Origin of the sequence: Candidatus Sarcina troglodytae (genome assembly GCF_015708635.1) — a bacterium.
Taxonomy (GTDB): domain Bacteria; phylum Bacillota; class Clostridia; order Clostridiales; family Clostridiaceae; genus Sarcina; species Sarcina ventriculi.
This window is the reverse complement of the sequence record NZ_CP051754.1, coordinates 1730145-1787815: the sequence shown is the minus strand read 5'-3', so window position 1 is coordinate 1787815 and position 57671 is coordinate 1730145. Positions and strand designations below refer to the sequence as shown.

The 57671-nt window shown below is 27.6% G+C and carries 56 protein-coding genes and 1 other RNA gene (1 of these 57 only partly in view); 45 read left to right on the top strand and 12 right to left on the bottom strand.

The features are described 5' to 3' along the window. From dnaG to HH195_RS08125, 6 genes are all read left to right on the top strand, one after another. Positions 1 to 476 carry the final stretch of a DNA primase gene (gene dnaG, locus HH195_RS08150; protein WP_196370731.1) on the top strand. It extends 1312 nt beyond the left edge of the window, so the window shows 476 of its 1788 coding nt (coding positions 1313-1788); the start codon falls outside the window, past its left edge; the stop codon is at positions 474 to 476. Positions 477 to 502: 26 nt separating this feature from the next. Continuing rightward, a complete protein-coding gene (gene rpoD / locus HH195_RS08145; RefSeq protein ID WP_055259618.1) occupies positions 503 to 1615 on the top strand; it encodes an RNA polymerase sigma factor RpoD in 1113 nt (370 codons plus the stop codon). 68 nt (positions 1616 to 1683) lie between these two features. Beyond that, positions 1684 to 2376, top strand: coding sequence for a tRNA (adenine(22)-N(1))-methyltransferase (locus HH195_RS08140; RefSeq protein ID WP_196370729.1), 693 nt, complete (start codon positions 1684 to 1686; stop codon positions 2374 to 2376). Continuing rightward, positions 2373 to 3170: a Nif3-like dinuclear metal center hexameric protein gene (locus HH195_RS08135; protein ID WP_196370727.1), complete on the top strand. Its 798-nt coding sequence runs from the start codon at positions 2373 to 2375 to the stop codon at positions 3168 to 3170. Before HH195_RS08140 ends, HH195_RS08135 begins: the two co-directional genes overlap by 4 nt. A 144-nt stretch (positions 3171 to 3314) precedes the next feature. Beyond that, positions 3315 to 3658, top strand: an RNA gene (gene rnpB / locus HH195_RS08130) — RNase P RNA component class A. Positions 3659 to 3829: 171 nt separating this feature from the next. Then, a complete protein-coding gene (locus HH195_RS08125) occupies positions 3830 to 4864 on the top strand; it encodes a hypothetical protein (protein ID WP_196370719.1) in 1035 nt (344 codons plus the stop codon). A gap of 88 nt (positions 4865 to 4952) precedes the next feature. Here HH195_RS08125 and HH195_RS08120 read toward each other — a convergent pair whose 3' ends face one another. Continuing rightward, a complete protein-coding gene (locus HH195_RS08120) occupies positions 4953 to 6185 on the bottom strand; it encodes an aminopeptidase (protein WP_196370717.1) in 1233 nt (410 codons plus the stop codon). A gap of 156 nt (positions 6186 to 6341) precedes the next feature. After that, positions 6342 to 6842, bottom strand: coding sequence for a hypothetical protein (locus tag HH195_RS08115; RefSeq protein ID WP_196370715.1), 501 nt, complete (start codon positions 6840 to 6842; stop codon positions 6342 to 6344). Between the two features lie 203 nt (positions 6843 to 7045). On the opposite strand from HH195_RS08115, the gene polA reads away from it, so the two are divergent. The 7 genes from polA (at position 7046) to HH195_RS08080 (ending at position 15429) form a co-directional block, all read left to right on the top strand. Continuing rightward, entirely contained in the window at positions 7046 to 9658 is a 2613-nt protein-coding gene (polA, locus tag HH195_RS08110; protein ID WP_196370713.1) for a DNA polymerase I, read from the top strand. Positions 9659 to 9675: 17 nt separating this feature from the next. After that, positions 9676 to 10278 carry a dephospho-CoA kinase gene (gene coaE, locus HH195_RS08105; RefSeq protein WP_196370711.1) on the top strand — a complete coding sequence of 201 codons (603 nt, stop codon included), beginning with the start codon at positions 9676 to 9678 and terminating at the stop codon, positions 10276 to 10278. Positions 10279 to 10287: 9 nt separating this feature from the next. After that, entirely contained in the window at positions 10288 to 10842 is a 555-nt protein-coding gene (locus HH195_RS08100; protein ID WP_196370709.1) for a lytic transglycosylase domain-containing protein, read from the top strand. Positions 10843 to 10985: 143 nt separating this feature from the next. Further along, positions 10986 to 11573, top strand: a complete 588-nt coding sequence (locus tag HH195_RS08095; RefSeq protein ID WP_055259293.1) for a hypothetical protein — start codon at positions 10986 to 10988, stop codon at positions 11571 to 11573. A gap of 8 nt (positions 11574 to 11581) precedes the next feature. Next, a complete protein-coding gene (locus HH195_RS08090; RefSeq protein ID WP_196370707.1) occupies positions 11582 to 12511 on the top strand; it encodes a tetratricopeptide repeat protein in 930 nt (309 codons plus the stop codon). A gap of 98 nt (positions 12512 to 12609) precedes the next feature. Then, the gene (locus tag HH195_RS08085) at positions 12610 to 13107 is read left to right on the top strand and encodes a TspO/MBR family protein (RefSeq protein WP_196370705.1); all 498 of its coding nucleotides are present in this window, start codon (positions 12610 to 12612) and stop codon (positions 13105 to 13107) included. Positions 13108 to 13221: 114 nt separating this feature from the next. Beyond that, the gene (locus HH195_RS08080; RefSeq protein ID WP_196370703.1) at positions 13222 to 15429 is read left to right on the top strand and encodes a type IA DNA topoisomerase; all 2208 of its coding nucleotides are present in this window, start codon (positions 13222 to 13224) and stop codon (positions 15427 to 15429) included. A 97-nt stretch (positions 15430 to 15526) separates the two neighbouring features. Here HH195_RS08080 and HH195_RS08075 read toward each other — a convergent pair whose 3' ends face one another. The 3 genes from HH195_RS08075 to HH195_RS08065 form a co-directional block, all read right to left on the bottom strand. Beyond that, entirely contained in the window at positions 15527 to 16894 is a 1368-nt protein-coding gene (locus tag HH195_RS08075; protein WP_196370702.1) for a D-alanyl-D-alanine carboxypeptidase family protein, read from the bottom strand. A 247-nt stretch (positions 16895 to 17141) separates the two neighbouring features. Next, complete coding sequence (locus HH195_RS08070) at positions 17142 to 17414, bottom strand: acylphosphatase (protein WP_196370700.1); 273 nt, start codon at positions 17412 to 17414, stop codon at positions 17142 to 17144. Positions 17415 to 17561: 147 nt separating this feature from the next. Then, positions 17562 to 18101, bottom strand: coding sequence for a helix-turn-helix domain-containing protein (locus HH195_RS08065; RefSeq protein ID WP_196370698.1), 540 nt, complete (start codon positions 18099 to 18101; stop codon positions 17562 to 17564). Between the two features lie 211 nt (positions 18102 to 18312). On the opposite strand from HH195_RS08065, the gene HH195_RS08060 reads away from it, so the two are divergent. Further along, a complete protein-coding gene (locus HH195_RS08060) occupies positions 18313 to 19401 on the top strand; it encodes a GNAT family N-acetyltransferase (RefSeq protein WP_196370696.1) in 1089 nt (362 codons plus the stop codon). 38 nt (positions 19402 to 19439) lie between these two features. Beyond that, entirely contained in the window at positions 19440 to 19832 is a 393-nt protein-coding gene (locus HH195_RS08055; protein ID WP_058992200.1) for a hypothetical protein, read from the top strand. Positions 19833 to 19887: 55 nt separating this feature from the next. On the opposite strand, the gene HH195_RS08050 is transcribed toward HH195_RS08055, so the two are convergent. Continuing rightward, a complete protein-coding gene (locus HH195_RS08050; protein ID WP_196370694.1) occupies positions 19888 to 22035 on the bottom strand; it encodes a transglycosylase domain-containing protein in 2148 nt (715 codons plus the stop codon). Between the two features lie 158 nt (positions 22036 to 22193). On the opposite strand from HH195_RS08050, the gene yunB reads away from it, so the two are divergent. After that, positions 22194 to 22856, top strand: coding sequence for a sporulation protein YunB (gene yunB / locus HH195_RS08045; RefSeq protein ID WP_196370692.1), 663 nt, complete (start codon positions 22194 to 22196; stop codon positions 22854 to 22856). Positions 22857 to 22932: 76 nt separating this feature from the next. On the opposite strand, the gene hpt is transcribed toward yunB, so the two are convergent. Next, positions 22933 to 23457, bottom strand: a complete 525-nt coding sequence (hpt, locus tag HH195_RS08040; protein WP_058992194.1) for a hypoxanthine phosphoribosyltransferase — start codon at positions 23455 to 23457, stop codon at positions 22933 to 22935. A gap of 109 nt (positions 23458 to 23566) precedes the next feature. Between hpt and hflX the strand changes: the two genes are divergently transcribed. The 23 genes from hflX to aspS all read left to right on the top strand — a co-directional run bounded on the left by hflX (position 23567) and on the right by aspS (position 47682). Continuing rightward, positions 23567 to 25354, top strand: a complete 1788-nt coding sequence (gene hflX, locus HH195_RS08035) for a GTPase HflX (RefSeq protein ID WP_196370690.1) — start codon at positions 23567 to 23569, stop codon at positions 25352 to 25354. 216 nt (positions 25355 to 25570) lie between these two features. Beyond that, entirely contained in the window at positions 25571 to 26983 is a 1413-nt protein-coding gene (locus HH195_RS08030; protein WP_196370688.1) for an aminotransferase-like domain-containing protein, read from the top strand. Beyond that, positions 26983 to 27633, top strand: a complete 651-nt coding sequence (locus tag HH195_RS08025; protein ID WP_112365779.1) for a YigZ family protein — start codon at positions 26983 to 26985, stop codon at positions 27631 to 27633. The genes HH195_RS08030 and HH195_RS08025 overlap by 1 nt, the downstream gene beginning before the upstream one ends. 104 nt (positions 27634 to 27737) lie before the next feature. After that, positions 27738 to 28478 (top strand): YebC/PmpR family DNA-binding transcriptional regulator, encoded by a 741-nt coding sequence (locus HH195_RS08020; protein WP_055259267.1) that lies wholly within the window; start codon positions 27738 to 27740, stop codon positions 28476 to 28478. A gap of 301 nt (positions 28479 to 28779) precedes the next feature. Continuing rightward, on the top strand, positions 28780 to 29064 hold the full coding sequence (locus tag HH195_RS08015; protein WP_196370686.1) for a GIY-YIG nuclease family protein: 285 nt from the start codon (positions 28780 to 28782) through the stop codon (positions 29062 to 29064). Between the two features lie 220 nt (positions 29065 to 29284). Beyond that, the gene (locus HH195_RS08010) at positions 29285 to 29545 is read left to right on the top strand and encodes a hypothetical protein (RefSeq protein ID WP_055259263.1); all 261 of its coding nucleotides are present in this window, start codon (positions 29285 to 29287) and stop codon (positions 29543 to 29545) included. Between the two features lie 110 nt (positions 29546 to 29655). Then, positions 29656 to 30246, top strand: a complete 591-nt coding sequence (locus HH195_RS08005) for a hypothetical protein (protein ID WP_196370685.1) — start codon at positions 29656 to 29658, stop codon at positions 30244 to 30246. A 153-nt stretch (positions 30247 to 30399) separates the two neighbouring features. Beyond that, positions 30400 to 30999: a Holliday junction branch migration protein RuvA gene (ruvA, locus tag HH195_RS08000; RefSeq protein WP_195925446.1), complete on the top strand. Its 600-nt coding sequence runs from the start codon at positions 30400 to 30402 to the stop codon at positions 30997 to 30999. Positions 31000 to 31010: 11 nt separating this feature from the next. Continuing rightward, positions 31011 to 32039 carry a Holliday junction branch migration DNA helicase RuvB gene (gene ruvB, locus HH195_RS07995; RefSeq protein ID WP_055259257.1) on the top strand — a complete coding sequence of 343 codons (1029 nt, stop codon included), beginning with the start codon at positions 31011 to 31013 and terminating at the stop codon, positions 32037 to 32039. Positions 32040 to 32059: 20 nt separating this feature from the next. Further along, positions 32060 to 33085, top strand: a complete 1026-nt coding sequence (gene queA / locus HH195_RS07990; RefSeq protein ID WP_196370683.1) for a tRNA preQ1(34) S-adenosylmethionine ribosyltransferase-isomerase QueA — start codon at positions 32060 to 32062, stop codon at positions 33083 to 33085. A 39-nt stretch (positions 33086 to 33124) separates the two neighbouring features. Continuing rightward, positions 33125 to 34267 (top strand): tRNA guanosine(34) transglycosylase Tgt, encoded by a 1143-nt coding sequence (gene tgt / locus HH195_RS07985; RefSeq protein WP_055259253.1) that lies wholly within the window; start codon positions 33125 to 33127, stop codon positions 34265 to 34267. A gap of 32 nt (positions 34268 to 34299) precedes the next feature. Then, on the top strand, positions 34300 to 34563 hold the full coding sequence (gene yajC, locus HH195_RS07980; RefSeq protein ID WP_055259251.1) for a preprotein translocase subunit YajC: 264 nt from the start codon (positions 34300 to 34302) through the stop codon (positions 34561 to 34563). A 202-nt stretch (positions 34564 to 34765) separates the two neighbouring features. Next, positions 34766 to 34906 carry a six-cysteine ranthipeptide SCIFF gene (scfA, locus tag HH195_RS07975; protein ID WP_055259249.1) on the top strand — a complete coding sequence of 47 codons (141 nt, stop codon included), beginning with the start codon at positions 34766 to 34768 and terminating at the stop codon, positions 34904 to 34906. Positions 34907 to 34984: 78 nt separating this feature from the next. Continuing rightward, positions 34985 to 36346 (top strand): thioether cross-link-forming SCIFF peptide maturase, encoded by a 1362-nt coding sequence (scfB, locus tag HH195_RS07970; RefSeq protein ID WP_058992180.1) that lies wholly within the window; start codon positions 34985 to 34987, stop codon positions 36344 to 36346. Between the two features lie 121 nt (positions 36347 to 36467). Further along, a complete protein-coding gene (secD, locus tag HH195_RS07965) occupies positions 36468 to 37727 on the top strand; it encodes a protein translocase subunit SecD (RefSeq protein WP_196370681.1) in 1260 nt (419 codons plus the stop codon). Then, positions 37720 to 38592, top strand: coding sequence for a protein translocase subunit SecF (secF, locus tag HH195_RS07960; RefSeq protein ID WP_196370679.1), 873 nt, complete (start codon positions 37720 to 37722; stop codon positions 38590 to 38592). Before secD ends, secF begins: the two co-directional genes overlap by 8 nt. 185 nt (positions 38593 to 38777) lie before the next feature. Beyond that, positions 38778 to 39629: a DHH family phosphoesterase gene (locus tag HH195_RS07955; protein WP_196370676.1), complete on the top strand. Its 852-nt coding sequence runs from the start codon at positions 38778 to 38780 to the stop codon at positions 39627 to 39629. A 39-nt stretch (positions 39630 to 39668) separates the two neighbouring features. Continuing rightward, positions 39669 to 40187, top strand: coding sequence for an adenine phosphoribosyltransferase (locus HH195_RS07950; protein WP_055259239.1), 519 nt, complete (start codon positions 39669 to 39671; stop codon positions 40185 to 40187). Between the two features lie 123 nt (positions 40188 to 40310). Beyond that, positions 40311 to 42524: a RelA/SpoT family protein gene (locus HH195_RS07945; RefSeq protein WP_196370674.1), complete on the top strand. Its 2214-nt coding sequence runs from the start codon at positions 40311 to 40313 to the stop codon at positions 42522 to 42524. A gap of 24 nt (positions 42525 to 42548) precedes the next feature. Next, entirely contained in the window at positions 42549 to 43163 is a 615-nt protein-coding gene (locus HH195_RS07940) for an MBL fold metallo-hydrolase (protein ID WP_058992174.1), read from the top strand. Further along, positions 43153 to 44598, top strand: a complete 1446-nt coding sequence (locus tag HH195_RS07935) for a coproporphyrinogen III oxidase (RefSeq protein ID WP_196370672.1) — start codon at positions 43153 to 43155, stop codon at positions 44596 to 44598. Before HH195_RS07940 ends, HH195_RS07935 begins: the two co-directional genes overlap by 11 nt. 19 nt (positions 44599 to 44617) lie before the next feature. Next, positions 44618 to 45865: a histidine--tRNA ligase gene (hisS, locus tag HH195_RS07930; RefSeq protein ID WP_055259231.1), complete on the top strand. Its 1248-nt coding sequence runs from the start codon at positions 44618 to 44620 to the stop codon at positions 45863 to 45865. A 17-nt stretch (positions 45866 to 45882) separates the two neighbouring features. After that, positions 45883 to 47682, top strand: coding sequence for an aspartate--tRNA ligase (aspS, locus tag HH195_RS07925; protein WP_196370670.1), 1800 nt, complete (start codon positions 45883 to 45885; stop codon positions 47680 to 47682). A 19-nt stretch (positions 47683 to 47701) separates the two neighbouring features. Here aspS and HH195_RS07920 read toward each other — a convergent pair whose 3' ends face one another. Both HH195_RS07920 and HH195_RS07915 read right to left on the bottom strand, forming a co-directional pair. Then, entirely contained in the window at positions 47702 to 48256 is a 555-nt protein-coding gene (locus HH195_RS07920; protein ID WP_371811641.1) for a threonine/serine exporter family protein, read from the bottom strand. Next, on the bottom strand, positions 48253 to 49020 hold the full coding sequence (locus HH195_RS07915; RefSeq protein ID WP_196370668.1) for a threonine/serine exporter family protein: 768 nt from the start codon (positions 49018 to 49020) through the stop codon (positions 48253 to 48255). Before HH195_RS07915 ends, HH195_RS07920 begins: the two co-directional genes overlap by 4 nt. Before the next feature lie 215 nt (positions 49021 to 49235). On the opposite strand from HH195_RS07915, the gene glyA reads away from it, so the two are divergent. The 3 genes from glyA to ymfI all read left to right on the top strand — a co-directional run bounded on the left by glyA (position 49236) and on the right by ymfI (position 52304). Beyond that, positions 49236 to 50468 (top strand): serine hydroxymethyltransferase, encoded by a 1233-nt coding sequence (gene glyA / locus HH195_RS07910; RefSeq protein ID WP_196370666.1) that lies wholly within the window; start codon positions 49236 to 49238, stop codon positions 50466 to 50468. Positions 50469 to 50609: 141 nt separating this feature from the next. Beyond that, a complete protein-coding gene (locus HH195_RS07905; RefSeq protein ID WP_196370664.1) occupies positions 50610 to 51545 on the top strand; it encodes a dipeptidase in 936 nt (311 codons plus the stop codon). Between the two features lie 15 nt (positions 51546 to 51560). Further along, entirely contained in the window at positions 51561 to 52304 is a 744-nt protein-coding gene (ymfI, locus tag HH195_RS07900) for an elongation factor P 5-aminopentanone reductase (protein WP_196370662.1), read from the top strand. Positions 52305 to 52426: 122 nt separating this feature from the next. Here the strand turns inward: ymfI and HH195_RS07895 are convergent, their stop codons facing one another. Both HH195_RS07895 and HH195_RS07890 read right to left on the bottom strand, forming a co-directional pair. Continuing rightward, entirely contained in the window at positions 52427 to 53941 is a 1515-nt protein-coding gene (locus HH195_RS07895) for a sensor histidine kinase (RefSeq protein ID WP_243278495.1), read from the bottom strand. Positions 53942 to 53943: 2 nt separating this feature from the next. Beyond that, entirely contained in the window at positions 53944 to 54615 is a 672-nt protein-coding gene (locus tag HH195_RS07890; protein ID WP_196370660.1) for a response regulator transcription factor, read from the bottom strand. Positions 54616 to 54709: 94 nt separating this feature from the next. On the opposite strand from HH195_RS07890, the gene HH195_RS07885 reads away from it, so the two are divergent. The 3 genes from HH195_RS07885 to HH195_RS07875 are packed head-to-tail and all read left to right on the top strand — an operon-like array spanning position 54710 to position 57094. After that, positions 54710 to 55954: a M16 family metallopeptidase gene (locus tag HH195_RS07885; RefSeq protein ID WP_055259217.1), complete on the top strand. Its 1245-nt coding sequence runs from the start codon at positions 54710 to 54712 to the stop codon at positions 55952 to 55954. 5 nt (positions 55955 to 55959) lie between these two features. After that, the gene (gene recX, locus HH195_RS07880) at positions 55960 to 56601 is read left to right on the top strand and encodes a recombination regulator RecX (protein WP_055259215.1); all 642 of its coding nucleotides are present in this window, start codon (positions 55960 to 55962) and stop codon (positions 56599 to 56601) included. A 4-nt stretch (positions 56602 to 56605) separates the two neighbouring features. Then, positions 56606 to 57094 (top strand): hypothetical protein, encoded by a 489-nt coding sequence (locus HH195_RS07875; RefSeq protein ID WP_196370658.1) that lies wholly within the window; start codon positions 56606 to 56608, stop codon positions 57092 to 57094. Between the two features lie 71 nt (positions 57095 to 57165). On the opposite strand, the gene HH195_RS07870 is transcribed toward HH195_RS07875, so the two are convergent. Continuing rightward, on the bottom strand, positions 57166 to 57519 hold the full coding sequence (locus HH195_RS07870; RefSeq protein ID WP_055259211.1) for a tetratricopeptide repeat protein: 354 nt from the start codon (positions 57517 to 57519) through the stop codon (positions 57166 to 57168). Positions 57520 to 57671: the final 152 nt, after the last annotated feature.

The window sequence follows — 57671 nt, the reverse complement described above, 5'->3', positions numbered from 1 at the left end:
AAGAATATGGAACAAAATTAAATATAGAACCTATTTACATAAAATGGGAAAGAAATATGCTTAAGCTTTTATGTAAAGAAAAATGGCATGTTGATATTAGAAATACTTTGACAAAAGATGATTTTATTGATGAAGAACATAAAGAAATTATGGATTTAATTTTAGATACCTTAAATGGTACAAATTTTGAAAATTTAAATAAAAAAATTGAAATAAAATGTGAAAATCCAAAACTTTTAAAAGAATGGTTAAATATTAGAGAACTAGAGTTTTCAGATAATTTTTCAGATATAGATATTTTTATAAAAGATTATAAGTATAGAATAAATAAATATAAATTAGAGCAAGAAAACAAAAATATTAAGAAAAGTTTAGGTGTTTTTGAAAGAGAAGGTAATATAGCAAAAGCTATGGAATTGGTTAAAAAATCAAAAGATATTAGTGATAAACTTAAGGAACTAGAAAGGAGCAAATAAGATATATGGTGGAAGGCGGTAATAATATGAAAACTAAAGTAACAGCCAAAGAAGGAAACAAAAATAATAAGGCTGATATGAAAGATAAATCTACAAAAATGGTTTTAGTTAAAAAACTGATAGAAAAAGGTAAAAAAAGTGGTGCATTAACTTATAAAGAAATAATGGATGAATTAGATGAAATAGATTTAAGTCCAGATCAAATAGAAAAAATATATGAAGTATTAGAATCTATGGGAATTGAAGTTATAAGTGATATAGAACAAGAAAGTGTTGAAGAAGATTTAGATTTAAGTGTTCCAGAAGGAATTGCTATAGATGACCCTGTAAGAATGTACTTAAAAGAAATAGGAAAAGTTCCACTATTATCATCAGAGGAAGAGATAGAACTTGCAAATAGAATCGAAAATGGTGATCAATATGCTAAGAAAAAATTAGCGGAAGCCAATCTTAGACTTGTTGTAAGTATAGCTAAAAGATATGTAGGAAGAGGTATGTTATTTTTAGATCTTATACAAGAAGGTAATTTAGGGCTTATAAAAGCTGTTGAAAAATTTGATTATAGAAAGGGATTTAAATTTTCAACTTATGCTACATGGTGGATTAGACAGGCAATAACAAGAGCAATAGCAGATCAGGCAAGAACTATAAGAATACCAGTTCATATGGTTGAAACTATAAATAAACTTATAAGAATTCAAAGACAATTGCTTCAAGAATTAGGAAGAGATCCTCTACCAGAAGAATTATCAAAGCATATGGATATGCCTGTTGATAAAGTACGTGAGATATTAAAAATTGCTCAAGAGCCAGTTTCTTTAGAAACACCAATAGGAGAAGAAGAAGATTCGCATCTTGGAGATTTTATACCAGATGATGATGCACCTGCTCCAGCAGAAGCAGCTGCATTTACAATGCTTAAAGAACAACTTATAAATGTTTTAGATACTTTAACTCCAAGAGAAGAAAAAGTATTAAGATTAAGATTTGGTTTAGATGATGGAAGAGCAAGAACATTAGAGGAAGTTGGTAAAGAATTTAACGTAACAAGGGAAAGAATTAGACAAATAGAAGCTAAAGCACTTAGAAAATTGAGACATCCAAGTAGAAGTAAAAAACTAAAAGATTATTTGGATTAAGCACCTTTATATAAGGTGCTTTTCCTTTAATAATAAAAAAATAAAACGCATTAAGAAAGAGAGAGATTATGGAACTTAGCAAAAGATTAATGAAAATAGCAAGTTATGTAAATGATTGTGAAGCCATAGCGGATATAGGAACAGACCATGGATATATACCTATATATCTTGTAAAAAATAATAAATGTAATAGTGCTATTGCTAGTGATATAAACAAGGGGCCGATAGAGAAAGCATCAACTAATATAAGATTTGAAGGACTTTCTGAAAAGATTAAATGCCTTTTAGGGGGAGGGCTTAAACCTCTAAAAGTAGGAGAAGTAAATGGAGTTATAATTGCTGGAATGGGAGGAAATTTAATAAGAGATATTATTTTAGAAGATATAGAAAAGGTTAAATTATATGACTTTTTAATACTACAACCTGCCCAAAATCCAGAAGTTTTAAGGGAATTTTTATATAATAATAATTTTGAGATATTAAATGAAGATTTGATATTAGATGATGGAAAGTTTTATGAACTTTTTAAAGTGAAATATAATGAAAATGCTAAAAAAATAAATATTAAGGATGAAATATCTTATGAGATAAGCTCTATTTTGCTAGAAAGCAATAATAGTTTAGTAAAAGATTATATAAAATCAAAAATAAAAAAGTACGAAAATATAATAAGTTATATAAAAGATGATACAAGTCTTGCTAAAAAGAAAAAAGATATTTTAAATGAAAAGATAGATAAGCTTAAGGAGATGATTTCTTGATATTAAAGGATATTATAGGATATGTTGAAGAGATAGCACCAATAAATTTAAAAGAAGATTTTGATAATGTTGGTTTAATTGTAGGAAGTGATAAAAGCAATATAAAAAATGTTTTAGTTGCTTTAGATTGTACAAAAAAAGTTATAGAGGAAGCAAAATCTATAAATGCTGATTTGATTTTAACTCACCATCCGCTTATATTTAGAAAGATAAATTCTGTAACAGATAATACTCTCTTAGGTGCTAAAATAATAGAACTTATAAAATCAGATATAAATGTTTATTCAGCTCATACTAATTTAGATAGTGCAAAGGGAGGAATAAATGATACAATAGCACAAATTTTAGAATATGAAACTTGCAGTATAATAGATGAATCTACCGAAGATAAAGAGTGTGGGATAGGTAGATTCTTGAAATTGAAAAATGAAAATACTTTAGAAGATATAATAAATTTATTTAAAAGTGAATTAGATATTAAAGATTTAAGATATACAGGGAACTTAAATGATAAAGTAACAAAAGTGGCTATAATAAATGGTAGTGGTCAAGATTTTTTTGAAATGTCTAGGAATTTAGGAGCAGAATTGATAATAACAGGGGATACTACTTATCATTTTACATCTGATTATACTGAAATGGGGATAGACATAATAGATTTAGGACACTTTAATTCAGAATGGCCAGTTTTTGTAAAGATAGTTAAAGAATTAGAAAAAAAAATAAGGCGCAAAAATCAAGATATTAAATTTTATTATTCAAAAGTTTCAAAAGATCCATATAATTTTATTTAAAAATTTTAATGAAATTAATATCAATTTTTTAGCTATAAAACTAATGTGTTTTGGATAATATTAAGAGGGTAAAGATTATAATGAACATAAATTTTAATAAAAATATGTTGTAAAATTTATGACTATGTGATAATATTAATTTTGCGAGTAAGCCAGATAATCGCTGCTAACTTAAGTTAGGAGAGGAAAGTCCGAGCTCCATAGGGCAGGGTGCTGGATAACGTCCAGTGAAGGCGACTTTAAGGATAGTGCAACAGAGATATACCGCCTAAATTTTTTAGGTAAGGGTGGAAAGGTGAGGTAAGAGCTCACCAGCATATAGGTGACTATATGGCTATGTAAACCCCACCTGGAGCAAGGCTAAATAGAAGGACATATAGGGATTGCCCGTCCTGTCCTCGGGTATGCCGCTTGAGCCTAATGGTAACGTTAGGCCTAGATAGATGATTATCAAATACAGAACTCGGCTTATAGACTTATCTCGTATAAAAGCTTCTAAAATCGTTGAAATTTCTTCGATTCGAAGCTTTTTTATTTATATAAATAGATATTATGATATAATGATTATGATTAAATAAGTTAGGATAGTTTTGAATAATATCAAATTCAGCATTAGAATAAAGCCATAAATTAAAATTTAATATTGAGAGGTGAGATATGTGAATAATGAGCTTTTGATGGATTATATTGGTATAGTTAGAAATTATTTAAACTATACATATAGTGATAAAATAGAAGTTAGTGATAGAAATGCTTTAACATTTTTTTATTTAGCAAAATATTCAAATATTAAAGGAAAAAAATTAACTGATGAGGAAACTATAAAAAGCATAACTAAAGGAGAAAACGATAAAGGGATTTGTGGAATTTATATGAACGATGAAAATAGTGATATTTTAGAAGTTCATTTAATAAAAACAAGATATATAAATGCTTTTAATAAATGTTCGCTTACAGAAGAAGATATGAATGAGACTATAAATAATTTTAAGGAGTTTCCATATATAAAAGATTGTAATGAATCAATTAATTATTGGCAAAAAAGATTTTTAGAATGTAGGGATAAATTTAAAGAAATTAAAATAAAATTTGTATTATTAACAAATGGATATGTAAGTCCTTATTCAAAAAAGAAAGCTTTAGAAAATTCTATAAATGTTTTTGATAAAGAAGGGGCTATATTTATTCATGAAGCTGTAAAAGTAATTGATATATATAAATTTGAAAAGCTAGATTATTATAATAATTTAGAAGTAAAGAAAGTATTTGATGATGAAAGTAATATAAATTTACGTAGAATTATAATGATTTACAATCTTAGAGCAAAAATTGCAACATGGTTATATAAATCTAAAGTAAATAATATAATAGAAAATTTAATAAATAAAAATTCTAGAGAAGAAGTTATGAATTACATGCTTTATATTTTTGTGAAGCTTGTAAAATTTTATGATGTAAAAACGGTTGAAGATAGGATAGAATTATTAAAATATAATTTCGATAAATTTGTAAATAATATAGATGAAGATAATAAGGTTTTAGAAATTACAACTTTAGAGGAACCATTTATAAGTACAATTAAATTATTTTTACATGATAGCGATATCTTAATTGATAATCAATTAATTGAATTAAAATGGGATGAATTACATGAAAAGGCTTTTATTAGAGCTTTTAATAATGTTAAAAAGTAGATAAAAGTGAAACCACAATATATTTAAATATATTGTGGTTTTTATTTAACTAGATTGATAAAATAATGGATGAATGGTTTAAAAATTATTAAAATGCCCAGTTACCATTAACAAATATATCAAATTTTTCGTTATCATATGTAGTACCAGTTATTTGTAAATCTTTTGTTCCTATCATAAAATCAACATGAGTTAATGAATCATTAGCCCCTTCTTTTAGAAGTTCTTCTTCGCTCATCTTTTCACCATCTTTGATGCATAGGGAGTATGCTTTACCAAAAGCTAAATGACATGATGCATTTTCATCATATAATGTGTTGAAAAATATAATATTTGAATTTGAAATAGGTGAATTGTAAGGAACTAATGCTACTTCGCCTAAGTATTTAGCTCCTTCATCAGTATCTAAAAGATTTTTAAGTGTTTCATAACCTTCTTCAGCTGAGAAATCAACAACCTTTCCATCTTTAAAAGTTAAAGAGAAATTGTTTATTAAATTACCACCATAGTTAAGTGGCATAGAACTTACCACTTTACCGTTAACACCTGTTTTTTTAGGCATAGAGAAAATTTCTTCTGTTGGCATGTTTGCTATAAATTCTGTTCCATCTTGAGTAAATTCAGCTCCACCAGCCCATAAATGTTTTTCAGGAAGTTCAATGATTAAGTCAGTTCCTAAAGAGTTTGTGTAATGAAGGGATTTAAATTTTTTAGAATTTAAAAAATCCATATTTTTCTTTAAAGTATTTTTATGCTCTTCCCAAGCTTTTACAGGATCTTGGGAATCAACTCTAACTATTTTAAATATTGCATCCCAAAGTTTTTCAACAGCCTCATCTTCTGAAATGTTTGGAAAGACCTTTTTAGCCCACCCAACAGTTGGAATAGACACAATAGACCAAGCATTTTCGTTGCTCATAAGTCTACTACTAAACTCTCTAGAGGCTATGCTAGATGCTTTTCTAAATGTGGCTACTTTTTTAGGGTCAACATCTTTTAGAAGTTCTGGGTCTGATGCTGATATACTTAAAAAACATGCTCCCTCTTTAGCATAACTTAATCTTGATTCTTTAACCCATTCAGGAATAGTTTCAAAAACTTCCATAGGGGAATATTTATATTTTAGTTTTCCAGTTAATTCATCATTCCATTGAACAACGACTTCTTTTGCTCCTTTAATATAAGCCTCTTCAACTAGCATTCTTGTAAATTTGGCACATTCTATTGGAGAAGATATTACAAGAGTTTGATTTTTTTGTACATTAACTCCTTGATAAATAGCAAGCTTTGCGTATTTTTTTAATAAATTTTCTTTATTCATTATTACACCTTCTTTAAATATATATTTGTATTTTTTTCTTAAGCAATTGTTATTTTAGAAAAGTATTAAAAATTTAATTTTATTTGTCCAAAATAAATATCATCTTAAGTATAAATATATTTAATTATAATAGAGTTATTAAATAAGAACAAATATTTAAGCATTATTTAACATTAAATTCTTGTAAAATTCATCAGAAGATGGATTATTGCAACCATAATCTATTAAGTAGTATTCGTTATTTAATATGCCCCAAGATGATGTTTTTTTTAAATCATTTTTAAATAAATCAAAGGTATTTGCAAAGAGCATAATATTAGATTCTAGGTTTTCATCATTTCTTAAATTCTTAATATCAATAAATTTTTTATTATAGATATTAATATATGGAAGTGCTCTTAGCATTATTAAATATTTATTGTTACAAAATATAACAGGACATAGATATTTTTTAAAATTATTGCCACATGAATTATAAATGTAATTCTCAATAAAGTTTTGCATAAGTCCATCAGGGCTTTTAGCAACCTTTAAAACTAGATAATCATTAAGGGCAAAAGTTAACCTTGAAATACCTTCACCTAAAAATATTAAATTTTTTTTAAAGTAATTTATAGATGACTTATTATTAAATTTTTCAAAATTCAAGTTATTCATGAAAAACTCACTGACAGATATTTGTTAATAATATATTTTATTATAAAAGTGTTAAAAGTGAATTGATTTTTATATTTTAATTTTGAAATTAATGAATTTTACGATATAGTATAATATATTAAGTATTTTTAGTAGTATAATATATTTTATTAATTTTGAAATAATAGTTAAATACTAATAGTTAATCGGTTTGGAGGATAAATATGAAAAGATTACTTATATTAGATGGTAATAGTTTATTAAATAGAGCTTATTATGCACTACCTCTTTTAAGCAATAAAGATGGCATATATACAAATGCTATATATGGATTTTCCAATATGCTTTTTAGGCTGAGAGAGGATATAGCACCAGATTATATCGTTGCAACTTTTGATAGAAAAGCACCTACATTTAGACATGAAAAATATGATAATTATAAAGCAGGTAGAAAGAAGATGCCAGATGAGCTTGCAAGTCAAATACCTCTTGTAAAAGAAATGTTAAATTTATTATCTATAAATATATATGAAATAGATGGATTTGAAGCTGATGATATTATAGGAACTTTAGCTAAGTATGCTCAAGAAAAAGGTATTGAGGTTTACATAGTTAGTGGAGATAAAGATATTCTTCAGTTAGCTGATAAAAATATTAAAGTATGTATAACTAAAAAAGGGGTTAGCGAGAAAGAAGTTTATGACTATGATAGAATGGTTAGCGAATTTGGTGTAACCCCAAATCAGTTTATAGATGTTAAAGGTCTTATGGGAGATAAATCAGATAATATACCAGGAGTGCCAGGGGTTGGAGAAAAAACAGCTTTTAAGCTTATAAAGACATATGGAAGCATGGAAAATGTATTAAATCATGTAGATGAAATAAGCGGTAAAAAACTAAAAGAAAATCTTATAGAATATAGAGAACAGGCGATATTTTCAAAGGATTTAGCAACTATAAAAATAGATGTACCTATAGAATTTGATTTGGAAAGTATAAAATCTAATGAAAATTTTGATAAAATAGGACTTAAAAACTTTTTTATAAATCTTGAAATGAAAACATTAATAACTAAAATAGAAGGGCTAGAAGGAAATGCAGAGGAAGAAGGTGAAGAATTAAAAGTAGATTTTGAAGAAATAAAAGATTTTTGTAAATTAAAAGAAGTTTATAGTACTATCAAAGATAGTATATATTTAATATTTAATTTAAAAAATGCAGAGAAATATTCAACTATAGAGATAGAACAAATATTAATGAGTATTAATAATAAAAATTATATCTTAAATATGAAAGAATTAATAAACGATAGCAATTGCATAGAAATTTTAAGAGAATTATTTGAAAGCTATAATATAAAAAAATATAGTTATAGTGTAAAAAATGCAATAACAGCATTAAGGAAATTAGATATTGAATTTAATAATATAAAGTTTGATACTGAAATTGCAGCATATCTTATAGATTCATCAAAGGGAGAATATCCTTTAATTGATTTAATAAATAAATATTTAGGTGAGTATCCAAAGATAACTGAATTAAATAAAGATATAATTTCTATTAATTTTATGGAGAAATTAACAAAAACATTAGAAACAAAGATAAAAGAAGCTGATATGGAAACATTAATGTATGATTTAGAACTTCCATTAGCCAATGTATTATCACACATGGAAATAATTGGATTTAAAGTTAATAAAGATATGTTGGATGAATTATCCATAAAATTTAAAGAAGAAATAAATGAAACTCAAAAAGAAATTTATAGTCTTTCAGAAGAAGAGTTTAATATAAATTCACCAAAGCAGCTTGGAAAAATACTTTTTGAAAAATTGGATCTTCCTGTTATAAAAAAAACCAAGACTGGATATTCAACTAATGCAGAAGTTTTAGAAAAGTTAAAGGATAAGCATCCTATAATAGAGAAAATAACATATTATAGACAATTAGCTAAAATATATTCAACATATGTAGAAGGATTAAAAAATGTTATAGATACGGATGGATGTATTCATTCAAACTTTAATCAAACAGTAACATCAACAGGAAGACTTTCATCAACAGAGCCTAATCTTCAAAATATACCTATAAAATATGAAATGGGAAGAGAAATAAGAAAAGTATTTATACCAAGAAAAGATACAGATGTGTTGGTTTCTGCTGACTATTCTCAAATAGAACTTAGGGTTTTGGCCCATATATCTAATGATGAAAATATGATAGATGGATTTAAGCATCATTCAGATATTCATACAAAAACTGCATCAGAAGTTTTTAAAGTAGATGCTAGTGAAGTTACAAGGCTTATGAGAAGTAGAGCAAAGGCAGTTAATTTTGGAATTGTTTATGGTATAGGAGATTTTAGTCTAGCTAAGGATTTAAACATAACAAGAAAAGAAGCTAAGGAATATATGGATATATATTTTGAAAGATATCCTAAAATTAAGGATTATATAAAAAATATAATTGAAGAGGCCAAAACTACTGGTAGTGTAAAAACTATGTTAAATAGAAGAAGATTTATACCAGAGATAAATTCTTCAAATAAGATAGTAAAAGCTTTAGGTGAAAGATTAGCCATGAATGCACCAATACAAGGAAGTGCAGCAGATATTATAAAACTTGCTATGGTTAATGTTTATAACAAAATAAAAGAAAAAGGTTTAAATAGTAGAATAATTCTTCAAGTTCATGATGAACTAATATTAAATGTTCCTAAAGAGGAAATAGATGTTATAAAGGATTTATTAAAAGCTGAAATGGAAAATGTATTAGATTTAAGTATTCCTTTAGAGGTTGATATTAATTTAGGAGACACTTGGTATGATGCAAAATAAAGGGGGAAATGATAAAAATGATAAAAATAGGGCTTACTGGAGGCATATGTTCTGGCAAGAGTACCATATCTAAATTGCTAAAAGATGCAAGCTTTAGTATAATAGATGCTGATAATATTGCAAAGGAAGTATTAATTAAATACCCTGAAATATTAGAAAGAGTAAAGGTAGAGTTTGGAAGCCATTTTTTTGATTGGAGAGGTGAATTTAGAAGACATGAATTTGGAAATCATATATTTAGATTTCAAGGAGAGAGGATAAAATATGAAAATATAATAATGCCTTATATAAAAAGAGAAATTGAAGAAAAGTTTAATGCTCTTGAAAAAATGGGAAAAAAGATTGCCATATTAGATGGTGCAACCATCATAGAAAATAAAATGCATAAAGAAATGGATATGATAATCTTAGTTTGGTTAAACCAAAATGCACAGATACAGAGAATGAAATTTAGAGATAATTTGACACAAAGTGAAGCAATAAATAGAATAAATTCTCAACTTAGTTTAGATAAAAAAAGGGAATATGCAAATTTTATAATAGATAATAGTGGAAATTTAAATAAAACAAAAGAACAAGTTGATGATTTAATAGAATTGTTAAACTTGTATGAAAAGTAGGAGATTTTAATGAGGAAAGTTTTAACACGTGTAATAGTAGCATTACTTGCTATATATTTGATTTTTTTTGGAAGTACAGTAATTTTAAAAAATGTGTTTTTTCCTAGAGAATATTCAACATATGTACAAGAATATAGCGCAAAATATGATTTGGATCCGAATTTAGTTTATGCTGTTATGAAAACGGAGAGTAATTTTGATCCAAATGCTCAATCAGATGTTGGAGCAAAAGGGCTTATGCAAATAACAGACAGTACTGGAGAATGGATAGCAAAACAAATGGGAGTTACTAATTTTAATTCTAGTATGTTAAAAGATCCACGTACTAGCGTAGAATTTGGATGTTGGTATTTAGAAGATCTTTATCAGCAGTATGGAAATTGGGATTTAGTTATTGCGGCATATAATGCTGGTCGTGGCAATGTTGATTCGTGGCTTAGTAGTGGAGACTACTCTGAAAATGGGAATTTAAATTATATACCTTTTGGTGAAACTGATAAATACGTGAAGAGAGTAGATGTGTTTGAAAAAATTTATACTGCATTATATGGAAATAATAATTAAATATAATTATGTGTGCATATAATAAAGGTATGTAGTGCATAAAAAAACTAGAAAAATTACTATTTACAATTTTTGTAATGTAGTAATTTTTTTAGTTTATTAAAATATAAATAATAGTGAGCAATGATAAAGAGAGAAGTTAATTGAAAAATTTTGATTATAGTCTTGATATACCAAAATCTTTAGAGAAAGAATTAAGAAATGCAAAGTATATAGGGCAAGGGCATAATGGAATTATTTTTATGTTATCTGATAAAAAAATAGTTAAATTTTTTAGGAAAATAACAGCTTGGGAAGATGAAAGTGATATATTAAAAAGAGTTCATAGGTCTAAATTTTTCCCTAAAATATATGAGAGTGGACCTAAGTATATAATAAGAGAGTATGTAGATGGAGTAAGATTAGATAAATATTTAAGTGATAATGCTATAAATAATAGAATTTGCGAAGAATTATATGATATGCTTAAGGAGTTTGAAAGGTTAAATTTTACGAGATTAGATATAAGGTGCAAAGATTTATTTGTTCAAAAGGATTATTCTATAAGAATAATAGATCCTAAAAATAATTATAAAAAAATAGTACCATATCCAAGACATCTTATGAAGGGACTTGAAAAAAGAGGAGCGTTAGATTATTTTTTAAACTATGTTGAAAAGAAAAATATTAGAAATTATATTTATTGGAAATATAAATTTGATAACTATAAAGAGGAAATAAAGGAAAAGTAGGTTTTAAAATGGATAAAGAATATTTGGTAAACAACTATATAAAAAAAGGAGATCAAGCTTATGATAATGGGAATATGATAAAATGTTTAAATTATTATTTAATGGCTGAAGAACTTTTAAATGATGTTAAAGATTTAGACCTTATTATAAATATAGCTTTGGTCTTAGATGAGATGGGTGAGAGTGAGAATGCTGAAAAAAAATATAAAGAGGCTTTAGGGATAAATGAGTTTGATTCAAGGGCTCATTATGGGTTAGGAGTTATATATGATGAAAGAGAGAATTTTACACAGGCTATAGAGCATTATAAAAAGGCAATTGAGATAAATCCAGTATATGATAGAGCGTTATTTTATTTAGCTAATGATTTAGATATAATAGGGGAAAAGGAAGAGGCAATAATATATTATGAAAAATTGTTAGAGATATGCAGTAAGGATTTTTGGGCACATATAAATCTTGGATCTATTTATGAAGAATTAAATGTTTTAGATAAAGCATATAGAAGATTTTCAAAAGCATTGGAAATAGACCCGAATCATTATATGGCACTTTTTAATATGGCGGTTATTTATAAAAAATTAAATGTTTTAGATAAATCAAAAGCTTATTATGAAAGAGCAATAGAAAAAAATTTAGGATATCCATACAGTTTTTTGAATTTAGCAATTATTTATAAGGATGAAGGGAAAATAGATAAAGCGATAGAGATTTTATCAAGAGGAATCAAGTTTAATCCAGATTGTGAGTTCCTATTTTATAATAGAAGTTGTTTTAATGCATTAAAAGGGGAAATAAGATGTGCGATAGATGATTTAATAAAAGCTGTAGAGTTGTATCCTAAATTTATAGATTATATAAAAAAGGATAATGAACTTGAAATGGTTAGAGAGAGTTTAAAGTTTAAAGAATATGTAAAAAATAATTATGGTTTATAAGATTTAAAATCATATAATACATAAAAATATGATGATTTAAAGAAATATAGTAACATAAGTATACACTTTAGAACGTATAATGTTTTGGAGGTGTATTTATGAATATTTTTAAGGTTAACAGAAAATTTAATTTAGGGGATTTAATTATAAGTTTACTTATAATAGTTGGAGGAGGTTTTATTGTTGGATTGTTTATAAAACCTTATGTACCTATTTATAAAACTTTAAACAAGCTATTTTTTTTCCCACCTGGGTATGTGTTCCCGATAGTTTGGACTATTTTATATATATTAATGGCAATAGCATTTTATAGGATATTGCAAATAAGTAAGCTTGGGAAAAAAACTTATAGTTCGTTAACTTTATTTTATATTCAACTTATTTTTAATTTTTTATGGTCATTTATATTTTTTAATTTTAGATTATATGGGATAGCTTTTATAGAAGCAGTAATTTTATTAATATTAGTTTTTATAACAACTAAAAAGTTTTTTAAAGTTGATAAAATTGCAGGATGGCTTATGGTTCCTTATGTTTTTTGGCTAACGTATGCAAGTGTTTTAAGTTATTTTGTTTGGATATTAAATGAAATATAAAATAAAAAAATAATTTGTATTAAGAATTAAAAAAATGTATTATAATTAAATATATAAAAAACGTAAACTCGCAGTAATTACTACTGTGAGTTTGTTCTTTTAGGAGATGAGGTATTGAAAAAAGTTATAATTGCAGAAAAACCATCAGTTGCTAAAAATATAGCTGATTCTTTTAAAATAAAGACAAGAAGAGATGGATATTTTGAAGGAGAAAATTACTTAATAACTTGGGCTTTTGGTCACCTTCTTCAACTTTTAGATGCTAAAGATTATGATGAGAGTATGAAGTCGTGGAAAGTTGATAAGTTTCCCTTTATTCCTAGTGAATTTAAATATAAAGTAAAACAAGATTCTATGAAAAGAGGTGAAGTTGATAAAGGGGCTTTAAAGCAACTAAACATAATAAAATCTCTAATAGGAAGAAATGATGTAGAATCGGTAATTTCAGCTACGGATTATGATAGAGAAGGGCAGGTTATTTCAGATGAACTTTTTATTTATCTAGATGTTAAAAAACCAATTTATAGAATTTTACTTAATGAGTGGACTGAAAATGAAGTAAAAAAGGGTATGGAAAATTTAAAGTTAAACAGTGAAATGAAGGCACTTCAAGATGCTGGAATAGGAAGACAATTAGCAGATTGGATTATAGGAATAAATTTAACATCTGTTGCTACTTTACGCTATGGTTTTGAAGAAAATAAGATAATAAACATAGGAAGAGTATTACTTCCAACTTTAAAAATTATTTATGATAGAGATAAGGAAATAGAAAACTTTAAAGAAACAAGTTATTATAAGTATATTCAAAACTTTAAAACAAAAGATGATAGTGAGTTTGAAACTATTTATTATGAGGAAAATGAAAAGTTTGAGGACAAAAAATATTTAGAAGAAATTAAAAATATAGTTAAAGAAAATACGGGTAAAATTGTAAATAAAGAAGTAGAAAAGAAAAAAGAATATCCAGGGGCATTATTTAATCTTTCAAATCTGCAAGGATATATAACAAGTAAATATAAGGGATGGACGTCTGATAAGGTATTAAAGGTAGCACAGAGCTTATATGAAAAAAAATTTATAACTTATCCTAGAACAGGTAGTATGGCTCTTGAGGAAAGTTTAGTAGATAGAGCTAAAAATGTTTTAGAAAAAATAAAAATAGGTCTTCCTTACGAAGAAGAAATTAAGTTTATAAAATCAAAGAGGGTATTTGATAATTCTAAAGTTGAAAGTCATAGCGCTATAATACCAACTTACATAAAGCCAACCAATTTATCAGATGATGAAAAGATTATTTATCAAGCTGTTAAAAATAGATTTATAATGCAATTTATGCCTGTTGCAGAATTTGAAGAAACTAAAATAACTATTAAGGTTTTTAATGATAAAATAAAGGGAGAATTTAGAGCAAAAGGGAGAGTTAAACTTATAGAAGGATGGAGAAAAGTTGAAAAAATAGAAACTAAAGATGTAATACTTCCTTTGGTTAATTTAGATGAAGTTTTAAATAGTGCGGGTGGAAAAGTGAGTAAAGTTACTAAAAAACCGCCAAAGCATCATACAGAAAAGACTCTTTTAAGGGTTATGGAAACATGCGGAAAAAATTTCAAGGGTAATAAATCAAGTAAAATAGATGATGAAGAAGTAGATGATGGTGTAGATAATCAAGAAGCCACAGAAGAAATGATGAAGGTAATACTTAGTGGTTTTAGCATAGGAACACCTGCAACAAGAGCGGAAACTATAAAAAGATTAAATGATATAGGATATATAAAAGCAAAGGGAAAGAGTTTAATATGTACAGAACTTGGAAGAACTATTGTTGAGATTTTTCCTGTAAAAGAGCTTTTGGATTTAGAATATACTGGACGTTTAGAAAAGACATTAGCTGATATAGAAAAAGGAAAGTTTAACAAAGAAGATTTTTTGAAATTAATATGTGATTTTACAAAGACTTCAGTTGAAAAAATAAAAAATGATACCTCTCTTTTATATAAATTTAAGGTAGATACCCCTAAAGAAGCTAAGGTTGTTGGAAAATGTCCCGTATGTGGAAATGCTATAATAGAAAATGAAAAAAATTTTGGTTGTGTAAATTGGAGAAATGGTTGTAAGTTTACTATCTGGAAAAATGATAAATTTATAAATTCATTAGGAAAACAAGTATCTTTTGAGATGATAAAAATACTTTTAGAGAAGGGACGAGTTGGCTTTAGAAATCTTAGAAGTAGAAAAGGAACAAGTTTCTCTGCATATTTAAGATATGTTAAAGATGAAAATACAGGATATTATAACTGGAAATTAGATTTTATAAATTAAAATTTAGAAAAAATAACTTTAAAATATTTAATGAAGATGTATTTTTAATTAATAATTAAAAAGTGATTAGATGATGAATCTAATCACTTTTGTTTTTTTATTTTCTGTTTTTATTTTTTCTTTTTTTTCTTCTTGATTTATTTATAGTTCTAATTATAAGAGCTAATATTATAAGAATAATAATAATCGCTATTATAGCACTAATTATATATATAACAAGATTAGCATTTATTATCTGCCACAATGTTATATCAGCCGTAGCGGCATATGTTTCCTTATATTGTCTTCCATCAGAAACTAATATTTTTGCAGATGATGGATTAGTTGCAAGAGTCCAAGCATTAGTATCACTTGTATCTGCTTTTATGGTAAAATCTTTTTGATTAATTGGAATTGCATAATAATAAACATCCTCATTAAGTGTGAAAGGAACATTTATAGTTTTTGTAGGTCCAAAGAATCCAAAAAGTTTATAAGTTACTTTACCATCAACAACAGTGCCTTTAGCTTTATATAGTGTTTGCTTTTCACTATAAGCATAATTTATTATCTTTTTCATATCATTAAATACATCGGTATCATTTTTACCCCAGATATCATTGTAAATTACACCTATAAGAGTTTCACCATTTCTTTCATAAACATTAACTAAATCACGTCCATGGTCTGGCAAATATCCAGTTTTTCCGCCTATACATCCATCAATGCCTAAATTTTTATTATCGCTAGTTAAGACTACACTTTTACCAGTACTAGCAGTTATTGTAGCTTCTTTAGTACCCATGGCTTCTCTAATCCAAGGAATTGAGAATGCTTTTCTAACAATTACAGACATATCATAAGCAGTTGAATAATTATCTACATTAAATAATCCATTAGGATTGGTAAAATGAGTGCCTTTTAATCCTAGTTTTTTTACTTCTGCATTCATTAAATCTGCAAATGCATCTTTATTTCCAGCTACTGAATCTGCTTCCATGTAAGCGCAATCATTGGCTGATATTAAAAACATAGCTTTCATAACTTCCCCTGCTTGCATTGTGTCGCCAACGTTTAGCAAATTATAATTCACAAGCAATGAGTTTGCAGGTTGTTCTGAAGCAGATTTTGTATATGTAATTGTATCATTAGGATTTTTATTTTCTGCAAATAAAATAGATGTCATTATCTTAGTAGTACTTGCAGGATATTCTTTTGTGTCCATATTTTTAGAGTATAGTATTTCACCAGTATTATAATTTATAACAATAGCAGATTTACCAATAATACTAGGTTCTGCTGAATTTGAACTATCAGATGTAGTTTCCATATTGTTATTTGAGGACGCTATAGTTGTATTACTAGTGTCACTAGACGTAGTTGAATTGTTTAAAGTTGTAGCGTAAGCTAGTGATGTAGGATAAATGAAAAAAATACTGATAATTAAAGCAAAAAATGTAGATATTATTTTTATCCTAAACTTCAACTTTTATCACTTCCAATCTTAGTTATTTATTTCGTAGACTATTATAACATCAATATTTTATAGCTACAATTATTAAATTTAATTCTATTTTAAATAAGTGTTGATTTTAGATAACTTTTAATAATTAGTATTATTTTTTAAAATTTTAATCTTAGATATTTTTAATTTTTATCTAAAATCAACTATTAATGAAGTTTGTTAAAGACAAAATATTTAAAAGAAACTTATATATAAAATGTGTTAGGTGTTATTGTATAAAAAATTTTTTCTCTTTAGGTATTAGGGTAAGTTCTTCTTCAAATATGTTAGATATGCTACAAAACTTATTTCCTTTAGATATTAAATAACGAAATTCAATAATTTTTTCGTAAGGTCCTTGAACTTCTATTAAAACATCTCCATTATTTAAATTTTTAGCAAAACCAGTTAAATTATTTAATGATTTAGCAGTCATTTGGCAAAAAAACCTAAAGCCAACTCCTTGAACTTTTCCTTGTACTAAAAATCGTTTTCTTATCAATAAAAACCCCTCCTTTTATATAATTATAACAATCTAAATTTTTTTAAACAACTTAAAACTTAATTTGAAATTTTTAATTAATAATACATATATTGTATAGAAATAAGCAAAATAAGCGTATCAAAAAAATAATTGATACGCTAAAAATTAAAATGAAGGTGGAGTACTTATCCAAATAACTTTAGCATTTACTTTACCACAATTGGATATATAGTGGTCAGCTTTTGGCTTAAAGTAGAAACTTTCACCTTTTTTTACTTTACTTTTTTTATCACCTAAGTGAAGATAAATACTTCCATTTAGTACATAACCAAATTCTTCGCCTTCATGGGGTTCTTCTAATATATAATGACCTCCTGGCTCTATATTAATCATTATTGGTTCCATTTGATTTTTTTGTGCATTAGGAATTAGCCACATAAGTTTATATTTAAATTCTGCATTTTCAGTTTCAAACATATCATTTTTTGAGAATACAATCTTTTCGTTAGAAGCTTCGCTAAAAAATTCATTAAGATTTGTTCCTAAAATATCCAAAATGTCTATTAATGTAGCTATAGAAGGAGAGGTAAGGTCATTTTCTAATTGAGATATAAATCCTTTTGAAAGTTCACATCTATTAGCTAATTCCTCTTGAGTTAGCTGTTTTTCTACTCTTAGCCTTTTAATTTTTTCACCGATTTGCATGGGTATCCCCCTTGTATATAGTAGTTCTACAATACACTAAATAGTCTTTAAAATAATTTGCATTAAGTGTAGAGGTATATTTAATTATATTATATTATTATAATATGTTTTTCAAGTGATTAATTAAAGATTGAAATGTTTTACTATCTTATGTTTTTGGTATAATATCTAAGTAAGCTTTAGAATTAAATTAAAAGAATGGTGTGATAACATGAATATTAATGACATATTTTATAGGAGAGATGGTAAAAAAATATATATAAAAAAACCTGATTTAATAGAACTTAGTTACACACAAAGGCTTTGGAATGATACAGATACTATGGCTGATGTGGGAAAAGTTGTAGATTTCCCAAGATATAAATGGGAAACCTTTTATAAAAGAAGTGTTAATCCAACAGATGGGAAAAATTTTTATTGCCTCGTATATACTCATGATAATACTCCTATTGGAGAAGTTGGATTTCATGGATATGATATTCCAACTAAAACTGCAAGATTAAATATAAGAATAGAAAATGTATTTAGGGGAAAAGGATACGGTAAGGAGGCATTAGATTTAATTTTAGACTATTTCTTTCAAGAATTTGGAGGAGAATATATATTAGAAAGTTTAAAAGATGATACATATAAAGAATTTATCGAAAAAGAAGGTTTTAAATTTGTAAGTAAAAATAAGGTTGAAAGTATTTATAGATTATCAAAAAGAAATTACTTAGCAAAAAGTATTATAAAAACTAGAAAAGTTGGAATTATGCTTTATGATGGAGTAAGTACAGGCAATGTTACAACTGTTATAAATTTATTTGATAAAATAAATAAAATTTTGAATAAAGAGATATTTTCAATAACAACAATTGGGACTAAAGAGAAATTTAAAGATAAATTAGATATTGTAAACCTTAATGTAAAAGAAATATTAACACAAGATTTTAAACAAGATTTTCAGATTCTTATAATGCCATCTACTAACAATATGGACTTTCTTAATGATGAAATAATTTTTAATAATTTACATAACATTGTGGATAGATGTGATATAATTTTAGCCTGTAATGAAGGAGTGATTCCACTTATATTAACAGACCTTTTAAGTGGTCTTATGGTATCACTTCCAAAGAAATATGAAGAAAAATTAAAGGAATATTTATCATCATCTATAATAAGTGATAAAAATATAGTTGATAATGGTAAAATAATATTGTTTAATGGAAATGATGATATAACATCTGGTTGTTTATATTTGATAAAAAGATTATGTGGAGAGGGAATGTATAAAGCATTATTATCAGGAGTATAAGACTATATGTTTTAAAATATTAGGGGGAGTAAAATATAATGATATATATTTTTTTAGAAAATGATAAAAAAGGAAATATAATATTTAAAGCTAAAATAGATGAAGAATTAAAGGAAAATAAAATAATAAAAAGAATCCTTATGGAAAGTAAATTTTTAAAGAAAGAATCTCTATACAATATCCCTATGAAATTTTTATTACCCCTTTTAAATAATTTTCCTAAGGAATATTTAAATATAAGTGAAAGTAGCTTAAATACATTTTTGGAATTTTCAGATGAATATGATGAAAACTTTTATTATATTCATAAGGCAAATTCAAAATATATGAATAAATGGATAGAGAATGGATGTCCTAAAATATATAAGACAATTATAGATAAAGAGAGTTTATCCATATCCAAAAGTGTTGCATTTGAGAGAATTTTATAAGACATAAAAAATACTACACATAAGAATTTAATGTGTAGTATTTTTTTATAATACTTTAATTATGCTCATCTGTGCAGTAGGTTGTAGGCTCATTTCCAGATGAAAATACTTCACTATGAACATTTGGAAGACAAGATGATGTAGGAAGTAATCCAGATTCATCGCAAACTTTAACTGATACAGTGCTATTTGGACCAGTTATTTCTTTGTAAGACAATCCTTCATGAGCTACATTCATTATTTTGCCCCAAAGAGGAGCAGCAACTTTTCCAGCACCACCATTCATACTAATATCATTATTAGCATAACCAATCCAAACTGCTGCAGAATAATATGGTGTAAGACCTGCGAACCAATAATCTTTATTGCTAGTTGTAGTTCCAGTTTTTCCGGCAGTAGGCATATTATCAACCTTAGCACCTTGTGCAGAATAAGTTAACGGTCCTTTTAACATATCATAAAGAATATATGCAGTTTCAGGAGATATAACTTGAGTTGTTTTTGCAGTATTATCTATTAAGACATTACCATTTCTATCTAAAACTTTAGTATAAAGAATAGGATCGGTTTTAACTCCATTATTTCCAAAAGCTCCATAGGCAGCAGCTAAAGTAAATACATTGCTTCCATCTGGGTCTTTAGGGTCGTTTGTAAATTGCCCTAGAGCAACAGATGAGGCATTTAATCTAGAATTTTCACCATAGATTAAACCAAATTTTTCTCCATATGATATAGCATTATTTAATCCAACTTTTGTTATAGTTTTTATAGCAACTAGATTGCTAGAAATCCTAAGAGCTTCTCTAACTGTTAAATTACCATTATAACTTCTGCTTTCATTTTGAGGTTGAAAGCCACGTTCATATCCAGCTTTTTTTATTTCATCAGATGTTAAAGGTGAATCACTTATAATACTGCTAGCTCCTAATATTTTAAGGTCAATTGCAGGAGCATAAGCTGTAAGTGGCTTAGCAGTAGAACCTATTGATTTTAAAGTATCATATGCTCTATTTAAAGACATTTGAGGTTGGTTTCCACGTCCACCGATTAAAGCTTTAACTTCCCCAGTTCTATAATCCATAATTGATGCAGCTGCTTGAAGTTTAGGTATACCATTTTCATCTACGGTTTCAACGCCACCTTTAAAAGCTATAGTATAGTTTGAAGAATTATCTAAAATTTCTTGTACATTATTTTGAAGGTCTGTATCCATAGTTGTATATATTTTCAAACCACCGCCTGTAATAAGACGATTAGCCTCCTCTTCTGTATATTTTAATTTTTCAATAAGTGTTTCTTTTACTTGATTAATAGCAGGGCGAGTAAACCATTCATATTGCATCTCACTATTAACACTACTTGGAGTAAATTTAAGCAATCCATTGTCTAAATCAGATATTGCTTGTGTATATTCATCTTGTTTTATATATCCAAGCTCTAGCATCTTGCCTAAAACAGTTTTAGTTCTTTTAATATAGCGCTCAGGATTTTCTTGATTTGCAGAAGATAAAGCATCATAAGTGGTTGGAGCCTGAGTAATACCAGCAATATAAGCACATTCTATAAGGTTTAAATCTGATACATCTTTACTAAAGAATCTAATTGAGGCAGCTTGGACACCGTATACAGAGCCACCTAAAGGTATAGTATTTAAGTAAGTAGTTAAAATTTCATCTTTACTTAGTTCCCTTTCAAGACCTAAAGCAAGGTAAGCTTCTTTAATTTTTCTTGTAATCGTACTTTCATCAGTTAAAAGTGTATTTTTTATTAATTGTTGAGTTAAAGTAGAACCGCCGTGAAATGTTGATTTACCTTGTAATTTAGTTTTTAAATTATTAATCAATGCACCTAATATTCTTTTAACATCAATTCCCTTGTGTTCGTAGAATCTTTCATCTTCTATAGATACATAAGCATTTTTTAGGTTTTTAGGAATTTCAGAAGAATCAATAACATAACGTTGACTAGTTGTTACATAATTAGTAATAAAATTGCCTTTATCATCATATAGAGTTGTTGTTTCGCTAGGTTCTAAAATAGCATTTACATCAAGGTCAGGGGCACTTTTAATAACAGCAAAGGCGTAGCCACTAACAGATGTAATTAAAATAACAATAAAAATTAGAAACGTTAAAAAAATTTTTTTAAAAATTTTCTTGAGTTTTGAGTCTTTTTTTACAAAAGTACTATTTTTTTCAGACATAATTCCTCCCAAGTTTTGTTATACAATAAATGCTCTTAACAAAAAATATAAAAATAACCATATATAATAATATATTCTATTATAGCATAATAATTATATGAGTAAACAAAATTTTACATAACTCAAAAGTAATTTAGTTTTAAAATATGAGGTGAAAGTTGTATAACAGAACTCCTATAAAAAAAAGAAAAAGTTTAAAAAAGGTAAAAATAAGATTTTTGATAATTATTATATGTACTTTAATTATTTTTATTTTTTATTCAATTAATAAAAATTTAAGCCCAGCTATTATTGCAGTTGCTGATTCAGAACTTAGGGCTAGAACGCTAGACATAATAAATACAAATATACAGACAATATATGATGAAGAATTTAAGGATATTGATTTAGTAAGTGTAGAGAAGGATTCCAATGATAAAATAGTTATGGTAAAGGCTGATACTGTAAGGTTAAATACTTTAGCTACTAAAATTTCTTTAAAAGGTCAAGATGAATTAGAGAAAATGGGTAAAGTGGGGTTTAAAATACCACTAGGATATGTGAGTAAAGTTTCAATTTTAAGTTATTTAGGACCAGATATAATAGTAAAGATGAGACCAATAGGGAGAGTTGAAGTATCATATGAATCCGTTTTTGAATCAGCAGGAATAAATCAAACAAGACTTAAAATTTACATGAATGTAAAAAGCACTATGCAAATAATACTACCATTTGAAAGTCGTGATTTAGAAGTTGTAAATAATGTTCCAGTATCTGAAACTATAATAGTTGGAGAAATTCCAAGGACTATCTTAGGAAGTGATGTTTTAAGTAATAAATAAGAAGGTTGTACCATTTGCGTATAAAACAACTATCTATAATGTTTTATATTTATTTAGCACAACCAAACTTTAAAAATTATTTTTCCCAGTTAAATATGTATGGAACGTTTCTATAATAATCACCATAGTTTAATCCATATCCAACCACAAATAAATCTTCAATTGTGAAGCAACAATAATCAGGAGTTAAATCAACCTTTCTTCTAGATGGCTTGTCTAAAAGAGTACAAGTTTTTACGGATTTTGCACCAAGTTTTTTAACGTGGTTTACTATAAATTCCATTGTGTAACCTGTATCCATAATATCATCAACTATAAGTACATCTAAACCTTCTATATTATCTGGTATATCATTTATTATTTTTATAGTTCCAGAACTTTCTTCAGAAGCACCATAGCTAGATGTAGTCATAAAACCTATTTGAGTTTTAGTATCTATTGCTCTAACTAAGTCAGCTGCAAATATAAAACTTCCTCTTAATAAAGAAAGCACATAAAGGTTTTTATCTTTATAGTCATTAGTTAATATTTCACCTATTTTGCTTATTTCAGATTTTATTTGTTCTTCAGTAAGCAAAATATTTCTGTTTTTATCTTCCATTTTGTCCTCCTTAGGAAAGTATCACTCTTGTTTACAATATTGTATTTATAGTATAAAATTAAATGAAAATTGTCAAGAATAATATAGTATAGATATGAGGTGATTTTTCGTGATATATGGAAATGTTGATGGAATAAAAGACAGTATTTTAAAAGAATTAGAAAATATATATGATATGATAGTTCCAAAGTATACTGTATGCACTTTGGATATAATAAATATAATAAGTAGGATTTCTTCTAATATAGAAAAAGAAGTAAGCGTTGGAATAGATAGAAAAGGAAAAGTTGTAAGTGTTGCAATTGGTGATTCTAATAGTGTTGAAATACCAATAATAAATATAAATGAAAAAAAATTATCAGGTATTAGAATAATTCATACTCATCCAAATGGAATTGCAAATCTTTCAGCTCTAGATTTATCAGCACTTTTAAAACTTAAGTTAGATTCTATAATGGCAGTTGCAATTATGGATGGTAATATAACAGATGCTTCTTTAGGATTTTGTTATGTTCAAGATAATACTTTAGTTGCAGAAGAATATTCAAATTTATCAATAGAGCAAAGTTTATCTTTAAACATATTAGATAAAATTCAGCATATAGAAAGCTTAATAAAACAAAGTGATGTAGTTGAAGATAATAGTGAAAAGGCTATTTTAGTTGGAACAGATACGCAGGAGAGTTTGGTTGAATTAAAAGAACTTACAAAAGCGTGTGACATACCAGTTTTAGATACTGTTTTTCAAAATAGAAGTAAAATAGATCCAGCCTTTTATATAGGGAGAGGAAAAGTTTTAGAGATTGCAAATCTTAGACAAAAATTAAGAGCAAATCTTGTAATTTTTGATGATGAACTTTCAGGTTCTCAAGTTAGAAATTTAGAAGCTACTCTTGGAGTTAAAGTTATAGATAGAACTACTTTAATTCTTGAGATATTTGCAAGGAGAGCAAAAACAAGAGAATCTAAAATACAGGTTGAACTTGCTCAGCTTAAATATAGATCATCAAGACTTATGGGGCTTGGAACTGTTTTATCAAGAACTGGTGGTGGAATAGGTACAAGAGGTCCTGGAGAGAAAAAGTTAGAAACTGATAGACGTCATATAAGAGAAACAATTTATGATCTTCAACAACAATTAAAAAAAATTAAAAAAACAAGGGAAGTTCAAAGGGAAAAGAGAACAAAGCAAAATATACCTCAGGTATCTTTAGTTGGGTATACTAATGCAGGAAAATCAACTCTTAGAAATACTTTATGTGATATAGGATCATCAAAGGATGTTCAAGGAAAAGAAAATGTGTTTGAGGCTGATATGCTTTTTGCAACATTAGATACTACAACTAGAGCAATAACTCTTTTAGATAATAGGCAAATAACTTTAACAGATACAGTAGGATTTGTTAATAAACTTCCTCATGAACTTGTAGAGGCTTTTAAATCAACTTTAGAAGAAGTAATTTTTTCAGATCTTTTATGTCATGTAGTTGATGTATCATCTAGCCATTTTAAGGAACAAATAGAATCTGTTGAAGGAGTTTTAGATGAACTTGGTGCTTTAGATAAGGCTAAAATGTTAGTTTTAAATAAGATTGATTTAGTAGATAGAAAAATTTTAGATGAAATAAAAGAGAAATATTCAACTAGATATAAAGTTTTAGAAATTTCAGCAAGAGAAAGAATAAATTTAGATAAACTTTTAAAATTAATATCTGAGGAACTTCCATATACTTTAAAAACAGTGGAATATTTAATTCCATATACTGCTCAACAAACAGTAGCATTTTTACATAGAAACGCTAAGGTTTTAGAGGAGGATTATAGAGATAATGGAACGTATGTAAAAGCTGATGTAGATGATGAAGTTTTAAATAAGTGTAAAGAGTTTGAAATATAAAAAATATGAGCCTAGGACAATTTTGTTTTAGGCTTGTTTGTTTTATGTTTAGCATAAGAAATCATAATAAGTCTTTTAAAGTAGTGTAAAGAATAGAGTTGTCCATTAAAGTGTAGAATAATATAATATAAATATTAGATAAATTTAAACTTTGGAATATCAATGCCTTTAAGGTTCTAAGGTGGAAGAGTTAATATAGCATATAAAGGGGTTTTTATGGAAAAGTATAGATTGGAATTTTCTGAGGATGGATTTAAATATATCGATATTTATAATAAAATTAAAAATCTCATTGATGAAGATAAATTAAAGGATGGAGAAAGGTTACCTACTATACGGGATTTATCAAAATATTTAGAAGTTAATAAGATAACTATAATAAATACTTATAAAAAATTAGAACAAGAAGGATATGTAAAACAAATTCAAGGTAGTGGAACATATGTTAAAAAGCGACATGTACCTTTTAATTTTAAAAAAGATTACAATGAGATTTTAAGAAGGATGACAGCATCAAATTCAAAGGACTGGATTGATTTTGCAGGAGAGATTACAAGTGCAAGTTTTTTTAAAATTGAAAGACTTAGAGATGTTTTAAATGATGTTTTAAATCGTGATGGTGTAGAGGCTTTAATGTATAATGACAGTTTAGGATATAAAAGTTTAAGAGAGAGTATAAGTCTAAACTTTTGGGATAATAAAATTAACTCAGATGAAGTGTTAATTATTTCTGGTGCTCAGCAAGGGATTGATATAACGGCTAAAACTTTAGTTAATGTAAATGATAGTGTTTTAGTTGAAAAACCAACCCATGGGGGAGCGCTTGGAGTTTTTAAATTAAGAAGAGCAAATATTTTAGAAGTGCCTCTTTTAGATGATGGTGCGGATTTAGATGCTTTTGAAAGAATTCTAAAAAAAAATAAAATAAAATGTTTTTATACTATGAGTTATTTTCAAAATCCAACAGGTGTTAGTTATTCAAAAGAGAAAAAGATAAAGATAATAGAACTTGCTTATAAATATGATTTTTACATAATAGAGGATGATTATTTATCAGAGCTTGTTTATGATGAAAATATAGAATATTGCCCTTATAGAAAGTTAGATAAGAATAGGGTTATTTATATAAAAAGTTTCTCAAAAACATTTTTGCCAGGAGTTAGGATTGGATATTTAATAGCACCGAAGAATCTTTGTGAAACCATTCAAAATTCTAAGGTGAATACAGATATTGCGACATCTAGCCTTATGCAAAGGGCTTTAGAAAAGTATATATCTACGGGATATTTTTTAGAACATATAAAATGTTTAAATAGTGAATATTCTAAAAGATATAACTATATAGTTAGTCTTTTAAAAGAAAAACTTTGTGGTTTAGTTGATTTTAATGAACCAAAGGGAGGATTAAATATATTTTTAAACATAAAAAAAGATGTAGATATAACATCTAGAGAATTGTTTTATAAGTTAAAGGATAGAAATATAATAATAACCCCAGGGGAAGTTTTTTATAATAACTTTAAAGATGGTGAAAAAAGCTTTAGAATAGGTTTTTCACAAACAGATTATGAAAGTATAGATAAGGGAATAGATAGTATATATGAAATTTTAAAAAGGAGAAAGCTTTAATGAGTTATAAGACGGTAAAACTAACTACAAGTGATAGTTTTGAAGAGAAAAAATCTGAGTTTATAGGATATATTAAAAGAGTTACAACAGAAGAAGAGGCAAAGGAATTTATAACTGAAATAAAATCTAAACATAAAGATGCAAGGCATAACTGCTGGGCTTATATAATTGGGCAAAATAAAAATATTCAAAGATATAGTGATGATGGAGAGCCACAAGGAACAGCTGGTATTCCAATTTTAGAGGTTATAAAGAAAAATGATTTAACAGACTGCGCTGTTGTCGTAACTAGATACTTTGGAGGAATACTTTTAGGGGCATCAGGACTTACTAGAGCATATACTAAGGGCGCTGTTATTGCAATTAATGCAGCAGGTACAGTTGAAAAGGTCTTGGGACTTAGAATTGCAATAGATGTTGATTATGACCTTTATGGAAAAATACAGTATATATGTGGTGAGAACAATTGGCATATAGAAGATGCTGAGTTTACTGATAAGGTAAAAGTATATATTTTATCTGAAAAAGAAAAAGCAGAAGATATAAAATCAAAAATTATAGAATTAACAAATGGAAAAGCTATTATAGGTTTTGATGAAGAAAATATTTACTTTAAAGAAGAGAATAGATTGTATCTTAATATTGATTAACCCTTAAGTTGAAGCCTTGATATTACTATGTTATAATAATAAATAGCGTTAAATTTAGAAATATTTTTTGTGTGATTTTACATAAAAATTGGGAGGGATTTTAAATGTCAGGACATTCAAAGTGGCATAACATACAAGCTAAAAAAGGTAAAGTAGATGCTAAAAGAGGAAAAATCTTTACAAAAATAGGTAAAGAAATAGCAATGGCAATAAAACAAGGTGGAGCTAATTTAGAAGCAAACTCTAAATTAAGAGACGTTGTTGCTAAAGCTAAAGCTGCAAACATGCCAAATGATAACATACAAAGAGCATTAAAAAAAGGTGCTGGTGAAGCAGATTCTGTAAACTATGAATCAATAGTTTATGAAGGATACGGCCCATCAGGGGTTGCTGTTATAGTTGAAACATTAACAGATAACAAAAACAGATCAGCAGGTAATGTTAGAGCAGCATTTACTAAAGGTGGCGGAAATATGGGAACTACAGGCTGTGTAAGCTTTATGTTCCAAGAAAAAGGTGAAATCATCATAGAAAAAGGTGATTTAGACGAAGAAGAAGTAATGATGATGGCTCTTGAAGCTGGTGCTGAAGATTTCAACGCTGATGAAGAAGAAGTATTTGTTGTAACAACTACTCCAGAAGACTTTGGTTCTGTTAGAGAAGCTTTAGAATCTAACGGACTAGAATTTTTAGAAGCAGCTGTAAAAATGATACCAGACACTTACACTGAAATAGATGAAGAAGCAGCTAAGAAATTCCAAAAAATGCTTAACTTACTTGATGATGATGATGACGTTCAAGAAGTTTACCACAATGCAGAATTCCCTGAAGGATGGGAAGAATAATTACTCTTAAGCAAAAATATTTTATTATTTTAAAATTAAGAAGAAAATAGTAAAAATAAACTATGCAAACCCTCTTTTTATTGAAAGTTTAATTTTAGTAAATAGAGGGTTTGCTTTTTGTATAGTGTAAATGTAATGACTAACTAAAGATTTGAAAATGAAGCAAGAAGATTACTATACTAAAAAATTGATTTTAAGTTTTGGGATAAGTTTTTGAATAAGATAAAAGAGGGTATTTTACTTGTATTCATGACTATTGAATTAGAAAAATTATAATATGAATATGTAAAGGAGGAGTTAAATGAAAGTAGTTTATAAAATAACATACCCAAATGGGAAAATATATATTGGTAAGGATTTAACTGATAGTATTAATTACTTTGGTAGTGCAAGCAATAGTTTAATAGAGATGGATTTTACAAGAGAACAGAAACGAAATTTTACGATTAGGAAAGAGATTTTATGGGAATCAGAAACAGCCACAGACAAAGAAGGAAATAGAAAGGAGATAGAATTAATTAGAAAATATAGATCAAACAATCCTAATATAGGATATAATAGAAATCCAAAATATAAAGTTAAATGATATCCATACAAATAAAGAATGGAAATATTATTATAGTAACGTTAAATTAATTATGTGTTCATTCATTTAGAAATACAAAAATAATTGATAAAAAATACCATCTATGATATCATTTTAAATAAGAAAAGCAATTAATCCATATAATAATATATATTATATGGATTATATTATTTAGAAACATGTATGCGATAACAAAATTTATGATTGGAGTGATAGTAACTTGAAGAAGGATGTTAAAGAAAGAGCTGAAAAATTTAGAGATAGGGTTCATCATCATATGAGAAATGAAGGGTTAGACCCAGAAAATCCAAAGCATAGAAGTGAGCATTATAAAAGGCTTAGAATTGATGAAAAGATTTTAGGGGAGATATTAAGTGGTATTAGTCGTGCTTTTGGAAACTATATAACTGATGATGAAGCTGAAATGTTTTTAGTAAAATGTGAAGAATCTTTAGAGGAACATGAAAAAAAATCTAAATAAAATAATATATATAAGGGCTTTGATTTATTTAATAAAGTCCTTTTTGTTTTATCTTTAATTGAATATAAATATTTTTTTGTGTCAATAATCACCAGTAAGAGGTGATTTTTATGAAATTAAAGTTTAAGTTTAGTAAAAAGAATATAGCGTTACTATCTATAGCTTTAGGTGCATTATTTTTTGCGGGAAGCTATACAGTATCTTACTTTTATAATAGAGAAAAAATACATGAAGCAAATGCAGAGATTGAGAATGAAAAACAATCAATAGTTTTAAAGGATAGTTATAAAATTGTATTAACTAAAAGAACAGTTGATGATGATATTATTGTTGAAAATAATCTTGATGTTAAAACTATAAAAAAAGAACTTGATGTAAGAGAATTAAATGTAGAACAAGTTGTAGAACTTTATAAACAAAAGGGATATTCTGTATCATCAACTGATAATTATCAAATGATTTTTGAAAGAGCAGTTGGAACTTTAGAGCCTAATAAATATTACATAGGGGATAAAGATGGATATATTGCTATTTATAAAAGTGATGTAAATGGAATTCCTGTTATAGAAAACGAAGATGATATAACTCAAAGGGAAGTAAGTCTTTTAATGGAGATAGATCAGAATATGATAAGAAATTATGAAATGTTTTTTGATACAAAGGAAGAATGTGAGGAAGCTTTAAGTAATTTTATAAGTTGATTTTGGAAAGGATTTTAAATTCTTTCCTTTTTTAAGTTTTAAATCTAACTCATAGATTATTGATAATATAATATGTTCGTGTTAAAGTATAATATAGATTTTAAAATGTTCATAATTTATTTAATAAAAATTTTATGAAGTGGGAGAGTTTGTGTGTACGAATATATTAAAGGTTATTTTAAAGGTATAAATAAAGATTATGTAATTATAGAAAATAATAATATAGGATATAAAATATTTACTTCTGGAAATAGCATGGCTAATATGCCAAAGGTTGATGAAGAGGTATTTGTATATTTAGAGCAAATAGTTAGAGAAGATTTTTTAGGTCTTTATGGTTTTACAACTAAAGAAGAATTAGAAATGTTTAAAATGCTTCTTTCAATAAATGGAGTGGGCTCTAAAGCTGCACTATCTATGTTATCAATAAGTAGTGTAAATAATCTTAAATACGCTATAATGATAGGAGATGAAAAGCATATAACTAGAGCTCCTGGAATTGGAAAGAAAACTGCTCAGAGAATTATATTAGAGCTTAAAGATAAGTTTAAATCAGATGAGCTTGTACAGGGTGAATTAAGTGAAATAAGTTCAGAGGGTGTAAGTGTAAATAACAATGTAGTTGAGGCACTAGGTGCTTTATTGGCTTTAGGTTATACTGAAAAAGAGGCAGAAAATGCCCTTAAAAATATTGATAAGACTTTATCGTTAGAGGGTGTTATTAAAGAAGCATTAAAGATACTTATGGGATAGGAGGTTAGTTAATGGATGAAAGAATAGTAACCTCAAATGAAACAGCTTTTGACTCTATTAATGAATATAGTTTAAGACCAGAAAAATTAGGTGAATATATAGGTCAAGATAAGATAAAAGAGAGATTAAATGTATTTATAAAGGCTGCTCAAAATAGAGGAGAAGCTTTAGACCATGTAATTTTATATGGTCCTCCAGGGCTTGGAAAAACAACGTTAGCTAATATAATAGCTAATGAAATGGGTGGAAATTTAAAAATAACATCTGGTCCAGCTATTGAAAGGGCTGGAGATTTAGCAGCAATTTTGACTACTTTAAACAATAATGATGTTTTATTTATAGATGAAATTCATAGGTTAAACAGAAGTGTTGAGGAAATATTATATCCTGCTATGGAGGATTATGTTTTAGATATTATAATAGGAAAGGGAGCATCTAGTAAGTCTATAAGATTAGATTTACCTAAGTTTACTTTAATAGGGGCAACAACCAGAGTTGGAATGCTTAGTTCTCCTCTTAGGGATAGATTTGGTGTTCTTTGTTCTATGGAATACTATACAGAGGAACAGCTAAAAGAAATAATAGTTAGGAGTGCTACCATTTTGGGATGTGAAATAACCGAAGATGGTGCATTTGAAATTGCAAAAAGGTCTAGGGGAACCCCAAGAATTGCTAATAGGCTTTTAAAAAGGGTCAGAGATTATGCAGAGGTAATGTTTAACAATAAAATAAGTTTAGAAGCTTCTAAGAAGGCTTTAGAAATGTTAGAAGTAGATGGAGAAGGTTTTGATAGATTAGATAATAAAATATTAGAAACCATAATAGATAATTTTAATGGTGGTCCAGTTGGCTTAGAAACTTTAGCTTACTTTGTAGGTGAAGAATTGGATACCATTGAAGATGTTTATGAGCCATATCTTCTTCAGAAAGGTTTTATTGTAAGAACTCCAAGAGGAAGAGTTGCAACTGATAAAGCTTATAAGCATTTAGGAAAAACTAGAGGAAAAGGAAATTCAGAACAAGTGGGTTTGTTTGAATAATAATAGAGAAGGTGAATTTTATGAAAGTAAGTGATTTTGACTTTTATTTACCAGAAGAGTTAATTGCGCAATGTCCTTTAAAGGAAAGAGATTCTTCAAGATTTATGGTGGTAGATAGAAAAACTGGTGAAATAGAACATAAGGTATTTCATGATGTGATAGATTATTTAGAAAAAGGGGATACTTTAGTTTTAAATAACACTAGAGTAATGCCAGCAAGATTAATTGGAGAAAAGGAAGAAACTGGTGGGAAAATTGAGTTTCTTCTTTTAAAGAGAATTGAAGGAGATAAATGGGAGTGTCTTGCAAAGCCAGGTAAAAAGGCAAAGGTAGGAGCTATGTTTACCTTTGGCGAGGGAAAACTTAAAGCTGTGGTTAGAGATATAGGTTTAGAAGGAAATAGAGTAATTGAGTTTATTTATAATGGTATTTTTGAAGAGATATTAGATGAACTTGGACAAATGCCACTTCCTCCTTATATTCATGAAAAACTAGATGATAGGGAAAGATATCAAACAGTTTATTCAAAAGAAAAAGGCTCAGCAGCAGCACCAACTGCGGGACTTCATTTTACTGAGGAGCTTTTAGAAAAAATAAGAGAAAAAGGTGTAAATATAGCATTTGTAACTCTTCATGTTGGTCTTGGAACATTTAGACCAGTAAAGGTTGAATCTATTGATGAACATATAATGCATTCAGAGTATTATGAATTAGATGAGGAAAATGCAAAAATAATAAATGACACTAAAAAAAGGGGAAACAGAGTTATTGCTGTTGGAACAACATCTACAAGAACTTTAGAGACTATAGGAAATGAAAATGGAGAAGTTAGAGCACAAAGTGGGTGGACTAATATATTTATATTTCCAGGATATAAGTTTAATATAGTTGATGCTCTTATAACAAATTTTCATCTGCCAGAATCAACTCTTATTATGTTAGTTTCAGCATTAGCTGGAAAAGAAAATATAATGAATGCTTATAAAAAGGCAGTTGAAGAAAAATACAGATTTTTCTCTTTTGGTGATTCAATGTTTATAAGATAAAAATAATATAAATATAAAAGTAAAGGACGTGAATTTAAAGTGGCAATAAAAAGATACACACTTCTTAAAAAAGATGGTAAAGCAAGAAGAGGTCAGTTTGTAACTCCTCACGGAACTATACAAACACCTGTGTTTATGAATGTAGGTACTCTAGCTGCAATAAAGGGCGCAGTTTCCTCAATGGATTTAAAAGAAATAGGGTGTCAAGTAGAGTTATCTAACACATATCATCTTCATTTAAGACCAACAGATAAAGTTGTTAAACAATTAGGAGGTCTTCATGAGTTTATGAATTGGGATAGACCAATTCTTACAGATTCAGGTGGATTTCAAGTTTTTTCTTTAGCTTCAATGAGAAAGATAAAAGAAGAGGGCGTTTATTTTAATTCTCACATAGATGGTAGAAAAATATTTATGGGGCCTGAAGAAAGTATGCAAATTCAAAGTAATTTAGCTTCAACCATAGCTATGGCTTTTGATGAATGTATAGAAAATCCAGCACCTAGAGATTATGTGATAAATTCAGTAAATAGAACGACAAGATGGCTTGAAAGATGTAAAAAAGAAATGGATAGATTAAACTCTTTAGATACAACTATAAATAAAGAGCAATTATTATTTGGTATAAATCAAGGTGGAACTTATGAGGATATAAGAATAGAGCATGCTAAGGAAATTGCAAAAATGGACTTAGATGGCTATGCTATTGGTGGCTTAGCAGTTGGTGAGAGTCATGAAGACATGTATAGAATAATAGATGCAGTAGTACCTCATCTTCCAGAGGATAAGCCTATATATTTAATGGGGGTTGGAACTCCAGAAAATATATTAGAAGCAGTTTCAAGGGGAGTAGATTTTTTTGATTGTGTTTTACCTGCAAGAAATGGAAGGCATGGACATGTGTTCACAAGTCATGGTAAAATAAATCTTATGAATGCAAAATTTGAGCTTGATAAAAGCCCAATAGATGAGGGATGTCAATGTCCTGCATGTAAAAATTATACAAGGGCATATATAAGACATTTATTTAAAGCTAAAGAAATGTTAGCTATGAGGTTATGTGTTCTTCATAATCTATACTTTTACAATAAGCTAATGGAAGATATAAGAGCTGCTATAGACGGTGATTATTTTGAAGAATTTAAGGCTAAGAAGTTAGAAGAGTGGAGTAGAAGAGCTTAACATATTTTATAAATATTTTAAGGAGGAGCAGAATGAGCATACTAGAAACAATAGGGCCTTTTATACTTATGTTTGTTGTATTCTATTTTATCTTAATAGTTCCAGAAAAAAAGAGAAAAAAGAAATACGGCGAAATGTTAAATGAATTACAAGCTAATGATAAGATTATAACTAGAGGTGGTATAATCGGTAAAATTATAAAGGTGACTGACGAAAGTGTAGTTATCGAAACAAGTTCAGATAGAACAAAATTAGAAATAACAAAACAAGCAATTGGTACAAGAGTAGAAAAATAATGTTTTAAAGTCTTCTTTATTAAAAAGAAGGCTTTTTTTATAAGTATTTTAAATAATATGAAGTATTAATGTTATTTAATTGGAATAATTTTGAATAAAAAGTTATATGTATATTGTAATTGATGTTATGAAAAAAAACTTTGAAAAAAATATAGTACATGCTATAATGTTTAAGTATAGTTAGGAAATGGAGGAATGTCTAATGAAACGTATAAAAACAATAAACAAGTCAAGTTTAAAGAAAAGCTTATGTAAGCCAGCAGACTGTAGAGAATGTGCTAACTCATGCCAATCAGCATGTAAAACATCAGCTACAGTAGCAAACTTAGCTTGTGAAAATTAATTATAAATAGAAATAATATTTAAATGTTGGCAGCAACTTATAGTTGCTGCCATAGTTTTAGTTTAGGAGGAAAAAGCGGTGGCTTTAGTTCATAAATTTATTCAAGATGGAGATTATTATTTAATTGATGTAAATTCAGGAAGTGTTCATATTATAGATGAACTTATTTATAATATGGTAGGAGAAGATGAGTTACTAGATAAAGAAGATGTTATAAACAATCTTAAAGATAAATGGTCTAAAGAGGAAATAGAAGAGGCTTATGAAGAGTTATTAGACCTTGTGAAGGAAGAAGTACTTTATTCAAAAGATTTGTATGAAGAGATAGCTATGGCGGGAGATGAATCAGAATCTTACATAAAAGCTCTTTGCTTAAATGTTGTCCATGATTGTAATTTAAGATGTAAATATTGTTTTGCTGATGAAGGAGAATATAAGGGTTGTAGAAAACCTATGAGTGCTGAAGTGGGTAAAAGAGCAATAGATTATGTCTTAGAAAACTCAGGAAATATAAAAAATATAGAAGTAGATTTATTTGGTGGAGAACCTTTAATGGTATTTGATACTATTAAAGAAATAGTTGATTATGCTAAAGAAAAAGATAAACTATATAATAAAAATATAAGATTTACTATGACCACTAATGCAACATTATTAAATGATGAAATCATAGATTATATAGATAAAAATATGGGAAATATAATTTTATCTATAGATGGAAGAAAAGAGGTTAATGATAATGTTAGAATAAGGGTTGATGGTTCAGGTTGTTATGATAGAATTCTTCCTAATATAAAGAAAATGGTTGATAGGCGTGATCCATCAAAACAATACTATGCTAGAGGAACATTTACAAGAGAAAATACAGATTTCTTTGAGGATGTTATGGCACTTGCAAATGAAGGGTTTAGCGAAATATCAATAGAACCTGTTGTTCTTCCAGATAGTCATAATCTTTCAATTAGAAGGGAAGATTTACCTAAAATATATGAACAATATGATATGTTATATAAAGAAATGTTAAGACGTGCAGAAAATAATGATAATCCATTTAAATTCTATCATTTTAATATAGATTTAAATGGTGGTCCATGTGTATATAAGAGAATAGCAGGATGTGGTGCAGGACATGAATATGTTGCTATAACTCCAGATGGAGATATTTATCCATGTCATCAATTTGTAGGTAATGAAGAGTTTTTACTTGGAAATATAAATTCTGGAATAAAAAATAAAAATTTATCTAAAGACTTTAAAAATGCTCACATATACAATAAACCAAAATGTAAAGAATGTTGGGCAAGGTTCTATTGTAGCGGAGGATGTCAAGCAAATAACTTTAACTTTAATGGAGATATTCATGTTCCTTATGAAATAGGATGTGAAATGCAAAAGAAGAGAATAGAATGTGCTATAGCTCTTAAAGCTAAAACTATGTAATTAAAAAATAATTTTTGTTGCCACATATTGCTATGTGGTAACAAATAAAATATAATTTACACTATACATAATATATACAAAAAAGATATAATATGTATATAAATTACAGAGGGGGAGAAAGATGAAAACAAAAGTAACAGCTTTTACTGTGTTTATTATCTCCATAGCAATAATTGTATTCTTAGCATTTGCAGGATTTAAAGGTTTCACGATAAATGGATATCAGTTTAAAACTTTTAATGACATGATTACAAAAGGGTTAGATCTTCAAGGTGGAGTATCGGTGACAATGCAATTAGAAGGAGACAATATAACATCTAAGGAACTTGAACAAACTCAACAACTTTTATCACTTAGAGTAAATAAAGTTGGAGTATCAAATACATCAGTTACCACAGAAGGTAATAATAAAGTTGTAGTTAATATTCCAGGAGATTATGATTCAAATTCTATTCTTGATACTTTAACCACAACAGGACAGCTTACCTTTGTATCTCCAGATGGAAGTACTATATTAACTGGATCTGATGTAAGTAATGCTAGTGTTTATGTAAATAACAATGGTGAACCAGTAATAACACTTAAGTTAAATTCAAGTGGTACAGAAAAGTTTGCAGAGGCAACTAAGATCTACTTAGGTAAAAAAATAGCAATTGAAATGGATGGTGAAGTTTTAACAGCTCCAACTGTTCAATCAGTTATAAGTGATGGTCAAGCAACAATAACAGGAAGTTCATCACTTGCAGAGGCAAAAAAGGTAGCAGATATTATAAATGCAGGGGCTCTTCCAGTTCCAGTTAAAGTAGTTTCAGTAGAAACTATAGGAGCGCAACTTGGAGCATCAGCTCTTCCAAATGCTATGAAAGCAGGAGCAATAGGGGTTTTAGTAATATTCTTATTCATGATATTAAATTATAGATGGGCAGGATTTGTATCATCTATGGCGCTTAGTATATTTATATTATTAGTTCTTTATGCTTATGTTGGTGTAGGTGTTGTTTTATCACTTCCAGGAATAGCTGGTCTTCTTTTAACAATAGGTATGGCAGTTGATGCTAATGTTTTAATATTTGAAAGGATAAAAGAAGAATTAAGGCAAGGACGGAGTGTAAGTGCTGCAGTAAAACTTGGATTTCACAATGCATTAAGTTCAATAATTGATTCAAATGTAACAACTATCATTGTAGCTTTAGTTTTATATTATTTTGGTTCAGGAGAAGTACAAGGATTTGCATTAACATTATTAATAGGTGTTCTTATAAGTATGTTTACAGCTATAATAATAACTAGGTTCTTTATGAATTTAGCTGTGGATTCAAAATTATTTAACAAACCTTCAATGTTCGGAAGAATAAAGAGGAGGGATGATAATAATGATTAAGATAATAGAGCATAAAAAAATCTGGTTTTCAATATCTATAATAATAATAGTAATTGGATTTTTATTTGTATCAATAAGAGGCTTGAATATAGGTATAGATTTTCAGGGTGGAACTGAAATAACGATGAACTTTGGTCATAAGTTTAATAAGGCAGATGTTGATAATATAATTTATAAATATAATCCAGATGCTATTACAACAACAGCCAATAATGGAACAGAACTTGATATAAAGGCAACAAATTTTTCAACAGAAAAAACTAATGAGATGATTAAGGAAATTGAAAGTACATTTAATCTATCAAGTGATGCGTTGGTTTCTCAAAATGAAATAGGACCATCAATTGGACAACAATTAACAAAAGGTGCAATAATAGCTCTTAGTATAGCTGTTATTTGTATGCTTATATATGTTGCCATAAGATTTGAGTTTGCATATGGAATATCAGCAATTATTGCTCTTGCACATGATGCATTAATCACAATAAGTATTTATGCAATATTTAATATTCCAGTTAATACGCCATTTATTGCAGCTATCTTAACTGTAATTGGTTATTCAGTAAATGATACAATAGTTATTTTTGATAGAATACGTGAAAATAGAAAAAAAATGAAGGGTGAAAGTTTTGATAGTATAGCTAATAAGAGTTTATCTCAAACTATGTCAAGGTCAATAAATACAACCCTTACTACTTTAACAACAATAGTAGCTATGTATATTTTTGTGCCATCAATTAGAGATTTTGCTTTCCCTTTAATAATAGGTATAGTATCTGGTGGATGTTCATCAATATTTATAGCAACTCCTGTATGGTGTGTAATTAAAAATAGAAAATCAGCTAAAAAAATAAAAAAAGCTTAGTAAAAAAGTCACCTTTTATTGATTTAAAAGGTGATTTTTTTAATTAAAGTTAGTAATTTATATAAAAAATGAGTAAAAATAATAGATTATAAGATAAAAAGATATAATTTTGTAAAAATATTTGTAAAATATTTAGTTTTAAATTATAATATATGTGTTTTCTAAAATTTATGGAGGGGTTAATCATGCGAAAGGCTTGGGAGAGTATTTATTGCCCAAATTACATATCGGGATACAATCCATTTAACTTAAAAAATATGAATAAAGCCATAGAACGATTAGTTACTGCCATAAATAACAGAGAAAAAATTGTTATATATGGTGGATGTGATGTAGATTCAATATGTGGCATATCATCCCTATTATTAATATTAAAATATTTGAATGCTGATGTAGAATATTGTGTTAGCTATAAAGTTGGAGATAATTATGATATAGATGATAATATAATAAAAAATTATATATCTTTTTTAGGAGCTCAAGTTTTAATTACAGTAGGGTGTGGACTAATTGGAAAAGAGCAAGAACTCCTTTGTAATAGTTTAGGTATAGATTTAATCATAACAGAAAATAAAAAAGTAAAATCAATTTATGATTCTGTATATATAAATCCAAGTGAAAAGAATTGTTTTTATAGGTATAAAGATTTATCTAAAAGTGGTGTTATTTTTAAGCTTATGCAAGGAATAGCCATATATTATAATATGAAAAGTATAAATAAGTACTTAGACTTAATATTAATAGGAAGTATGTCAGAAAATGTTAATGATGTGGGAGAGAATAAAGTAATACTAAAGGAAGGTACAAAGTACCTTGAGAATACAAATAGTGTAGGATTAAGAGCTATAAAATCTTTTCATGGAATTAAAGAATTAAAAAAAGAAAACATTAATAAAATAATAGAAGAAATAACTCCTGCAGATAGTGTAGTTTGTAAAAAGGACAATGCTAAAATAATAGTAGAACTTTTAACTACAAATGATGAGGATAGAGCAGAACAAATAACTAAATATCTTTATAATGAAAAAAAAAGATAGATTTTTATAGATAAAGTCTATATATTTTGGAGGTTAAAAATGGATTTAAGAGAAAAGGTTAGAGTTATAGAAGATTTTCCAAAGGAAGGTATAAGCTTTAAAGATATTACAACTTTAATAAGTGATGGAGAAGCTTTAAAAGAAGCTGTAGATAAAATGGCAGAGTTTTTTAAAGATAAAAATATAGATCTTGTAGTTGGACCAGAAGCTAGAGGATTTATTTTTGGTGTTCCAGTTGCATATGCTCTTGGAGCTGGTTTTGTTCCAGTTAGAAAACCTGGAAAGCTTCCAGCTGATACTGTAAAGGTTGAATATGATTTAGAATATGGTAGTGATATCTTAGAAATACATAAAGATGCAATAAAGCCAGGTTTAAGAGTTGCTATAGTTGATGATTTACTTGCTACTGGTGGAACAATTGCTGCTGTAACTAAGCTTGTTGAGCAAGTTGGAGGAGAAGTTGTAGGATTATCTTTTGCTATAGAACTTGAAGAATTAAAAGGAAGAGAAAAGCTTAAAGACTACGATGTTATGTCATTATTAAAATATGATGTTTAATATTGTTGAAAATATAAAATTATTATAATATAATTAGATAAAATGGCTGGTTAAATAACCAGCCATTGGCTTTATTAAATGCTAAAATAAAGATAAAAATATTGAAAAGGGAGAATCATCTAAATGCTGGAAAATTTGATATCTAAAATAAAAACTAGTGGCAATAATGCAGATGTTGATATGGTAAAAAAGGCTTATAACTTAGCTTTTGAGGCCCATAAAGATCAAAAGAGAGAATCAGGAGAGCCATATATAATTCACCCAGTTAGTGTGGCTATTATTTTAACTGAAATGGGTATGGATACCAATACTATTGTTGCAGGATTACTCCATGATGTTATTGAAGATACAGATTATACCTATGATGATATTGCTAAAATATTTAATAAAGAAATAGCAAATTTAGTAGATGGAGTAACAAAGATAAATAAAATAAGATACAAAACTAAGGAAGAACAACAAGCTGATAATGTAAGAAAAATGCTTTTAGCTATGGCTCAAGACATAAGGGTTATAATAATAAAACTTGCAGATAGGCTTCATAATATGAGGACATTAAAATTTATGTCTCCTGAGAAACAAAAGCAAAAAGCCCAAGAAACTTTAGACATTTATGCTCCTATTGCGCATAGACTTGGTATGTCAAAGGTTAAATGGGAACTAGAGGATTTATGTTTAAGATATTTGCATCCAGATGAGTATTATAATTTGGTTAAAGACATTGCAGAAAAGCGAGTCGAGAGGGAAAAGTATATTTCATACATTATAGAGGAACTTAAGCAAAAATTAAAGTCTGCTAATATAGAATGTGATATAGAGGGAAGACCTAAACATTTTTATAGCATATACAGAAAAATGATAGATAAAAATAAAAGTATAGAGCAGATTTTTGATTTAACAGCTGTGAGAATACTAGTTGATACAGTAAAGGATTGTTATGAGGCTTTAGGAATAGTGCATACAATATACAAACCAATACCAGGTAGGTTTAAAGATTATATAGCTATGCCTAAGCCTAATATGTATCAATCACTTCATACAACTGTAATAGGTAAACAAGGAAAGACTTTTGAAATACAAATAAGAACTTTTGAAATGCATGAAACAGCAGAGTATGGTATTGCAGCTCATTGGAAGTATAAACAAGGTGTAAATTCTAATGATAAAGAGGAAAAAGGGCAAGGAAAAGAAGTAACAATAGCTAATAAATTAAGTTGGTTAAAAGAAATATTAGAATGGCAAAAGGAAGCCTCTGATGCAGAAGAATTTATGGAAGGATTTAAATTAGATCTATTTTCAGATGAGATATTTGTGTTTACTCCTAAAGGGGTTGTATTAAGTCTTCCAGCAGGAGCGACACCAATAGATTTTGCATATAAGATACATACTGATATAGGTAATAGATGCATTGGTGCTAAAGCTAATGGAAAGATGGTTACTTTAGATTATAAATTAAAAACTGGAGATATAGTAGAAATATTAACGACATCAACTCCTAAAGGGCCTAGTATGGATTGGCTTGGAATTGCAAAGAGTAATCAAGCTAGATCTAAAATAAAACAATGGTTCAAAAAGGCTAAAAGAGAAGAGAATATTGAAAAAGGAAAAGATGTTATAGAGAAAGAATGTAAAAGACGGTCAGTTAATTTTTCAGATATATGTAAAGGGATAGAGTATGAAAAATTATGTAAAAAATATCATTTGAATTCTTTAGAAGATTTATATGCAAATGTTGGAGAGGGCATTATAACAGCTTCAGTAATAATATTAAGGCTTAGAGGAGAGAATGCATCTCAAGATAAAATATTGCAAAACGAAAAAACTAATAAAGATATTGAGGAACAAATATCAAAAACAGAAAAAAATAATGCTAGTAATAAAACTATGAATAATGGGGTAACAGTAAAAGGTCTTAGTAATATAATGGTTAGATTTGCAAGGTGTTGCAACCCTGTTCCTGGAGATGAGATAGTAGGATATGTTACAAAAGGAAGAGGAGTTTCAATTCATAGGAAAGATTGTAGCAATTTTAAAAGCATAATTGAAAAGCAAAAGGAAAAAGTTGTTGAAGTTAGTTGGGGGAAAGCTGAGGGTACAGCATACGTGGCAGAGCTTCAGGTAAGAGCTGAAGATAAATTGGGACTTTTATCAGATGTTATGGTAATAATAACTCAAGCAGGACTTCCGTTAGTTTCTTTAAATGCTAAAACAGAAAAAAATAATACAGCAAGTATTAATCTTCAAGTAAAAATTGATGATATAGAGCAGTTAAGAATTTTGATAAAGAAAATAAAAGCTTTAAAAGGAATATTGGATGTTTATAGAGTAAATAATTAAATAAATAGCTTAGGAGGTTAAATTATGATAATAAAAACAGTTATAGCTGGAGTATATGATGAAAATTGTTATATAGCGATGGATGAAGAGACAAAAGAAGCAGTAATTATGGATCCGGGTGGAAATTTTGATAAAATAGTAGACGCCATAGAAAAAATGGGGGCAAATCCTAAATTTATATTATTGACTCATGGACACTTTGACCATGTAGGAGCAGTAGATGAGCTTAAAGGGAAATATGGTATAAAATCATTTATATCAGAAGATGATGAAAAAATGATAGATAAAAAGGAATCAGCTTTTGGACCATTAGAAAAAAGTGATGGATATATTCATGATAATGATATGTTTAAGATAGGAAATATAGAGATAAAAGCTATAAAAACACCAGGTCATACTCCAGGTGGAATGTGCTTTCTTATAGAAAAAAATTTGTTTTCAGGAGATACATTGTTTAGAGAATCTATAGGAAGAAGTGATTTTCCAGGTGGAAGTTTTAGTCAACTTGTGAATGGAATAAAAACTAAGCTTATGATTTTACCAGATGATGTAGTTGTTTATCCAGGACATAATGCGTCTTCAACTATAGGACACGAAAGAGTGAATAATCCATTTTTAGGAGATATGTATGCATATTAATATTTACTTAGATAATCTTAATTATAGATATGATGTTTATCAGATGTTTAATATATTTTATACTTTTCATGAATTAAAATTTGTAAATGAAGCAGATATATATGATTATAAAGTTGAAATAGGTGAAGAGTTTATAAAAGTATCGTCTAAAAATGATTCATATATAGAAAAAACAACAAAAGATGATAATTTTAAAGAGTGCTTAAAAAGATGTATTTTCAGTTTTTTAACTGCTAAATTGAAAGATTATTATCCTTGGGGAATATTAGTTGGTATAAGACCTAGTAAAATAGCCTTAAAAAAGTTAAATGAGGGAAAAACAGAAAAAGAGATTATAAATTATTTTGAAAGTAATTATTTAGCTACAAAAGAGAAGGCAAAGCTTTGTATTGATGTTGCAAAACGTGAGAAAGAATTTGTAAATAAGGATGAAAAGACAATTAGTATATATGTTGGCATGGCTTTTTGTCCAACAAGGTGTCTTTATTGCTCTTTTGCAGCTAACCCAATACAAGGAAGACTTAAAAAAGAGGTTGATAATTACATAAATGCTTTGAAGGTAGAAATTAAAGCTATAAATAGTTATGTAAGAGAGAAAGGTTTAAAAATAGAAACAGTTTACTTTGGTGGAGGAACTCCAACGTCAGTAAGTAATGAACAATTTGAAGATTTACTAAAAGATATATATAATAGTTTTGTAAAAGATAAAAACTTAAAAGAGTTTACAGTAGAATGTGGAAGGCCAGATTCTATAACGAGAGAAAAGTTAGAAACAATGAAAAAATATGATGTTTCTAGGATATCTATAAATCCTCAAACAATGAATGATGAAACTTTAAAATCTATTGGAAGAAATCATAGTGTTAAAGATGTTATTGATAAGTTTAATCTAGCGAGGGATTTAGGATTTGATAATATAAACATGGATATAATAATAGGACTTCCAAATGAAGGGATAAGTGAAATTGAGAATACTTGTAATTTAATAAAAAAACTAAGACCAGATAGTTTAACTATTCACGGAATGTCCATAAAAAGAGCATCAAGGCTTTATGAAAATCTTGTTCTTAAGAAGAGTTTAAAAATCGAGAATCAAGAGAATTTAAATATTATGTATGACATGAGTAAATCTTTATCAAAGGATTTAAATATGGAACCATATTATATGTATAGACAAAAAAATATGGTTGGCAATATGGAAAATGTGGGGTTTTCAGTTTTAGGAAAAGAATCTGTATATAATATACAGATGATAGAAGATAGTCAAACTATAATAGCAATAGGTGCTGATGCTGTTTCAAAGGTTGTTTATCTAACTGAAGGAAAAAATCGTATAGAGAGATTTGCAAATATTAAAGATGTTAAAGAATATATAAGTAGAATAGATGATATGGTTAAAGGTAAAATAGACCTACTAAATACTTTATATAAATAAAACTTAGGAGGTAGTTTTTATGGCTATTCAAGGGCAAAAAGGTACAAAGGATATGCTACCAAGTGAAGCTTATAAATGGAATTATATAGCGGATAAATTAAGAAAGATATCAGAAGAATATGGGATTCGTGAAATAAGAACACCTATGTTTGAGGCAACAGAACTTTTTGAAAGAGGAGTTGGAGAGACTACTGATGTTGTTCAAAAAGAAATGTATACTTTTGAAGATAAAGGTGGAAGAAGTATAACACTAAAACCAGAAGGAACTGCACCAGCTGTTAGAGCTTTTATAGAACATAGTCTGTATGCTGATGCACAGCCTACAAAAATGTTTTATTTTACAGATTGTTTTAGATATGAAAAAATGCAAAAAGGAAGACTTAGACAATTTCATCAGTATGGTATTGAAGTTTTTGGATCTCAAGAAGCTTCAATAGATGCCGAAATTATATCTTTGGTTATGAGGTCATTAGATGAGTTTGGAATAAAGGGTATATCACTTAATATAAATAGTTTAGGTTGTCCAAGTTGTAGAGCAAAATATAATGAAGCATTAAAGGAATATTTAAAATCAAATTACGATGATTTATGTGAAACTTGTAAAACTAGATTTGAAAAGAATCCTATGAGGATTATAGATTGCAAAGAAAAAAAATGCAAGGAAATAGTTAAAAATGCACCAATTATTCTAGACTTTATTTGTGATGAATGCAAAGAGCATTTTGAAAAATTAAAGAATTATTTGACGGCTATGGGAATTGAATATAATGTTGACCCTCAAATAGTTAGGGGATTAGATTATTATAGTAAAACTGTTTTTGAAGTTATAAAAGATGGCTTAACAATATGTGGTGGTGGAAGATACGACTACTTAGTTGAAGAAATAGGTGGACCAAAAACTCCTGCTATGGGATTTGGTTTAGGTTTAGAAAGACTTCTTTTAACTTTAGAAGAAGAAGGGATTAAAATAGAAGAGCCAAATAGATGTGATTTATTTATAGGTTCTATGGGAGATAATGCAAAGCTTAAAGCTATGAAACTTGCCTTCGATTTAAGAAAAGAAGGATTGAAAGTAGATATAGATCATTTAGGAAAGAGTGTAAAGGCACAAATGAAATATGCAAATAAAATAGGTGCAAGATTTACATTTGTAATTGGAGATTCTGAAATACAAGAAAATATGGTAAATGTTAAGAGAATGAGCGATGGAGAAAAATTCGAAGTTGCTTTAGATAATATAAAAAATATAGTAAATATATGTAGATAAAATAGGAGGAGTTAAAAATGGGTGAAGCTTTAAATGGACTAAAGCGTAGTATTATGTGTGGTGAAGCTAGAGAAAGTCATATAGGACAAAAAGTAACTGTAATGGGTTGGGTTCAAAGAAATAGAAATCTTGGAGGACTTCAATTCTTAGATTTAAGAGATAGGGAAGGAATACTTCAAATAGTTTTTAAAGATACTTTAAGCGAAGAAATATTAGCTAAAGCTAAGCAAATAAGACCAGAATATTGTATAGCAGTAACTGGAGAAATAGCTAAAAGAGAATCAATAAACAACAATATACCAACTGGTATGGTGGAACTTATTGCAGAAGGTGTTAAAATTTTATCTGAGTCAGAAACTCCACCAATATACATAAAGGAAGACTTAGATGCGGCAGAAAGTATAAGATTAAAATATAGATATTTAGATTTAAGAAGACCAGATATGCAAAAAATATTTGCAATAAGAAGTAAAACTACTAAGGCTATTAGAGATTATTTAGAAGAAAATAATTTCTTAGATATTGAAACACCAGTGCTTGGAAAATCAACTCCAGAAGGTGCTAGGGATTATTTAGTGCCATCAAGAAATTTTCAAGGTAAATTTTATGCGCTTCCACAATCTCCACAATTATATAAGCAATTATTAATGATGTCTGGTTTTGATAGATATTATCAAATTGCTAAATGTTTTAGAGATGAGGATTTAAGAGCTAATAGACAACCAGAATTTACTCAAGTAGATATGGAGTTAAGCTTTGTTGAAGAAGATGATATTATGGCTATTAATGAAGGACTAATTGCTTATGTATTTAAAAAAGTTGCAGGAGTAAATGTTAAACTTCCTATAAAGAGAATGAAATTTAAAGATGCCATGGAGAAGTATGGTAGTGATAAACCAGATTTAAGATTTGGAATGGAAATAACAAATATAACTCAAGATGTTAAGGATATGGATTTTGTAGTATTTAAATCTGCAATTGAAAACGGCGGAAGTGTTAGAGCTTTATGCTTAGAAAATGGAGCTTCACTTGGTAGAAAACAACTTGATAAACTGGGTAAATTTGTTAAAACTTATAAGGCTAAAGGTCTTGCATGGATACAATTAAAACCAGAAGGAATGAAATCTTCAATAGCTAAATTTTTAACTGATGATGTTACAAATGCAATAATTAATACAATGAATGCTAAGACAGGAGATGCTATTTTAATAGTAGCTGATAAAGATTCAGTAGTATTACCAAGTCTTGGAGCATTAAGATTACATTTGGCTAAAGAGTATGATTTAATTAAAGATAAAAGTGAGTTTAATTTCACATGGGTTACAGAGTTCCCATTTTTTGAATATAGTGAAGAAGAAGAGAGATTTAAAGCTTGTCACCACCCATTTACAGCACCTATGGATGAAGATTTAGAATTTGTAGAATCTGATCCAGCTAGAGTAAGAGCTAAGGCTTATGATTTAGTTTTAAATGGTGAAGAGTTAGGTGGAGGTTCAATTAGAATCCATGATACAGCTATTCAAGAAAGAATGCTTAAAGCGTTAGGTTTTACTAAAGAAAGAGCGTGGGAGTCATTTGGTTTCTTATTACAAGCATTAACATTTGGTGCACCACCACATGGAGGATTAGCATTTGGTTTAGACAGAATGGTAATGTTTCTTGCAGGAACTGAAAATATAAAAGATGTTATAGCATTCCCTAAAAACCAAAATGCATTCTGTTATTTAACTGAAGCTCCAAATGTAGTCGAGGAAAAACAATTAGATGAACTTGGAATTAAAGTTTCAGTAAGCGAAGAAAAGACAGTAGAAGAATAATAAAAAGACCAAGATTTAGTTAATCTTGGTCTTTTTCTATAGAAATATCATTTTTATCAATAACAGCACTGTTTCTAGTTGTTATTATAATTTCATCTAATTTATCATTTAGATTTATAGTTGAGTTATTTGATATGTTTTTTCTAGAGCGTAATATAAGTCTAGTAACAGAAGATATAAATATAACTCCAAGGGCTAATGAGCCAGCTGATAAAAGTGTAGATGAGGCTTTAGCCCAAGTAGCAGCAGCATCTCCATGAATTGCTTCATACATAGTGTAATACATGCCACCTCCTGGCACTAGTGGAATAAGAGCACATATTACAATTGTAGTTACAGGAGTTTTTAATATCCTAGCGCAAATTTCTGAATAAGTGCTAAAAACTAGTGCTGATACAAACATTGATGCAATAACAGAAAATCCAAGAAGAATTCCTCCTTCATACATAAACCAACTAATTCCACCACCAATACCTGCAAATATAAGATTTTTACCCTTTATGTTAAAAAGTATACCAAATCCCATAGTTGCTAAAAATGATGCAATAACTTCTAAAATAAATCTAATAATCATAAAGAACCTCCTAGAGCAATCCATAAGCTTAAAACAATACCAGTTCCAACGGCTATAGATATGGCAACGAAAAATGCTTCTGCAGCCCTTGTAAGCCCTGAAACTAAATCACCAGCTATAGTATCACGAATAGCATTTGTTATAGCAAGTCCAGGAACCAAAAGCATAATACCTCCAATTATTAATGTATCTAGGTTAGAACCAAAGCTAAGAGAATTAAATATAAGTGATATAAAGGCAGCGATAGCACCACCAATACAATTTATAAAAAAACCATCTATGTTAAGTTGAGCTGCTTTTTCTGTAAATAATTTTATAGCGATACCAACAAAAAAAGCTGCAATAGCATCTGTTATGTTTCCTTTAAATAAAAATGCAAAGCAACCAGCACCAACAGCTGAAGATAAAATAGTTGTGGTAAATGAATATCTTTTAATATTTTGTATTTCATTTAATTTTTCTTGTACCTCGCTAAGTGTAAAGTTATTTTTAGTTATTTGTCTAGAAAGATCATTTACAAGATGTATTTTTTGTAAGTCGATTGTTCTAGTCTTAACCCTTTTTACAAGGGTTGTGGTATATGAATTTTCATCACTTACAGATACCATAATTCCAGTTGGGGTTACAAAACTTTCAGCAAATTGAATTCCAAAGGCTGCACAGAATCTACATATGGTATCTTCAACTCTATAGGTTTCGCCACCACTTTCAAGTATTATTTGTCCAGCAAATGTAGCAACATGTAGTATTTTATTGATTTCCATTTTAACACCTCTATAAAGCCAAGAATAATAAATGTATTATAACATAGTATATATCTTTATTATAGAATAAATATAAAAATTTACATAATTATATAAAAAATAAAGGAATAATAATATGTTATCAATAATACTATTAAGAAAATATTATGAATAAATTTATTAAATAATATGATTTTTGTTGTAATTATAGAAAAATAAATTTGAGGGGTGATTTTGTGGATTTTTCAAATGTGCAAAGAACAGATAATTTAATAAGCGAGCTTATAAATAAGGAATTAAAAAGGCAACAGCAAAGTATTGAACTTATAGCATCAGAAAATTTTACAAGTAAGGCTGTAATGGAGGCTATGGGATCATATTTAACTAATAAATATGCTGAAGGGTATCCAAATAAAAGATATTATGGAGGGTGTTCTGTTGTTGATGAAATAGAAAATATTGCTATAGAAAGAGCGAAAAAACTTTTTAATGCAGAGCATGTAAATGTACAACCTCATTCAGGATCACAGGCTAATATGGCTGTATATTTTTCAGTTTTAAAGCCAGGTGATGTAGTTTTAGGGATGGATTTAAGTAATGGTGGACATTTAACACATGGATCATCAGTAAATTTTTCAGGTAAAATATTTAATTTTGTATCTTATAAAGTTAATAAGTATACAGAGGAAATTGATTATGAAGAGGTAAAGAAATTAGCATTGAAACATAAACCTAGAATGATAGTAGCAGGAGCCAGTGCATACTCAAGAAGTATAGATTTTGAGAAATTTTCAAGCATTGCTAAGGAAATAGGTGCTTATTTAATGGTAGATATGGCTCATATTGCTGGACTTGTAGCAACAAATTTTCACAAATCTCCAGTGCCTTATGCTGATTTTGTAACTTCTACAACACATAAAACGTTAAGAGGACCAAGAGGTGGGCTTATATTGTGTAAAAAAGAATATGCAAAAGTAATAGATAAGAACATATTTCCAGGGATTCAAGGAGGCCCACTTATGCATATAATAGCAGGTAAAGCTGTGTGTTTTAAGGAAGCATTAGAGCCTGAGTTTAAGCAATATATAAATCAGGTTGTGTTAAATGCTAAAATTTTGGCTAAATCATTACAAAATTATGGATTTAAGTTGGTTTCTAATGGAACAGACAATCATTTAATATTAGTTGATTTAAATAATAAAAATATAACCGGAAAAGAAGCTGAAAATATTTTAGATAGCATAGGTATAACGGTAAATAAAAATACGGTGCCTAATGAAACTAAAAGTCCATTTATAACTAGTGGAATAAGAATAGGAACTCCTGCTGTTACAACTAGAGGTTTTAAGGAAGATGATATGAGAGAAATTGCAAGTATAATAAATGATACTATAGAAAATAGAGGGAGAAATTTAAGTCAAATACAGGGTAGAGTTAATACTCTTTGCGAAAAATACCCACTTTATTAGTTAAAATAATATTGCTTTTAGAAGAAATCAAGTAATTTTTCTAAAGGCAATATTATTTTTAATAACATTAAGTCTTTAATTAAATATATTTTATTTAATGTACATATTTATAGTGTATAAATAATTTAAAAGGAATAATTTATGAAAGTTATAGATTTTCATTGTGATACAGCTTATGTTTTACTAAAAAATAAAGATAAGTCTTTAAGAGATAGTGATTTAAAAGTTAATGTAAATAGCTTAAAAAAAGGAAATTCCATTGCACAGTTTTTTGCTTTATTTATGGATGCTAAAGAGAATAAAGATAATTTTGAAACTTGCGTTAATATGCTTAATAACTTAAAAAATGAATTTAATAAAAATAAAAATGAAATAAGCCTATGTAAAAGTTATGGTGATTATAAAAATAATAAAATGAATGGTAAAATAAGTGCTTTTTTAACTATAGAAGGAGGGGAAGCTATAGGGAATAATTTGGATAATATTAATTATTTTAAAGATTTAGGAGTATCTCTTATAACTCTTACATGGAACTATGAAAATAATATAGGATATCCTAATTGCAATGATTATTATAAAACTAGAGGTCTTAAAAAATTTGGTATAGAGGCTATTGAGAGAATGAATGATTTAGGGATTATAGTTGATGTATCGCACTTGTCAGACGGTGGATTCTTAGATGTTTTAAGATATTGTAAAAAACCATTTGTAGCATCACATTCAAATTCAAGGTATATAAGAAATCATAATAGAAATCTAACAGATTCGATGATTAAATCATTAAGTAATAAAGGTGGAGTGATAGGAATAAATTTTTGTAATTCTTTTTTGGGAGATAGTAAAATTGCTAAAATAGATGATATGATAAAGCATATAGAGCATATAAAAAGAATAGGAGGGATTGATTGTATTTCTCTTGGAACAGATTTTGATGGAATTGAAAATGAAGTTGAAATAAAAAATATAGGAGAAATAGAAAAGCTTTATAATGAATTAAAGATAAGTGGATTTACTTATAATGAAATAGAAAAAATATTTTATAAAAATGCAGAAAGAATAATTAAGGATATTCTTTAAGTATTAGGAGGACATATGAACAAACTATCAGGAAAAGTAGCATATATAACAGGGGCATCAAAGGGGATTGGAGAAGCCATAGCTATAGAACTTGGAAAACTAGGTGCAAGTGTCATTGTTGGATTTAATAATGACTTGGAGGGAGCTAAAAGAGTAGTCAATACCATAAAAGAAAATAATGGATATGCAGTAGTTTTAAAGGGAGACATTTCAAAAAGTAATGATATTTTAGATATTAAAGATTTTATAGAAAAAAAATTTGGGAAATTAGATATACTTGTGAATAATGCAGGGATATCTAATTTAGGATTATTTATGGATTACTCTCTAGACGATATTGATAATCTTATAAATGTAAACTTGACAGGAACTATGAAGCTAACAAACGCTTTATTTGATTTAATAAGAGAAGGAAAAAATCAGAGCATAGTAAATATTTCTTCAATATGGGGAAATGTTGGTGCATCTTGTGAGGTTTTATATTCTGCGTCAAAAGGAGGAATAAATTTGTTTACTAAGGCTTTAGCAAAGGAAGTTGCTTCTTTAGGAATAAGGGTAAATGCGGTGGCTCCAGGGGTTATAAATACAAAAATGAACTCTTGGTTAAAAGATGATGAAAAAAAGGATTTAGAAGATGAAATTCCATTGAATAGATTTGGAGAAACATCTGAAATCTCAAAGGTTGTAGCATTTTTATGTTCTGATGATTCTAGTTATTTAACAGGACAAATTATAACAGTAGATGGTGGTATGCTTTAAAAATATAGTTATAAAAATTAATATATTTTCTAATGTAAAATGCTGATTTTAAAAAAGTTTAAAAATTCAATTCTTGTTTAAAATCAGCCATACATTAGATGATAAAATAAATTAAATAGTCATTAATTTTGCTGTTCTAGCGTCTTTTGTAATGTGAAATAAAATTTAACTCCATTTTTAGTATTTGTAACTCCAAAGTTGCTTTTATGGAGAGTTAGTATATTTTTTACAATAGATAATCCAAGACCAAAGCTTTTATTTGTTCTATTTCTAGATGAATCAATTCTATAAAATTGAGTCCATATTTGAGAAAGTTCATTTTCATTTATATGAGCTCCTGTGTTTTCGATAGAAAAATTCACAACAGAATCTTTCTCATAAATATCAACAATTATTTTATTTTCAGGTGGTGAATATTTTATTGCATTAGTAACAAAGTTTGATATAACCTGTTCTATCTTAAATTCATCACCAATAACTAGATAATTTGAGTTTATATTTGTTATGACTTCTAAATTATTGTTGTTTATATCAACAGAATTTTTAATCAATATTTTTTGGGTTAGTTTGCTAAGAGAAAAAGATGACAACATAATATCTGTTTTCCCATTTTCAAGTTTAGACAGTTCCAACATATCCATAACTAATTTATCCATTTTTTTTGCTTCATCTATTATTATATCAAGATAAACATCACGAGATTCCTCATCAGCTATACCATCTTTAATGCCTTCTGCGTATCCTGAAATTATTCCAATAGGAGTTTTAAGTTCATGGGATACACCAGCTATAAAATCTTTTCTAAGGTTTTCAAGGCGTCTTTCCTTTTCAACTTCTTCTTTGAGTTTAGCATTTTTTATTTTCAAATCTTCTAATGCATTATAAAGATTTTGCGATAAGAAATTTAAAGTTTTTGCAAGGCTACCAATTTCATCGTCACGTTCTACAGTACATTTTTCAGAAAAATCTAAGGCACTTAATTTTTTTGCTGTTTTATTTATACTAATTAAAGGCTTTGATATAAGGTCTGAATATATATAAGATAGTATAAGCCCAAGAGCAATAACAACAATTCCTATATATTTATAAAAATCCTGTATAACTTGAGTTGCTTCAGTGATATTTTGAAAAGAAGTAACTGCAATAACTATATAAGTCTTATTATTAGAGCTTGTAAAAGGTGCCATACAAACTATATATTTTGAGTTAGTGTTTGAACTGGCTAAAACTGTTGTAAAAACTTCACTAGAGTTTAAGATACTTTTTTCATAATATGGATCATTATATAGTTGATTAAATATTTTATTTAACGTTACAGTTATTTCTGAATCAGAGTTTGTTGGATTTGCTATATATTTAACCGTACCGTCAGTTGAATATATAGCGATTTTTGAATTGTTTTGAAACTCAAAGTTATTTAATGCAGTATATAAAGCTGAAGGATCATTTATATCATTTGAATAATATGAAACAAAGGTTTTAACGCTATTTGCTAAATTTGTGCTTTTACTATTTAAATAAAATTTTTGAAAAAACATTATTTGAAATAGCATTGTAAAAATTACAATAAATAATATGGTTCCGAAACTTATTAGAAAAAGTCTTTTAGAAATACTCTTTTTCATAGTTTTTCTCATACTTATTTCACCTCAAACTTATAGCCACTTCCTCTAACTGTTGCGATATAATTTGATTTATCTAATAGTTTTTCACGAAGTCTTTTAATATTAGTATCGACGGTTCTTATATCCCCATAATAATCAAATCCCCAAACATTGTCTAAAATTTTATCACGTGAAAGGGCAATTCCTTCATTAGAAGTTAAATATATAAGAAGATCATATTCTTTTGGAGATAAATAAATTTCATTATTATTTATAGTTACTTCATGAGATGATTTGTTTATTTTAAGTCCATTATATTCTGAAATATTCAAATCTTTAGGTGTATTAGCTCTCTTTAGCAATGCTTTAACCTTAGCTACAAGAACTTTAGTGCTAAAAGGTTTAGTTATGTAATCATCAGCACCTATTTCATAACCAAATAACTTATCTTCTTCTTGGCTTTTAGCAGTTAAAAGTATTACAGGTACGTTAGAAACTTTTCTTATAGCCTTGCAAACATTAAAACCATCTAATTTTGGCATCATAACATCTAAAACAATTAAATTTACATTATTTTGAGAAAATATATTTAAGGCTTCTTCTCCATCTGATGCTTCAAGGACAGTAAAACCATCTTTTTTTAGATAATCTCTAAGTAGAAATCTAAGTCTTACTTCATCTTCAACAATTAATATAGTATCATTCATAGTAGTACACCTCTAAAATCTTATTATTGCTTTTATTGCAACTATTATTATACAATGAAAATTAGAATTTATATAATATTTTAGGAGTGTTTTAATGAATAAATTAAAATTAGATAAAAATATCGCTCAATTACCAAATGGTATGACAGTTGTTACCATAAAAAAAGACACTATGTTAGTTGCTATAAATGTTGCTGTAAAAATTGGTTCTTTGTATGAAAAGGATGCAGAGAGGGGAATGTGTCACTTTATAGAACACATGATGTTTAAAGGAACTAAAGAAAGAAGTAATGAGGTTTTAAATGAAGAGTTAGAGTCTTTAGGAGGAGAATATAATGCGTATACTGATTATACATCTACAGTATATTCAATAAATTGTATAAATGATGAGATAGAAAATGCTATGAAGCTTTTAGGAGATATGCTGATTAATTCAACTTTTCCAGAGGATGAAATAGAAAAGGAAAAGGGTGTGGTGGTTGCTGAAATTAAGTCAAGTAAGGATGATGTAGAGGAGTTTAGCCTAAATAAAACTAATGAAATAGGCTTTTCTAAATCACCTTTAAGATATGATGTAGCTGGTCTTGAAAAAACAGTAGAAAAATTTACGAAAAATAGTATAATAGAGTTTTATAATAAGTATTATACTCCAGATAATTCTGTTGTGGTTGTTGTAAGTTCTTTAGAACATAACAAAATGTTAGATATAATTTCAGATAATTTTGGAATATGGGAAGGTAAATGTCATAAGAAAATAGAAATTGTAAAAGAAAAAAATAAACCTATAACAAGTATAACCCATAAAAAACATATAGAACAAAGTACGATAACGTATCTTTATTCATTAGTAGATATAACAAAAGAAGATGAATTACCACTTAAAATATTAAGTCATAAATTAGGAGATAGTGATAATTCAGTGCTGTTTAGAGAGCTTCGTGAAAAAAGAGGATTTGCATATGATGTGTACAGTTATTTAGATATAGGACATGATGTAAATATAATGAATATATTTGCGGCAGTATCTAAAGAAGATTTAAAGGAGAGTCAAGATATAATAGATACATCAATATCAAATATAAAAAATGAAATTATAGATTTTGATAATAAATCTTTAGCAATAATCAAAAAGATTCATAGAACTGCTGTTATATCAACGCTTGAAGATTATAGCGACTTATGTAGCTATGCTTTAAATCAAATTTTAGAGGGGGAAGATTTAAAAGATTTAGAAAAAAGTATAGAAGAGTTGGATAAAATAACCAAAGATGATATATATAGAGTTTGCAGAAAGTATTTAAATAATCCAACAATTCACATATTAAAATCTGAAAGGTAAATTTTATGGGTAAGATTACAAAAATTGAAGTTCAAAATAAGAATAAAGAAAGAGTAAATATTTATATAGATTATAATTTTTCATTTGCCTGTGATATTGAGTTTATATATAAATTAGGAATTAAGGTAAATGATTTTTTAGATAAAAGTGATATAGATGAAGTTTTAAAAGATGATGAGTTAAAAAAATGTAAAAATTCAGCTCTTAAAATAATTGAGAAATCATATAAAAGTAAGAAGGAGATGAGAGAAAAGCTATTAGCAAAAGGATTTACAAATGATATAATAAATAGTGTTTTAAACTTTTTAGAAGAATATAAATTTATAGACGATACGAAATATGCTACTTTATATATAAAAGATAAAATTAAAAATCAAGGAAGAAATAAAATTAAATATTCTTTAATTAAAAAGGGATTAAGTGAAGATATTATAGAGGAAAATTTAGAGTGTATTGATAAGGAATATGAAAAAGAACAAGCATTAAGTATTGCTATAAAAAGATATGAGATATTAAAAAAAAGAGAAGATGATAAATATAAATTATCTCAAAAACTTTTTAGATTCTTAGCTACAAAGGGGTATGATTTTGAGTGTTGTAGTGAAATTGTAAAAAAAGTTGTTAAAAGACAAGATATTTGGGAGTAGGTATATGGAAATAGTTATATTTATATTATCTGTTATTTTGTTTATATTTGTTTTAGCAGTAGAGTATAAAAAAAGATTTAACATAACAAGAATAAGAGGTAGCATTATAGAAGCATTTAATTATTTTTGCATATTTTTATCATTAATAGTTTCTTACATTATAATGAGTAATCTTAAAGAGATTGGTCAATTTATAACTTTATCTTTAGTTAGTTTAACAAGTTTAGTTAATGATTATATTTATTTTCCTTTAATATTTGCGATGATAATATTTTTCTTAATAGCATTTGCGGTTTATATTGTATTAAGGGTAATCTTAGCTTGTTTAGTTAGATTTGTAATAGGGCCAAGCTTAAATAAAATTCATCATTCACAAGAGAGAAGAACAGAAAAGTCTAAGCAAAGATTAGGCATGCTTTTAAACATTCCTAGAGCTTTATTTTATGCGTGTTTATTTTTTGTTATATTAAATGTTGTTGTGCATGTTGCATAAAAAATATGAATAAAATATATTAATTTTTATAAAGGCTGTTTTTAAATTTTATATTTTAAACAGCCTTTTAATTATTGCTTTTTAATTTTAGTTGCAATGAGTTTTATTGCTCTTTCACAGTCAGTGTCTAAATTATCTAGAGCCCAAGCTAAGTTAAAGTATCTAAGAGCTTTTATGTCATCTTTAAGCATAGAGTAGCAATAGGCTATATTAAAAAAGTATTTAGAATCTTTATGGAGTTCTAATGCTTTTTTAATCATATCGATAGCCTTTTGATAATTTTTAAGTTTTATGTAGCAAACACCAGAATTATAAAAAGCATGGTATTCACAATCTTTATTTTCAATAGCTTTTTTATAATAAGATAAGGCCTCTTTGTAATTTTCATTATTATAAAATTCATTTCCTTTTGAAAAGTAGTTCATTATATAATCCTCCAAGTTAAGCATTATATTAAAATTATTATCACTTTTACATATAATATTCATATAAATATTGTTGAAATTAGCAAGTATTTTAATATAGTTTAAAAATGTAAATTGATTATAGCTATCTTGACAATGAAAATATAATATTA

Excerpts from the sequence above, each read along its gene's own strand:
- HH195_RS08140 (WP_196370729.1), top strand. The coding sequence starts at position 1,684 with ATGGAACTTAGCAAAAGATTAATGAAAATAGCAAGTTATGTAAATGAT.
- HH195_RS08090 (WP_196370707.1), top strand. The coding sequence starts at position 11,582 with ATGGATAAAGAATATTTGGTAAACAACTATATAAAAAAAGGAGATCAA.
- HH195_RS07920 (WP_371811641.1), bottom strand. The coding sequence starts at position 48,256 with ATGATTATTAGATTTATTTTAGAAGTTATTGCATCATTTTTAGCAACT.
- HH195_RS08005 (WP_196370685.1), top strand. The coding sequence starts at position 29,656 with ATGAAATTAAAGTTTAAGTTTAGTAAAAAGAATATAGCGTTACTATCT.
- HH195_RS07940 (WP_058992174.1), top strand. The coding sequence starts at position 42,549 with ATGATAATAAAAACAGTTATAGCTGGAGTATATGATGAAAATTGTTAT.
- yajC (WP_055259251.1), top strand. The coding sequence starts at position 34,300 with ATGAGCATACTAGAAACAATAGGGCCTTTTATACTTATGTTTGTTGTA.
- polA (WP_196370713.1), top strand. The coding sequence starts at position 7,046 with ATGAAAAGATTACTTATATTAGATGGTAATAGTTTATTAAATAGAGCT.
- HH195_RS08060 (WP_196370696.1), top strand. The coding sequence starts at position 18,313 with ATGAATATTAATGACATATTTTATAGGAGAGATGGTAAAAAAATATAT.
- hpt (WP_058992194.1), bottom strand. The coding sequence starts at position 23,457 with ATGGAAGATAAAAACAGAAATATTTTGCTTACTGAAGAACAAATAAAA.
- HH195_RS08015 (WP_196370686.1), top strand. The coding sequence starts at position 28,780 with ATGAAAGTAGTTTATAAAATAACATACCCAAATGGGAAAATATATATT.
- HH195_RS08100 (WP_196370709.1), top strand. The coding sequence starts at position 10,288 with ATGAGGAAAGTTTTAACACGTGTAATAGTAGCATTACTTGCTATATAT.
- HH195_RS07905 (WP_196370664.1), top strand. The coding sequence starts at position 50,610 with ATGAAAGTTATAGATTTTCATTGTGATACAGCTTATGTTTTACTAAAA.
- queA (WP_196370683.1), top strand. The coding sequence starts at position 32,060 with ATGAAAGTAAGTGATTTTGACTTTTATTTACCAGAAGAGTTAATTGCG.
- ruvB (WP_055259257.1), top strand. The coding sequence starts at position 31,011 with ATGGATGAAAGAATAGTAACCTCAAATGAAACAGCTTTTGACTCTATT.
- aspS (WP_196370670.1), top strand. The coding sequence starts at position 45,883 with ATGGGTGAAGCTTTAAATGGACTAAAGCGTAGTATTATGTGTGGTGAA.
- HH195_RS07870 (WP_055259211.1), bottom strand. The coding sequence starts at position 57,519 with ATGAACTACTTTTCAAAAGGAAATGAATTTTATAATAATGAAAATTAC.
- ymfI (WP_196370662.1), top strand. The coding sequence starts at position 51,561 with ATGAACAAACTATCAGGAAAAGTAGCATATATAACAGGGGCATCAAAG.
- HH195_RS08085 (WP_196370705.1), top strand. The coding sequence starts at position 12,610 with ATGAATATTTTTAAGGTTAACAGAAAATTTAATTTAGGGGATTTAATT.
- HH195_RS08055 (WP_058992200.1), top strand. The coding sequence starts at position 19,440 with ATGATATATATTTTTTTAGAAAATGATAAAAAAGGAAATATAATATTT.
- HH195_RS08030 (WP_196370688.1), top strand. The coding sequence starts at position 25,571 with ATGGAAAAGTATAGATTGGAATTTTCTGAGGATGGATTTAAATATATC.
- HH195_RS07955 (WP_196370676.1), top strand. The coding sequence starts at position 38,778 with ATGCGAAAGGCTTGGGAGAGTATTTATTGCCCAAATTACATATCGGGA.
- HH195_RS08065 (WP_196370698.1), bottom strand. The coding sequence starts at position 18,101 with ATGCAAATCGGTGAAAAAATTAAAAGGCTAAGAGTAGAAAAACAGCTA.
- HH195_RS07875 (WP_196370658.1), top strand. The coding sequence starts at position 56,606 with ATGGAAATAGTTATATTTATATTATCTGTTATTTTGTTTATATTTGTT.
- coaE (WP_196370711.1), top strand. The coding sequence starts at position 9,676 with ATGATAAAAATAGGGCTTACTGGAGGCATATGTTCTGGCAAGAGTACC.
- recX (WP_055259215.1), top strand. The coding sequence starts at position 55,960 with ATGGGTAAGATTACAAAAATTGAAGTTCAAAATAAGAATAAAGAAAGA.
- secD (WP_196370681.1), top strand. The coding sequence starts at position 36,468 with ATGAAAACAAAAGTAACAGCTTTTACTGTGTTTATTATCTCCATAGCA.
- HH195_RS07945 (WP_196370674.1), top strand. The coding sequence starts at position 40,311 with ATGCTGGAAAATTTGATATCTAAAATAAAAACTAGTGGCAATAATGCA.
- HH195_RS07890 (WP_196370660.1), bottom strand. The coding sequence starts at position 54,615 with ATGAATGATACTATATTAATTGTTGAAGATGAAGTAAGACTTAGATTT.
- hisS (WP_055259231.1), top strand. The coding sequence starts at position 44,618 with ATGGCTATTCAAGGGCAAAAAGGTACAAAGGATATGCTACCAAGTGAA.
- HH195_RS08020 (WP_055259267.1), top strand. The coding sequence starts at position 27,738 with ATGTCAGGACATTCAAAGTGGCATAACATACAAGCTAAAAAAGGTAAA.
- HH195_RS07950 (WP_055259239.1), top strand. The coding sequence starts at position 39,669 with ATGGATTTAAGAGAAAAGGTTAGAGTTATAGAAGATTTTCCAAAGGAA.
- HH195_RS07915 (WP_196370668.1), bottom strand. The coding sequence starts at position 49,020 with ATGGAAATCAATAAAATACTACATGTTGCTACATTTGCTGGACAAATA.
- HH195_RS08120 (WP_196370717.1), bottom strand. The coding sequence starts at position 6,185 with ATGAATAAAGAAAATTTATTAAAAAAATACGCAAAGCTTGCTATTTAT.
- rpoD (WP_055259618.1), top strand. The coding sequence starts at position 503 with ATGAAAACTAAAGTAACAGCCAAAGAAGGAAACAAAAATAATAAGGCT.
- secF (WP_196370679.1), top strand. The coding sequence starts at position 37,720 with ATGATTAAGATAATAGAGCATAAAAAAATCTGGTTTTCAATATCTATA.
- scfA (WP_055259249.1), top strand. The coding sequence starts at position 34,766 with ATGAAACGTATAAAAACAATAAACAAGTCAAGTTTAAAGAAAAGCTTA.
- HH195_RS07895 (WP_243278495.1), bottom strand. The coding sequence starts at position 53,941 with ATGAGAAAAACTATGAAAAAGAGTATTTCTAAAAGACTTTTTCTAATA.
- HH195_RS07885 (WP_055259217.1), top strand. The coding sequence starts at position 54,710 with ATGAATAAATTAAAATTAGATAAAAATATCGCTCAATTACCAAATGGT.
- HH195_RS07935 (WP_196370672.1), top strand. The coding sequence starts at position 43,153 with ATGCATATTAATATTTACTTAGATAATCTTAATTATAGATATGATGTT.
- HH195_RS08115 (WP_196370715.1), bottom strand. The coding sequence starts at position 6,842 with ATGAATAACTTGAATTTTGAAAAATTTAATAATAAGTCATCTATAAAT.
- HH195_RS08025 (WP_112365779.1), top strand. The coding sequence starts at position 26,983 with ATGAGTTATAAGACGGTAAAACTAACTACAAGTGATAGTTTTGAAGAG.
- HH195_RS08050 (WP_196370694.1), bottom strand. The coding sequence starts at position 22,035 with ATGTCTGAAAAAAATAGTACTTTTGTAAAAAAAGACTCAAAACTCAAG.